Source organism: Pseudomonas imperatae (genome assembly GCF_057128625.1).
The window spans coordinates 1-56,695 of sequence record NZ_JBSKHP010000019.1 but is presented as its reverse complement, the minus strand read 5'-3'; the positions used below and the strand labels follow the sequence as shown (position 1 = coordinate 56,695).

The window sequence follows — 56,695 nt, the reverse complement described above, 5'->3', positions numbered from 1 at the left end:
GGGTGCGGGCCTTGAGGCGCGAGTCGAGGACGTCACCGCTGCGGATCACGGCGTCCATGCCGTCGGCGATCACGTCGACCATGCGGTCGCTGAAGTCCAGGTCCAGCTCGATCTCGGGGTAGCGGCGGGTAAATTCCGGCAGGATCGGCAACAGCATGCGATAGCCCAGCGCCGGCAGGCTGATGCGCAGCCGGCCGCGGGGTACCTCGCGTTGCCGTGACAGCTCGGCCTGAGCCTCCTCCAGTTCCGCCACCACGCGGCTGCAGCGGGCGTAGAACAGCTCGCCGGCCTCGGTGAGGCTGATGTGCCGGGTGCTGCGGTTGAGCAGGCGCACGCCCAGACTCTCTTCCAGCCGGGCAATGCTCTTGCCCACCGCCGAGGCAGAAATTTCCAGGCGCTGGGCGGCGGCGACAAAGCTGCGCAGCTCGGCGGCGCGGACGAAAGCGGTCAAGCCGCTGAGGCTTTCCATAAGCACCTTTGCGGACATTTTGTCCGGTTAGACGGGACGGCTGGCCTGTTTTTCCCAGGATCCCCGCCATCCTATCCTCGGGCTTTCGCTAATGGCTACAGGATGTTTCCCATGACAGCTCTCCACCCTTCGACGGCGCGGTACGGCCTGCTGGCCGTGTGCCTGGCGGCGGTCATCCTGCCCCTGAGCTTCTCCGCCGGGGCCATCGCCACCCCGGCCATCGGCCACGACCTGGGCGGCAGCCCGCTGGCCTTGGCGTGGATCACCAACGCCTTCATGCTGACCTTCGGCAGCCTGCTGCTAGCGGCCGGTACCTTGGCCGATACCTACGGCCGCCGGCGCCTGTTCGTTGGCGGCGTGGCCCTGTACGTGCTGGTGTCGCTGGCCCTGGGCGCGGCGCCCAGCGTGGCCGTGCTGGATGTGCTGCGCGGCCTGCAGGGCGTGGCGGCGGCCGCAGCGTTGGCGGGTGGCTCGGCCGCGCTGGCGGACCTGTTCGACGGCCCGGCGCGCACCCGTGCCTACAGCGCGCTGGGCACCAGTTTCGGCGTGGGCCTGGCGCTGGGGCCGATGCTGTCGGGCTGGCTGATCAGCCAGTGGGGCTGGCGTGCGGTATTCTTCAGCGCCGCGCTGATTGGCGCGGTGGCCCTGGTGCTGGGCCGCCGCTACCTGCGCGAGTCCCGCGACCCGGCGGCCGGGCGCCTGGATGGGCTGGCCACACTGCTGTTCAGCAGCGCCCTGGGGCTGTTGACCTGGGCAATCATGCAGGTGCCGGTCAGCGGCTGGGCCAGCACCCCGGTGCTGGCGAAGCTGGCGGCGGCGGGGTTGCTGCTGGCGGCGTTCGTTGCCGGCCAGCGCCGCGCCGCGCGGCCGATGCTGGACCTGACGCTGTTCCGCTACCCACGCTTCCTCGGCGTGCAGCTGCTGCCCATCGCCACCTGCTACTGCTTCGTGGTGCTGCTGGTGGCGCTGCCTTTGCGTTTCGTCGGCATCGAGGGCCGCAGCGAACTCGACGCCGGCCTGGCCATGCTGGCCCTGTGCGCGCCGATGCTGGTGGTGCCGGGCGTGGCGGCGTGGTTGACCCGCTTCGCCTCCGCCGGGGTGATCTGCGCCCTGGGGCTGGCCATTGCCGCGGCAGGCCTGTGGTGGCTGGGGCGCATCGCGCCAGGGCAGGGTGCCGGTGCCTGGGTGGCGCCGATGCTGGTGATCGGTGTCGGCACGGGCCTGCCGTGGGGGCTGATGGACGGCCTGTCGGTGAGCGTGGTGCCCAAGGAGCGCGCCGGCATGGCCACGGGCATCTTCAGCACCACGCGGGTGGCAGGCGAGGGCATTGCACTGGCGGTAGTGACGGCGGTGAACAGCGGCTTGATTGCCCGGCAGTTGCCGCCGGCGCAGCCTGAGGCGCTGACCCGCGCTGCGCAGTACCTGGGCGCCGGCGACCTGCGCCAGGCCGTGCTGGCCTTGCCCCAGGTGCCCCGGGCGGCGCTGGTGCAGGCGGCGGCCAGCGCCTTCACCGAGCTGACCTGGGTGCTCATGGCCATTACCCTGGTGTCGGCCGCCGTGGTGCTGCTGTTCCTGGGTGAACGCCAGCGGCTGGGCGCAACCAAGGCCGTGGCTGTCGAATCCGACTGAACCTGCACGCGCGCCGGGCGGTCACTTGCATGTTGCCAACGACCCGACAAGGAGTCTGCCCATGCGACCTCTGCACTTTACCAGCCTGACCTGCGCCGCCCTGCTGGTGGCCGCCTGTTCCACCCAGCCCGGCGCCATGTGGGGCGCCAACGATGCCGCCAACCGCCAGGCGTTGCCGCCCGACCAGGCCTACCCGGAACTGTTCGAAGCGGTGCAGCGCGGCCAGGTGTTCACCGACCAGAAGCACTTCGTCGATGCCCTGCCCAAGCGTGACCCGGCGCGTATCCGCGCTGACTACCTGGCCCAGCGCGAGCGCTCGGGCTTCGACCTGAAGGCCTTCGTCAGCGCCAATTTCATCGAGTCCGGCGAAGCCGACAGCCCAGCGCCGAAACCCGGCGCGCCAATCAAGGAACACATCGACAAGCTGTGGCCGGTGCTCAGCCGCAGCTACAGCGAGGTGCCGCAATACAGCAGCCTGCTGCCGCTGCCACAGCCCTACGTGGTGCCCGGCGGGCGCTTCCGTGAGATGTATTACTGGGACTCGTACTTCACCATGCTGGGCCTGGAGCAGAGCGGCGACAAGGCCCAAGTGCGGCAGATGGTCGACAACTTCGCCTACATGATCGACACCTACGGCCACATTCCCAACGGCAACCGCACCTACTACCTGAGCCGCTCGCAGCCGCCGTTCTTCGCCTACATGGTGGACCTGGAAGCGCGCATCGAGGGCGACCAGGCCTACGGCCGCTACCTGCCACAACTGCAGAAGGAATACGCCTACTGGATGCAGGGCGCCCAGGCGCTCAAGCCCGGGCAGGCCATCGAGCACGTGGTGAAGCTGCCGGACGGCAGCCTGTTCAACCGCTACTGGGACGCCAGCGCCACGCCGCGCCAGGAGTCCTGGCTGCAGGACGTGAAGACCGCCGAGCAGGCCGCCGGCCAGCCCAAGGAGCAGGTGTGGCGTGACCTGCGCGCTGGCGCCGAAAGCGGCTGGGACTTCAGCTCGCGCTGGCTGGGCGACGGCAAGAGCCTGGCAACCATCCGCACCACCTCGATTGTGCCGGTGGACCTCAACAGCCTGATGTACCACCTGGAAAAAACCATCGCCAAGGCCTGCCAGACCACCGCCGACAGCGCCTGCACGCAGAGCTTCGAGCAGCGCGCCCAGCAGCGCCAGGTGGCCATCGAGGCGCACCTGTGGAACAGCGCCGGCGGCTACTACGTGGACTACGACTGGCGCGCCCAGCAGCCGCGCCCGGCCCTGACCGCAGCGGCGCTGTTCCCGTTGTACACCGGCCTTGCCTCCGACGCCCACGCCAAGGCCACCGCCGCGGCGGTGCGCAACGGCCTGCTGCGCCCCGGCGGCATAGCCACTACCCAGGTCAGCAACGGCCAGCAGTGGGACGAACCCAATGGCTGGGCGCCACTGCAATGGGTGGCCGTGCAGGGCCTGAGCCGTTACCAGGAAACCGGCCTGGCCACGCAGATCGGCACGCGCTTCCTGCACCAGGTGCAGGACCTGTACAGCGTGCAGTCCAAGCTGGTGGAAAAGTATGACTTGTCGGGGTTGGGGCAGGGCGGCGGCGGGGGTGAATACGCGCTGCAGGACGGCTTCGGTTGGACCAACGGCGTGACCCTTAAACTGTTGCAAAAGTACTCGACGGCTTACACCGCCGGTAAATAGACCGCTTAGTCTGTGGGGGCTGGCTTGCCAGCGGGTTTGTTGGCTGCGCCGCAAAAACTCGCTGGCAAGCCAGCTCCCACAGGGCTAGGAAATTTTTCTCAATGAGGCCCATAGGCTCTTACAATTTACGCATCCGGTTACTCCCTCTCTAGGCTCTACTGGCTCTTCACATCATAAGATCCATGAGGGATTAACCATGAAAATCAAGACCTTATCTGGCCATGCCCTGAGCATGACCGCCTGGGCCGTACTGGCCTGTTCACCGGCGTTCGCCGACACCCTGACCCGCGACAACGGCGCCGCCGTGGGCGACAACCAGAACTCCCAGACCGCCGGCCCCAACGGCCCGACGCTGCTGCAGGACGTGCAACTGCTGCAGAAACTCCAGCGCTTTGACCGCGAGCGCATTCCCGAGCGTGTGGTGCATGCCCGTGGCACCGGGGTGCACGGTGAGTTCGTCGCCACCAGCAACATCAGCGCGCTGAGCAAGGCCACGGTGTTCCGCCAGGGCGAACACACCCCGGTGTTCGTGCGTTTCTCGTCGGTAGTGCACGGCAACCACTCGCCGGAAACCCTGCGCGACCCCCGCGGTTTCGCCACCAAGTTCTACACCGCCGACGGCAATTGGGACCTGGTGGGTAACAACTTCCCGACCTTCTTCATCCGCGACGCCATCAAGTTCCCGGACATGGTCCACGCCTTCAAGCCCGACCCGCGCACCAACCTGGACGATGACTCGCGCCGCTTCGATTTCTTCTCCCACGTACCCGAGGCCACCCGCACCCTGACCCTGCTGTACTCCAACGAAGGCACCCCGGCCGGCTACCGCTTCATGGACGGCAACAGCGTGCACGCCTACAAGCTGGTGAACGCCAAGGGCGAGGTGCACTACGTGAAGTTCCACTGGAAAAGCCTGCAGGGCATCAAGAACCTCGACCCGGCCCAGGTGGCGCAGGTGCAGGCCAAGGATTATGCGCACATGACCCACGACCTGGTCAGTGCCATCAACCAGGGCGACTTCCCCAAATGGGACCTGTATATCCAGGTGCTCAAGCCCCAGGACCTGGCCAAATACGACTTCGATCCGTTGGACGCCACCAAGATCTGGCCCGATGTGCCCGAGCAGAAGATCGGCCAGATGACCTTGAACAAAAACGTCGACAACTACTTCCAGGAGACCGAGCAGGTGGCCATGGCACCGTCGAACCTGGTGCCCGGCATCGAGCCCTCCGAGGACCGCCTGCTGCAAGGCCGCCTGTTCTCCTACGCCGATACGCAGATGCACCGTCTGGGCCCTAATGGCCTGAGCCTGCCGGTGAACCAGCCGCGCAACCCGGTCAACAACGGCAACCAGGACGGCGCCATGAACAGCGGCCGCACGCTGGGCGGGGTGAATTACGAGCCCAGCCGCCTGAACCCACGCCCGGCCGACCCGAACGCGCGCTACAGCCAGACGCCCCTGGGCGGCAGCACCCAGCAGGCGAAGATCCAGCGCGAGCAGAACTTCAAGCAGACCGGCGAGTTGTACCGCTCCTACAGCGCCAAGGAGCAGCACGACCTGATTCAAAGCTTTGGTGAGTCGCTGGCGGGTACCGATGCCGAAAGCAAGGACATCATGCTGTCGTACCTGTACAAGGCCGATCCGGCCTATGGCACGGGCGTGGCGAAGGTGGCGGGCGGTGACCTGGCCAAGGTCAAGGCGCTGGCGGCGCAGTTGAGCGATTGACCTGTGCGGCCTCCGGGACGCGGCCTGCGGGAATTCACCCCGTAGCAGCTGCCGCAGGCTGCGTCCCGGCACCTACGCCGGCAAATGCAACTGCGCGCACAACCCGCCGCTGGTGCGGTTGCTCAGGGTCAGGGTGCCGCCAATGGCCAGGGTCAGCTGGTGGGCGATGGCCAGGCCCAGGCCGGTGCCGCCGGTGTCGCGGTTGCGCGAGTTTTCCAGGCGGTAGAAGGGCTTGAACACCTCCTGCAGCTGCTCCTCGGCAATGCCGGGGCCGTTGTCCAGCACGTCGATGGTCACGCTGCCATCGGCGGCGCGGACGCTGCCCAGGCTGACGTCGCCGGCAAATTTCAAGGCGTTGTCCACCAGGTTCGAGAGGATGCGCCGCAACGCCTGGGGCCGGGTGTCGATCTGCGCCAGGCTGTTGCCCGCCAGGGTCACCGGTTGGTTGACGTCCTGGTAGTCGAACACCAGGCTTTGCAGGAAGGCGTCGACGTCGATGCGGCAGCTGGCCTCGGTAGCGCCATGAAGGGTGCGGGCGTAGGCGACGCCCTCGCGCACCAGGTGTTCCATCTCGCTGAGGTCGTGCCACAGCTTGTCCTTCTCCACCCCGTCGTCCATGAATTCGGCCCGCAGCTTCATGCGCGTCAGCGGTGTCTGCAGGTCGTGGCTGATGGCGCCCAGCAGCTGCATGCGTTCCTTGAGGTAGGCGGCGATGCGGTCCTGCATGGCGTTGAACGCCGAGGCCGCGTGGGTGACCTCCATGGGGCCGCTTTCGTCCAGGCGCTGGCCGCTGCTGTTGGGGTCCAGGGCCTCGGCGGCGCTGGCCAGGCGGGTCAACGGCCGGGTGGCCATGCGCACCGCGGCCCAGGTGCAGGCCCACACCACGGCCAGCTGGATCAGCAGCATGATCGGCAGCCACTGGGGAATGGGCATGGAGGAGGGGTGTACGTCGATGGTCACCGGCGTGCCGTCGTTCAGGCGCAGGTGGGCCTGGAAGGTTTCGCGCGGGTCCACCGTGTGGGTGAAGCGCAGGCCGTGGCTGTTGTTCAGCCCGGTGAGAATGGCCTGGCCGGCGTGGGGCAGGCGCTGCACGGGCAACGGCTGGCCGCCGCTGCCGTCGCCCAGCTCGAAGCGGTACACCTGGCGCTCCAGGCGCGGTATCCACTCGGCCCGCTGGTCGGCGGGCAGGTGGTCGAGGATCGCCACGCCGGTGGCCACGTCGCGCTCCATGGTCTTGTGCATCATCGACTCGGAGCTCAGGTAGCGCTCCCAGTACTGGGCGCCGAACGACAGCCCATAGGCCAGCACCAGCCCGGCGAGGAAAATCAGCGACAGCCGCGAGGCCAGGGTGCGCGGCCACGGGAACCAGGTCCTCATGCCGGCGCCCCGAGCACTTGCACCGGCATGGAGAACACGTAGCCTTCGCTGCGCACGGTCTTGATATAGGCCGGCTCGCGGGCGTCATCCAGCAGGCGCTGGCGCAGGCGGCTGACCAGCAGGTCGATGGAACGGTCGAACAGGTCGGCGTCGCGGCCCTGGGTCAGGTTCAGCAGCTGGTCGCGGTTGAGCACCCGCTGCGGGTGGTCGAGAAACACCCGCAGCAGCCGGTATTCGGCGCCGCTCAGCGCCACCAGGGTGTCCTCGGCGTCCAGCAGGTGGCGGGCGCTGGTGTCCAGCCGCCATTGGCCGAACGCCAGTAGCCGGCCGGCCTCGGTGACCTGCAGGTTGGGCGGCAGCATGCGCGTGCGGCGCAGCACGGCGTTGATGCGCGCCAGCAGTTCGCGGGCGGCGAAGGGCTTGGTCAGGTAGTCGTCGGCGCCCATCTCCAGGCCGATGATGCGGTCGGTCTCGTCGTTGCGGGCGGTCAGCATCAGCACCGGGATGGCCTTGTGCTTGCCGGCGCGCAGCTCCCGGCACAGCAGCAGGCCGTCGTCGCCCGGCATCATGATGTCCAGCACGATCAGGTCCACCGGGGTGTCGTCCAGCACGCTGCGCATCTGCCGGCCGTCACCGGCGACGCTGGTGCGCAGGCCGTTCTTCTGCAGGTAGTTGCCCACCAGCTCACGGATCTCGCGATCGTCGTCGACGATCAGAATGTGGTCCACATGCTCCATGACAGCTCCTCGTTGGGCGGTTGCCGGCATTCTACCCAGCGCAACGGCCTTTGCTTGTCCGGCTTTGTATTGCAGTGTATCTGCCGCCACGCCAGACACACAGTGGTGCAAAACCCCTGTTTTCGGGGCCTTGCGTGACACATTGCAGATACCCCCAAGGCATTCAATAGCACCACGGCCACCCAACAGCAGTGGCCACCTTACTAGCGAATTGAATGATTGAGGGCACCACCATGAACCTGTACATCAAAACCATCAGCGCCATCGCTGTGTTCGCCGCCGCCAGCTTCGGCGCCGTTGCCGCCCAGGCCGCCACCGCCCCGATCCAGGACACCTACCACTACGGCCAGCACATGGACATCCAGAAAGTGTTGGCCGACAACGCCGACAATTCCCTGACCTGCCAGGTGGTGGGCGCACACATGACCTACCTGGACTCGCACAACCAGGAACACGTGCTCAACTACCGCCGCATGGCCGAAGCCTGCAACCTGGGAGATTGAACCGCAGTTGAACGGTAGACGAACAGGCGTAAAGACTCGGTAAAAGCGGTTGCCAAGGTCCCGCGGTTGGGAGGATTCTTGAGCCATCAGCCAGCATGGCAGGGATTGACCATGAACCATTCGACTATCGGCCTGATCGCGCTGGTCGTGATTGCGATACTGGGCCCCGCGACCGTCCTCTATGACCTGCTGCGTGACAGTGGCGACAAGCGACACGTAGACAAGGAGGAGGGCGGTTCTCTATAGTTGGCAGCCTATTAGTTAGGCTGCTATCTATATGTCCACGCCCGCTTCGCCGCTCGTCCCCCGCGCCCCCTTGTGGCTGTTGGTGCTGATCACCATCAGCGGCACCCTGGCCATGCACATGTTCGTCCCGGCGCTGCCTGCCGCCGCCACGGCGCTGGGGGTGGACAGCGCCGCCATGCAACGCACCATCAGCATCTACATCCTGGGCCTGGCGTTCGGGCAGCTGGCCTACGGGCCGCTGTCCGATGGCCTCGGCCGCCGGCCGATGCTGCTGGTGGGCCTGGGCCTGTACACCGTGGCCGGTTGCTGCGCGGTGTTCGCCGGCGACGTCCACACCCTGGTGCTGGCGCGCCTGGTGCAGGCCCTGGGCGGTTGCGCCGGGCTGGCCCTGGGCCGTGCCATCGTGCGCGACGGCGCCAAGCTGGACGACGCGGTGCGCGACCTGGCCATGCTCAACCTGATGATGATGGTAGGGCCCGGCTTTGCGCCGCTGATTGGCTCGCTGATCAGCGAGCACCTGGGCTGGCGGGCGATCTTCGTGGTACTGGCCAGCCTGGGCGCCGTCACCCTGCTGTGCACCTGGCGGCTGCTGCCCGAAACCGGTTCGCCCACCGGCCAGGTCAGCGCCCGGGCCCTGGCCCGCGACTACACGCAACTGCTGCGTTCGCCGGTGTTCCTGGGCTTCGCCATCGGTGGCGCGTGCATGACCACCGCCATCTACGCCTTTATCGCTGCCGCGCCGTTCATCATTGGTACCGAGCTGCACCGGCCGTTGAGCGAGGTGGGGATTTACCTGGGCCTGTTGATCGTCGGCATGTCGGTGGGCAATGCGTTGACGCGGCGGTTGATCCGCAGCGTGTCGGCGGACCGGTTGCTGATGGCCGGGGCCTGGTTGAGCCTGGGCAGTGCCGCGAGCCTTTTGCTGGTGGTGGCCAGCGGCGCCGTGTCGGTGGCCTGGATTGTCGGCCTGGTCAGCCTGTTCGCCGTGGGCGCCGGCCTGGCCAGCCCGGCGGCCATGAGCCGGGCGCTGGGGGTGGACGCGCACCTGGTGGGTTCGGCGGCCGGGCTGTATGGGTTTGGGCAGATGGCGGTGGGGGCGTTGTGCACCTATGCCGTGGGCTTTGGCCGGGATCCGGCGTTGGCGGCGGCGGTGGTGCTCAGTACGGCGGCGTTGCTGGGGTTGGTGGCGTTTAGCCTGGGGATGGTGGCACGGCGGAGTAGGGAGGTGGAGGTTGCGGCGATGGTGTGATGTGTAGGCCGACACACCGCGCACGGCTTGTGATCTTGATCCCGTGCGGCCTTTGATCTTGATTGTGTGCCCCGTAAAGCGCCAGGGCCGACTGGAGGCGTCGGCCGAGCGGTCCACGGCGTAGCCGGGGAAGACGGAACCGGAGGCGCTTCTATTCCGGGCCGTCGGCCGCTTGGGCGACGCCGGAGGGAGGGGACCCGCAGCGAAGCGTAGGGACCAAGCAGGGGCAAGCCTTTTTTGGTTACTTTTTGAGGCGTTTGTCAAAAAGTGACCCGGCGTAAGGCCGGAAAGGTGATTCAGCAGCACTGTTGATAATGGATATGTTCACGATCCTGCTTTTGAGATTCTGAACATATCCATTTTCGCGGCGAGACCACCGACCGTTTCGCCCTTACGGCGACTCACTTTTTGTCAAACGCCACAAAAAGTAAGCAAAAAAGGCTTGCCCCTGCTTGGGCCCTCCGCTGCGCTACGGGTCCCCTCCTTCCGGCGCCGCTCAACGGGCAGACGGCACCCGCTATAGAAGCCTGCGGGTTACCGTCTCTTCGGCCTGCGGCCTCGGCCCTTCGGGCAGCCCGTTGATCGACGCCTCCCGTCGGCCCGGGCGCTTTACGGGGCATACAATCAAGATCACAAGCAAGATCAAAAGCCAGATCAAGATCAAAAGCCAGATCAAAAGCAAGTCACAAGCAGATCAACAGCCGTGGCGCGCGCCGTCAGGCTTCTTCCAGTGCCTCGACATGCAACGCCTCTGCCTTGCCCGGCGCCTCAACCACAACCGGCGCGAAGCTTTCCGGATTGGCCATGCGCCACATCCGCGCATAAAACTCCGCGCTGATGCTGTCCCCCAGCAACTCCCCCGGCGCCAGGAACACATGAATCTGCGAGAACAACCGCACCTCGGTGGTGGTGGTCCTGCGCACCAGGTGCTTGGCCTGCAACTGCGCCGGGTGGCTGAGCCCCGCCGCGCTGAGCATTTCACCCAGCGCCGCCAGGGTGTTGCGGTGGAAGTTGTGCACCCGCTCGGCCTTGTCCGGCACGTGCAGGGCGCGCTGGCGCAGCGGGTCCTGGGTGGCCACTCCGGTGGGGCATTTGTTGGTGTGGCAGCTCTGCGACTGAATGCAGCCAATGGCGAACATGAAGCCGCGGGCAGCGTTCACCCAGTCGGCGCCGATGGCCAGCACGCTGGCGATGTCGAAGGCGCTGACGATCTTGCCGCTGGCGCCCAGCTTGATGCTCTGGCGCAAGCCTGCGCCCACCAGGGTGTTGTGCACGAACAGCAGGCCCTCGCGCAGGGGCATGCCGATGTTGTCGGTGAACTCGCGCGGCGCGGCGCCGGTGCCGCCTTCCTTGCCGTCGATGACGATGAAATCAGGCTGGATGCCGGTCTTGAGCATGGCCTTGACGATGGCCATGAACTCCCAGGGGTGGCCCAGGCAGAACTTGAAGCCCACCGGCTTGCCGCCCGACAGCTTGCGCAGGGTGGCGATGAACGCCAGCAGTTCGGTGGGGGTGCTGAACTCGCTGTGGCGCGACGGCGATACGCAGTCGGCCTCCATGCCCACGCCGCGGGTCTGGGCAATTTCCGCGGTCACCTTGTGTTGCGGCAGGATGCCGCCGTGGCCGGGCTTGGCGCCTTGGCTGAGCTTGATTTCGATCATCTTCACCTGGGGCTGGCGCGCCTGGTCGGCGAAGCGCACCGGGTCGAAGCGGCCGTCCAGGGTACGGCAGCCGAAGTAGCCGCTGCCGATTTCCCAGATCAGGTCGCCCTCGAACTCGCGGTGGTAGGGGCTGATGCTGCCTTCGCCGGTGTCGTGGGCGAAGTTGCCCAGGCGCGCGCCCTTGTTCAGCGCGCGGATGGCGTTGGCGCTCAGGGCGCCGAAGCTCATGGCGGAAATATTGAACACCGAGGCGCTGTAGGGCTGCAGGCAGGCCGGGCCGCCGACCACCACGCGGAACTGCTCCGGGTCGCAGGCGTCGCTGGGCAGCATGGAGTGGCTGATGAACTCGAAACCGGGTTGGTACACGTCGGTCAGGGTACCGAAGGCTTTCTCCGACACCTGGTTTTTCGAGCGTGCGTACACCAGCGAACGCTGGCTGCGGGAGAAGGGCAGGCGTTCGTCATCGCCTTCCAGCAGGTACTGGCGGATCTCTGGGCGGATGGTTTCCACCAAATAACGTACATTGCCGAGGATGGGGTAGTTGCGGCGCACGGCATGGTGGCTTTGCAGCAGGTCATTGATGCCCACCAGGCTCAACACGGCGGTCACGGCGAACGCGGCAAGCAGCCAGCCGCCGGCGCCCAGAAACGGCAGGCAGGCAATGGTAAACAGCAGGCAAAAGACGAATAGCGCATATCGGCCAAGTAGCGACGGTTTCATCAGGAGCTCCATCAGGCGGCCATGAAACAGTGGGGCAGGCACACTCACACCGCCACGGCGCAGCAGGCTTTTAATTATGAGGGAAGTGCAACTAAGCGGAACAAGCGGGGTAAATCAGATCGAGGTGCACAGTACACGATGGGGTGCGTGCAGTGCAGGCCTGAAGTTGGAAAAGACTGTTACGTGAATTGCAAGTAGTTGCGCGGCGCCCTTTATTGCAAAGGGCGCCATGGGCGATCAGATATAGATGAACAGCAGCACGAACAGCGCCACCACTGCCCATTTCTCGGCGTAGTAACGGGCACGGTTGCGCTTTTTCAGTGCCTTGCCGCGCTCGCGGACCTTGTAGATGCGGCTGAACAGGCGGTTGATGCCGCCGGTCTTGTCACCTTCGCTGTTTGGGGCCGCTGCGGCCGCCATCACGTTGAAGCTGAACCAGCGGTTGAACGCCGTGGCCCAGCGGTATTTCAGCGGCCGCTCGACGTCGCAGAACAGGATGATGCGGTTCTGCTCGGTCTTGTTTTCCGCGTAGTGGATGTAGGTCTCGTCAAACATCACCGGCTCGCCGTCGCGCCAGTAGTAGTTCTCGCCGTCCACGTTGATGTAGCAGGCCGGGTCGTTGGGGGTGTCCAGGCCCAGGTGGTAGCGGTACGAGCCAGCGTAGGGGTCGCGGTGGCGTACCAGGCGCGAGCCAGGCGGCAGGGCAGCGAACATGGCGGCCTTGACCGAGCCAATGCCGGCCAGCAGTTCGGTGGTGCGCGGGCACAGCTCGCTGGCCGAAGGGTGGCTCTCGCCGTACCACTTCAAGTAGAAGCGTTTCCAGCCAGTCTTGAAGAACGAGTTGAAACCCACGTCGTCGTGGCCGGCGGAGCGCTTGATCTCGCCCATTTCCATCAGCCGCACGCCTTCTTCGCGAATTTCTTCCCAGTGTTGCTGCAGTGGCGCAAGGTCGGGGAAGTCACGGGTATCCAGGTACGGGCGTGCCGGCAACTTGGAGAACAGGTAGAGGAACGCATTGACCGGGGCCAGGAAACTGGAATGGTCGCTCAGTTGCCGCGTGAACTTGTGCCGCACGCGCCCGCGAAAGTGCACGAAGGCGATGGAGCAAACGAATAAAGCGAGAATGATAAATTTCATGACTGATCGTTTTAAGTGGGACCGATACCAGGGATCTGGCCACATTAATGTAGGAGAAGTGGAATTCAACGCGTGGAAGTCGCCGCCCAGTATAACCGAACCTTATGTCGGGGGAAGTAGTGGGCGAAAGTCTGGGATGCAATTTCACCTGACTGTGATCCAGGTCAGGGTTACCCTGGCCTGGCGAGAGGATCAAGTTCGCTGTTGTCCATGATGAAATCTTCATTTTCCCGGGCTGACGCTAATATTCGATCGATGCCGAAGGCAAGCCTGGCCGGCCACGCCCAAGGCTACGACACTGCGTGGCAGGCCAACCAGCCCATCCACAGCGCCCCGTAGCAGCTGCCGCAGGCGGCGTCCGGCCGCAGCGCGGTGGGCCTGAAAATACGCGGCGCCTGCGGACGCGGCCTTCGGCCGCTGCTACGGGCGTAATGCCAGGGGTGGGCGGCTAGCGGCGTGCCAGGCGCTCGTGGTCCAGCACGCTCTGGGTGGTGGCTTCGTAGTGGGCGCGCAGCAGCTCGCAGGCGCGGCCCACATCCTTGCTCAGGCAGGCATGCAGCAGCTGCCGGTGCTCACCGGGGATGTCGCGTTTGGCCGCGTCAGGGTAGTGCACCGCCAGCAGGCGGTAGCGCGCGGTCTGGTCGCGCAGGGTGGTGGCGAAGCGTTGCAGCCAGGCCGAGCGGCAGCCGGCAATCAGCGCGCTGTGAAAGGCGTTGTGCGCCTCTTCCCATTCCGGGCGCATGGCGCGCTCGGGGCCTTCCACCAGTTCCAGCCGGTCCAGCCGGTGGTGGGCGGCGATCAGCTGGGTTTCCCATTCCACATCGCCCTGCAGAATCGACTCGGCCAGGGCCTTGGTCTCGATGTGCAGCCGCGCGTTGGTGATGTCGCGGATCTCTTCGGCAGAGATCTGCCCCACGCGAAAACCCTTCTGGTCTTCCACGGTGATGAAACCAATCGCCGCCAGCCGCGACAGCGCCTCGCGCAGCGGGATGACACCGGCGTCATAGGACTCGGCCAGTTCCTTGAGCCGCAGCTTGCTGCCCGGCGCCAGCCGGCCGTTGATGATGTCCTGGCGCACGCGCACTTCGAGCTGCGAGGCCATGGTGCGCTTGTCGCCGTTGTCAGCAGCCGGGGGCCAGGGGAGGGGAAGGTTCACGGTGCGCCAGTTCCTGTGTGGGTCGCCTGAGCCGACAGCATACCCCATCGCCCATAAAATATATATTCCTGCGCGTGAATGTATATCTGTTGCTTGTCGAAGCGTGCGTTTGGTCGACTTTGGTCTTATAAAATATAAATTATCGTTGACCGTATATTTTTTCAGGCCTACCTTGGCCCCATCGGCAGGCGCCCGAAGGTCGGGCCGCCGACCCACAACAAGAGGTGTTTTTCCATGCGCTACGTTCATTTCATGTATCAAGGCCAGGCCACCCTGGGTGTGCGCACCGAAGCAGGCGTGCGGGTGCTGGGCCATGAACCCCTGGAGGCCCTGCTCAAGCGCGGCGTGGACCTTTCCACCTACGGCGCCGAAGCGGCTGGCCCGGTAGTGGAGGTGGGTGAACACGACTACCTGCCGCTGCTGCGCGAACCCGGCAAGATCGTCTGCGTGGGCCTGAACTACGCCGACCACACCAAGGAATCGCCCTACGCCCAGCCCGACTACCCAACCCTGTTCCCGCGCTTCAATTCCAGCCTGATCGGCCACAACCAGCCGCTGGTACGGCCTAAGGTGTCCGACACCCTGGACTACGAAGGCGAGATGGCTGTGGTGCTGAAAAGCGGTGGCCGCCACATCGCCAAGGCCGACGCGCTCAAGCACGTGGCCGGCTACGCGCTGTTCAACGAAGGCTCGGTGCGCGAGTACCAGTTCAAGTCGCCGCAGTGGACCGTGGGCAAGAATTTCGATGACACCGGCGCCTTCGGCCCCGACCTGGTCACCGCCGACGAACTGCCCGAAGGCGGCAAGGGCCTGCTGCTGCAGACCAAGGTCAACGGCAAGGTGGTGCAGTCGGTGAACACCAGCGACATGCTCTTCGACGTCGCCACCATCATTTCCACCCTCAGCCAGGCCGTGACCCTGGGCGCCGGCGACGTGATCGTCAGCGGCACCCCGGCCGGCGTCGGCTTCGGCATGAACCCCAAGGTGTACCTGAAGGCGGGTGACGTGGTGGAGGTGTCCATCGAAGGCATCGGCAGCCTGGTCAACCCGGTGGTCGACGAGGCCTGAACCCAGGCCCCGGCCCAGCTACAGCGGCGCGGCCCACACCCAGGGCCGCGCCACGAAAAACAACAATAAACGGAGGCGATCATGACCCGCGAAACCCGTGGCGTGCATTCGATCGATCACTACGCGCTGTATGTGCCGTCCTTACCCCAGGCACAGCATTTCTTCGAAAACTTCGGCCTTGACGTGCAGGCCAGCGACGGCCAGTTGCTGCTGCGCGCCGGCGATGGCCGCACCTGGGCACGCATCCTGCCAGGGCCGGCCAAGGCCCTGGCCTGGCTGAGCTTCAACTGCCATGAGCACGACTACCTGGCCCTGCGCCGCCAGGTCGAGGCCGCCGGCGCCACCTTCGAGGACGGCGACGGCGTGGGCTGCTGGTTCCGCGACCCCCATGGCAACCTGCTGCAGATCAAGGTGGGCGACAAGACCATGCCCAACTGCAAGGCCACGGCCCTGCACACCAGCGCCTACGGCCGCGTGCGCGGCGTGGGCACCCGTGACCAGCTGCCGCGCATCACCCCGGCGCGGCTGTCCCACGTGCTGCTGTTTTCCCCCGATGTGCTGGCCTCCATCGACTTCTATGAGCAGGCCCTGGGCCTGCGGCTGTCGGACAAGTCCCAGGACATCATTGCCTTCATGCACGCCACCCACGGCTGCGACCACCACCTGGTGGCCTTCGCCAAGAGCAGCGCCAAGGGCTGGCACCACGCCGCCTGGGAAGTGGGCAGCATCGACCAGGTGGGCGTCGGCGCCGCGCAGATGGCCAGCGCCGGCTACCACGACGGCTGGGGCACCGGCCGCCACGCCCTGGGCTCGAATTACTTCCACTACGTGCGCGACCCCTGGGGCTCGTTCTGCGAGTACTCGGCCGACATGGACTTCATCGCCGAAGGCGTGACCTGGCCGAGCGGCGACTTCCACCCGGAAAACTCCCTGTACCTGTGGGGGCCGGACGTGCCCGAACACTTCATCTTCAACACCGAAGCAGGAGCTGGCCAATGACCCAGACTGTTGATGTGGCCATTGTCGGCTACGGCCCGGTGGGCCAGACCCTGGCGATCCTGCTGGGCAATATGGGCTACAACGTGGCCGTGTATGACCGCTGGACCTCGCTGTACCCGCTGCCGCGCGCGGTGTTCCACGACCACGAGATCCGCCGGGTATTTCGCCTGATGGGGCTGGAGCAGGACCTGCAACCCATCTCCCAGCCGTCGGCGTGCTACCAGTGGTTCAACGCCGACTGGCAGACCCTGGTGGAGATCGACTGGTCGGCCGAGTCGATCAGCGACGGGCCGTTCGGCTACCTGTTCAACCAGCCGGCGCTGGAAGCGGTGCTCGACGCTCGCGCCAAGGCCCTGCCCAACGTGCAGGTGCACCAGGGCTGGGAGGCGGTGGGGCTGCGCCAGTTCGACGGCGGCTGCGAGCTGTCGATGCAGCGCGCGGCGCGTGCCGAACACCCCGAGGCGACCTGCCAGGTGCGGGCCCGTTACGTGATCGGTGCCGACGGCGCCAACAGCTTCGTGCGCCGCGAGCAGGGCATTGCCTGGCATGACCTGGGCTTCGAGGAAGACTGGCTGGTGGTGGACCTGCAGCCCAACCCCGGGGTCACCCTGGACGTGCCGGACATCGGCCAGTGGTGCAACCCCGCGCGGCCCACCACCATGGTGCCGGGCGGCCCGGGCTACCGGCGCTGGGAGTTCATGCGCCTGCCCCACGAAAGCCTTGAGGACCTGCAGGACACCGCCAAGGTCTGGGAGTTGCTGGCACCCTGGGTGAACCCGGGTACCGCGACCCTGGTGCGCCATGCGGTGTACCAGTTCCGCTCGCGCATCGCCGAGAAATGGCGCAACGGCCGGGTGCTGCTGGCCGGCGACGCCGCGCACCTGATGCCGCCGTTCATGGGGCAGGGCATGTGCTCGGGCATTCGTGACGCGTGGAACCTGTCGTGGCGCCTGGACCTGGTGCTGCGCGGCGCCTGCGACGAGCGCCTGCTGGACAGCTACACCCCCGAGCGCAAGCCGCAGATTCGCGCGGTGATCGACGCCTCGGTGGCCATGGGCAAGGTGGTGTGCGTGTCCGACCCCCAGGCCGCCGCCGAGCGTGACCGGGCTTTCCTGGCCGGCGAAGTGCCGCCGCTGGCGCCGTTCCCGGGCCTCACCGGTGGCCTGATCCACAAGGCCGCCGACGGCAGCCCGCTGGGCCTGGCCGGCAGCCTGGGGGTGCATGGCAGCATCGAGGTGGACGGCGTGGTGGCGCGCTATGACGAGCTGTTCGGCCGTGGTTTCCACCTGGTGGTGATTGGCGACCGCGACCCGCTGGCGCTGATCAATCGTGAACAGCGCGACGCCCTGGCGGCCCTCGGCTTGCGGGTGATTCGCCTGGCGCCGCAAGGGCAGGGCGGTTACGTCGACCACAGCGGCAAGTACCACCGCTTCATGCAGGAAAACGGGGTGACGGCGATGCTGGTGCGCCCGGACTTCTACCTGTTCGGCGCGGTGGCGCAGGTGGCCGAGGTGCCAGCGTTGCTGGCAGACCTGCTGGCGCAGCTGCACCTGGGCGTACGCACCCCCGAAGCAGCCCTGTAGCAGCGACATCCTGTGGGAGCTGCTACGGGCGGTCGCGCATGAAGAAGCCGGCCACGTACTTGCGGAAGGTGTCCAGGCTCTTGAAATCGGCCAGGCGCTTGAAGGTCTCGCTGCTGGGCTCTGGGCCCAGCGGCTGTTTCATCAGCGACACCGACAGCACCCGGTCCAGGTCCGAGGTCAGCACCAGCTCATCCATCACGTCGCCGCCGATCACCGGCCGGCGCATGATGACCTGCACACCCTTGCCGGCCATCCAGTCAATCAGCCCCACCAGCAGCTTCAACGGCTCGCGCTCTTCCTCGCGCAGCACCGGGAACAGCTGCGCCCGCGACAGCACCGGCACCGTGGCCACGTGGATCATCTCGTAATACTGGCTGCCCGCCGTGGTGGGCGAGTACAGCGCCAGGGCCAGCAACGGCCCGCTGGTGCGTTCGCCGCCCCACAGCCAATGGTGGCCCTGGAAATCGAAGCCATTGTCGCTACGACCGTTGAACACCCTGCGCGTGCGCACCTCGTTGACGCAGTCCAGCAGCAGCCCGTAGCGGCGCTGGCTACCGAACGCCGAGGAGTCCTTGAGGCGCGCCTTGAGCATCATCATGTGCTTCATGTCGATGCGCGTTTCCAGGTAGTTGCTGGCCGGCACCCGCTCCACCAGCGGGTAGCGCGCCGCCACCCCGCGCAGGTCGGCGAACTGCTGGGTCAAATCCTTCTTCAGGTGGGTGGCGTAGACGTTGAGGCCCGAGGCCTCGATCAGCGTCACCAGCAGCGACAGCAGGCGGTGCTGCTCCTTGCGGGTGCTGGCGCCGTTCGCCGTGCCGGCGTTTTCGGCGCTGCCGGCGGGGCGGAACTCGCCGATCAGCCGCAGCGGCACGTCCGGTGCCAGCCAGGCCGCTGGCGGCTCGTCGCGCTCGGCGCTGGTGCCTGGCTCGCGGTCATCCTTGATGAACGGGCACTCGGGATGATGCTCCGGGGTGCCGGGGTTGTTCTTCAGGAACAGCGTGCCGGTGCTGCTGTTGAGGGTCACGTTCATCACCGGCATCGCGTCCTGGCGGCAGTCGCAGGCCAGCCATTGGCCCTGGCCGCGCACCTTCATCAGCCACTGGTTGGCCTGCAACAGGCGGTGCCCGTCGAGGCTGGCCTGCACGAAACCTTCTACCAGCACCTGCTCGGCGGGGGTGAGGGTGCGCACCAGTGCGCCGTTTTTTTCAATGATTCGCATAACGGGTCAGGCAGGTCCCTGGCCAAACATGGCCGCTGCACGTTGATGGATTTGCTCGGGCGTCAGGTCTTCCTTGTGGGTGGCCACGAACCAGACATTGCCGAACGGATCGCGCAGTGTACCTGAGCGGTCGCCATAGAACTGATCCTTCACCTCATACACCTGGGTAGCGCCTGCGGCCAAGGCCTGGGCGAACACCGCGTCGGCGTCCTCGACGTACAGGTGCAGGCCCACCGGCGCCTTGTGTTCGCCGGCAATCGGCCCCAGCGGACCCTGGTCGCAGGTGTCGGCCAGCATCAGCGCGCAGTCGCCGATGCGCAGCTCGGCATGGCCCACGCGGCCGCCGGGGGCCTCCAGGCGGAACACCTCGGTGGCGCCGAAGGCCTTTTGATAGAACGCGATGGCCTTGGCCGCGCCGTCCAGGGCGAGGTAGGCGGTGATGCTGTGTTGTCCATCGGGGATTGCTTTGACGGCCATTTCCTTCCTCCTGTGCCGGCCCATGGCGCGGCAGTGAATGAGCAGGAACAACCTCTTCAGTGTAGAGCAGCCCCGGGGATGGCTAGCATTAGCTGCAAAATAATCATATTAGGTTATGTCTAAAATGAATTTCACAAATGACTTCCAGATGGCTAGCTTATAAGCATTGGTTTCTACAGAGCCTTTCCATATAACCGCTGCCCAGGAGATTGCCTTGCGCACATTCGTCAAACTGGCCGCCGCCGCGCTGGCCGCGTCCATCAGCCTGGGCGCCTCGGCCCTGACCCTGACCGTGGGTGACCAGAGCTACAATACCCGCGCCGTGATGGACGCCGCCGGCGTGCTCAACGACCTGCCTTATACCCTGGAGTGGAAGCAGTTCACCGCCGGTTCGCCGGTGGCCGAAGCGTTGAACGCCGGCAGCCTGGACCTGGGCCTGCTGGGCGACGCGCCGCCGCTGTTCCTCGGCGCCCTGGGCGCGCCCATCAAGGTGATTGCGGTGACCCAGCAGAGCCTCGACGGCGTGGCCATCGTGGTCGGCAAAAATTCGCCCATCAAGACCATCGCCGACATCCGCGGCAAGCGCGTGGCCATCTGGAAGGGCTCGTGGAGCCAGCAGTTGCTGTTCAGCGCCCTGGACAAGGCCGGCGTGCCGCGTGACGCCGTCGACATCCGCTACCTCAGCGCCCTCGATGCTTCCCATGCGCTGGACGGCGGCAGCGTCGACGTCATCGCCACCTGGGAACCCTACGTCACCCAGCAGGAGCGTGCCGGTGGCCGCGTGATCGCAACCGCCCAGGGGTTGATCCCGGCCCAGAGCTTCGTGGTCGCCAACGAGCATTCCCGCGAAGAAAAACGCGCCGCCATCAACGACTTCCTGCAACGCCTGAAAAAGGCCCGGGAATGGAGCGTCAGCGACCCCGCCCACAACGAGGCCTACGCCGACGCCTGGGCCGAGCGCACCCGCGCCGACAAGGACATCGCCCGCGCCTGGTTCGGCCGCGCCAAGACCGACGTCGGACCGGTGAGCGCGCAGAACATCGCCGCTGCCCAGCAGACCATCGACTTCTTCAGCGGCCTGGGGCTGATCAAGTCCTACCCGGCCGCCAGCCTGTTCGACACCTCCTTCAACGCTGCCGTGCAGCCACCCGCCACGGCCCAGGCCGCGCCATAACCCTGCAAGGAACGTCGCCATGAGCACCCGCACCCTGAAACTCGGCGCCCTGACCATGGGCGTCGGTGGCCCCGGCCGCCACAACTTGTGGCTGGACCCCGAGCTGCCGGCCGACGCCAGCGTCAACATCGACTGGTACATCGACATCGCCCGCCAGGCGGAAGCCGCGCTGTTCGACCTGATTTTCATCGTCGATAGCCAGTTCATCACCCCCGGCTCGCCGCCCCATTACCTCAACCGCCTGGAGCCGCTGACGCTGCTGTCGGCACTGGCCGTGACCACCCGCCATATCGGCCTGGTGGGCACCTTGACCACCTCGTACAACGAGCCGTTCAACGTGGCCCGGCGCCTGGCCTCGCTGGACTTGATCAGCAAGGGCCGCGCCGGCTGGAACGTGGTCACCAGCGGCGACGCCGGCACGGCCGGCAACTATGGCCGTGACGAGCACTACGACTACGACACCCGCTACAGCCGCGCCAAGGAGCACGTGCAGGTGGTGCAGGGCCTGTGGCAAAGCTGGGAAGACGACGCCTTCGTGCGCGACCGCAGCACCGGCCGCTATTTCGACCCGGCCAAGCTGCACGCGCTGAACCACAAGGGCGAGCATTTTGCCGTGGTGGGGCCGCTCAACCTGCAGCGTTCGCCCCAGGGCCAGCCGGTGATTTTCCAGGCCGGCGACTCGGAGCAGGGCAGGGAGCTGGGCGCGGCCATTGCCGACGTGGTGTTCACCCACGCGCCCAGCCTGGAACAAGGCCAGGCGTTTTACCGCGAGATCAAGGAACGCGCCGTGCGCCAAGGCCGCGACCCCGAGCAGGTGCTGGTGCTGCCGGGTGCCGAGGTGTTCGTCGGCGACACTGACGAGCAGGCGCGGGCCCTGGAGCGCCACTACCACGAGAGCGACCACAGTTTCGAGCAGGCGCTGCTGGAGTTCGGCCGCTCGTTTGGCTGGCATGACTTCAGCCAGTACGACCTCGACGCGCCGTTCCCGGCCCAGGCCCTGGAGTTTGCCCGCAGCAGCTTCTTCACCGTGGCCAAGCGCATCACCGACAACGCCGTGGCCGCCAACCTCACCCTGCGCCAGGCGGTGCAGGCCTCGCGCCAACTGCGCCCCGGCGCTTTCGTGGGCAGCGCCGAGACCGTTGCGGCGACAATGGCCGAATGGTTCGAGGCGCGGGCGGTGGATGGCTTCAATATCTACATCGGCCATCCCGGCCAGTTCCGCCGCTTTACCCAGGAGGTGGTGCCATTGCTGCAGGAACGCGGGGTGTACCGGCGCGCATACCCCGGCACCACCCTGCGCGAGAACCTGGGCCTGACCATCCCCCGCAACCCCCGCTAATTCCCCGCCAATCTTGTAGCCGCTGCCGCAGGCTGCGCTGGGCCTGAGCCACACTGGAGATCTCCAGCGACGATCAGGGCCAGCGCAGCCTGTCGGCAGCGGCTACGTGGATGGCGTATGGGGCATCAACAGCGGCATCAATCCTCCTGGCACCCCCGGCAAACGGCGTTACTATGGGAAATGTCACCGCCCCAGGAGGACTCCCATGGCCCAGCCCCTCACCGTCAGCGACACCGAATGGCACGCCCGCTGCGAGCTTGCCGCGCTGTACCGCATGATCGCCCACTTCCGCATGACCGACCTGATCGACACGCACTTGACGTTGCGCGTGCCAGGCCCCGAGCATCATTTCCTGATCAACCGCTACGGCGTGCTGTTCGACCGTATGCGCGCCAGCGACCTGGTGCTCATCGACCAGCACGGCAAGGCCGTGGACCCGGCCTGCGCGCAGGTGCCGGTGAACGCCGCAGGCTTCGTCATCCATTCGGCTATTCACATGGCGCGGCCGGACCTGGCCTGCGTGATCCACACCCACACCGCCGCCGGCATCGCCGTGTCGGCCCAGGAGCAGGGCCTGCTGCCCATCAGCCAGCACGCGCTGAAGTTCTACGGCAAGCTGGCCTACCACACCTACGAAGGCATTGCCCTGTCCCTGGACGAGCGCGAGCGGCTGATCGCCGACCTGGGCCCGCACCGCGCCATGATTTTGCGCAACCATGGCCTGCTGGCCGGTGGTGGCAGCGTCGCCGAGGCGTTCCACGAAATTCACTTCCTGGAGCGCGCTTGCCAGGCGCAGGTGCAGGCCTTGGCGGGCGGCAGCAAGCTGATCTACCCGGCGCCGGAGGTGTGCGCACACACGGCGAAACAATTCGAAAGCGACGGCGTCGAGCAGATCATCGACATGGCATGGGCGGCGGCGTTGACCCTGATCGAAGACCAGCGCGCGTCCTACTGCTCCTGACAATTCAGGTCACACTTTGCCAGCGGTCTGGAGGGGACGGTTCACGTAGGCTTGCGGTTCTTTGCACATAAGAACAAAGGTAAGCACTTGTGAGAATCTTCCCCTTGATCGCCGGGCTGCTGGCTGGCCTGGCGTTGCCTGCCAGCGCCGCCGACCTGATCGGCTTCTGGGACACCGCCCCCCGCCATGGCGGCAACAGCTTCAACCGCCTGCCGCCCACCCCCGAGTATTACCAGGCCCTGAGCGGCTATGGCGCCGGCTGGGTGCGGCTGTCGTGGGACAAATGGCAGACCGCCCAGCGCGATTTCCTGCTGGGCAGCGCCGACCATTACGACGGCCTGGTTGAAAATGACCTGCGCACCCTTATCATCAGCCTCGACCGTGCCCACGCGGCGGGCCTCAAGGTGGTGATCACGCCGCTGTCCCTGCCAGGCATGCGCTGGTCGCAGAACAACGGCGACCGTTTCGACGACCGCCTGTGGCAGGACAAGGCCTGGTGGGCGCAAAGCGCCGCCTACTGGCGCGACCTGGCCGCCGCCCTCAAGGACCACCCGGCGGTAGCCGGCTACAACCTGATCAACGAGCCGGCCCCGGAAAAACGCGGCGGCCTGCTGGAGCACGCCGGCGCCCCTGCCATGCACGCCTGGTACGCCAAGGCCCAAGGCACCGCCCGGGACCTGCCGGCGTTCTATGAACAGTTGGTGGCCGCCGTGCGCGAGGTCGACCCGCACACGCCGATCATGCTCGACGCCGGCTGGTACGCCGCCGCCGACAGCTTCGAGTACTGGCCCAAGGCCCTGAACGACAGCCGGCTGCTGTACAGCGTGCACATGTACGAGCCCTACGAGGCCACCAGCGCGCCGAACATCAAGCGCGCCACGCCCTATGCCTATCCTGGCCCAGCGCCGTTCGCCGGCCAGTCCCTGACCTGGAACGCCCAGCGCGTCGCCAGCTACCTGCAGCGCCCGCTGGCCTGGGCCGAGCGGGCAGGGGTGCCGCGCCAGCGCCTGGTGGTGGGCGAGTTCGGCTGCATGCGCCAGCTGCCCGGCTGCCGCCAGTACCTGGAGGACGTGCTCACGGTGCTCGACCGCCAGCAGGTGCACTGGGCCTTCTACAGCTTCCGCGAGGACAGCTGGGACGGCATGGACTACGAGCTGGGCAGCGCCAAGGTACCGTGGCGCTACTGGCAGGCCATCGACAAGGGCGAACCCGACCCGCTGCCACGCCAGCCCACCGCGGAATTCGAGCCGATCCTGCGGCGGCTTGCCGCACCTTCGGCCTCCTAGGTGGCAAAGGCGCCAAGACACGCTTGCCGCAGGCCATCTGGCGCCGTATCTTTGTCGCCTGATCAACGAATTGAATCCTTGCGATCATCTGTAGAGGGCATCATGAGCGGCGCTGGCATAAACTGGGACACCCTGGGTTTCGACTACATCAAGACTGATCTGCGCTTCCTGGCCACCTGGCGCGACGGCGCCTGGCAGGAAGGCACCCTGACCGAAGACAACGTCCTGCACATTGCCGAAGGTTCGACCGCCATTCACTACGGCCAGCAGTGCTTCGAGGGCCTCAAGGCCTACCGCTGCAAGGACGGCTCGATCAACCTGTTCCGCCCGGACCAGAACGCCGCCCGCATGCAGCGCAGCTGCTCGCGCCTGCTGATGCCGCACGTGCCTACCGACATGTTCATCGAGGCCTGCAAGCAGGTCGTGCGTGCCAACGAGAAGTTCATCCCGCCGTACGGTTCGGGCGGCGCCCTGTACCTGCGTCCGTTCGTCATCGGCGTGGGTGACAACATCGGCGTGCGCACCGCCCCCGAGTTCATCTTCTCGGTGTTCGCCGTGCCGGTAGGTGCCTACTTCAAGGGCGGCCTGAAGCCGCACAACTTCTCCATCTCCACCTACGACCGCGCCGCCCCACAAGGCACCGGCGCCGCCAAGGTGGGTGGCAACTACGCCGCCAGCCTGTTGCCGGGTGCCGATGCCAAGAAGCACAACTTCGCCGACTGCATCTACCTGGACCCGCTGACCCACTCGAAAATCGAGGAAGTCGGTTCGGCCAACTTCTTCGCCATCACCGAGCACAACGAGTTCGTCACGCCCAAGTCGCCGTCGGTACTGCCAGGCATCACCCGCCTGTCGCTGATGGAACTGGCTGAAACCCGCCTGGGCCTGAAAGTGGTGGAAGGCGACGTGTTCGTCGACCAGCTGGCCCAGTTCAAGGAAGCCGGCGCCTGCGGTACCGCCGCGGTCATCTCGCCGATCGGCGGCATCCAGTACAACGACAAGCTGCACGTGTTCCACAGCCTGGAAAGCGTGGGCCCGGTGACCGTCAAGCTCTACAACGAGCTGACCGGCATCCAGCACGGCGACGTTGAAGCCCCAGCGGGCTGGATCGTCAAGGCCTGATGTAAACCCGTAGCAGCGGCCCCAGGCCGCGTCCGGGGCCAACTTTGCGCTGGCGCCGGACGCGGCCTGGCGGCCGCTGCTACGGGGTTATGCTGTCACCCGGCCGGTGACGAAATGGCCGGGGTCGTTGTAGCCCGGCGTCGACGGATGCCCCGGCGTGACCAGGCTGTCGATGAACGCTTCATCTTCCGCCGTGATCTTCACCTCCAGCGCGCCGCTGTAGGTATCCCACTGCGCCTCGGTGCGCGGCCCGACGATGGCCGAGCTGACCAGCTGGTTGTTCAGCACCCAGGCAATCGCAAACTCGACAATCCCCACGCCCTTGGCGGCCGTGTATTCCTGAATGGTGCGGGCAATGTGCAGCGACTCGTCGCGCCATTCGGTCTCCAGGATGCGTTTGTCCTGGCGCGCGGCGCGGCTGCCGGCCTCGGGCGCCTTGCCTGGCGTGTATTTGCCACTGAGCACGCCACGGGCCAGGGGGCTGAACGGCACCACGCCCAGGCCGTGGTAAGCCGCGGCGGTGAGCTGCTCGGTTTCCACCTGGCGGTTGACGATGTTGTACAGCGGCTGGCTGGCTACCGGTTTGTCCACGCCCAGGCGCTGGGCCACGTTGACGATCTCGGCCAGGCGCCAGCCACGGAAGTTGGACACGCCCCAGTGGCGGATCTTGCCCTGGCGCAGCAGGTCGCCGATGGCGCTGACGGTCACCTCCAACGGCGTGTTCAGGTCATCGCGGTGCAGGTAGTAGAGGTCGATGTAGTCGGTGCCCAGGCGGGTCAGGCTGGCTTCCACGCCGTTGAAGATATGCTTGCGGCTCAGGCCGCTGCGGTTCGGCACGCCATCGGCCGGGCCGAAGCCGACCTTGGTGGCCAGCACCCAATCGTGACGGTTGCGGGCAATCGCCTCGCCGACGATCTCCTCGCTGCGGCCGTTGTTGTAGACGTCGGCGCTGTCGATGAAATTGATGCCCTGGTCCCAGGCTTTGTCGATGATATGCAGGGCGTCCTCGGTGGCCGTCTGCTCGCCGAACATCATGGTGCCCAGGGTCAGGGCGGAGACTCTCAGGCCACTGTGGCCCAGTGCGCGGTAAATCATCGGTGGCATCCCTTTGCGATGGTGTGAGGGCAAAGGTACTGCATGGGGGGAGGGTGCGCACCTGAAACCTGTGTTAGTGGCCACTGCTACAGACATTCCGCGATCTGTAGCAGCTGCCGCAGGCGGCGTCCGGGTTCGCTGCGGTCGGTGCATTGGACGCGGCCTGTGGCGGACGGCCGCCCCGCCGCTGCTACAGAAACCGCGTTGCCTGCATCGCGACCAAGGTCGGCTCCTACAGCGTGCGTGGTAGGAGCCGGCCTTGGCCGCGATGCAAACGACGCGATCGGCGGGTTGCGCGCGTGCCTGTAGGCAGCTGCCGCAGGCGGCGTCCGGGCTCGCTGCGGTTGGTGCCTTGGACGCGGCCTGCGGCCGCTGCTACAGGATTCTCACCGCTTGCCCGCCACCTTCCACGCCACCGCGCTCCCCACCACGATCAACCCCGCCAGCGCATACAGCGCCGCGTCGGTCGAACCGGTCTGGTCCTTGATGAAGCCGACGATGTAGGGGCTGAGGAACCCGGCCATCTGGCCCACGGAGTTGATGATCGCCAGGCCACCGGCGGCCACGCCGGCGCTGAGGAAGGCGGTGGGCAGCGGCCAGAACATCGGCAGGCCGGTGAGGGCGCCCATGGTGGCCAGGCTCAGGCCGACGATGGCGATGGCCGGGGTGGCGGCGAAGTTCACGGCGATGACCAGGCCGATGGCGCCCATCAGCATCGGCACCACCAAATGCCAGCGGCGCTCGTTGCGCAGGTCGGCCGAGCGGCCCACCAGCAGCATGAAGATACCCGCCAGCAGGTACGGAATGGCGCTCAGCCAGCCAATCACCAGGGCGTCGCTGAAGCCCAGGTTCTTGATGATCGACGGCAGCCAGAAGTTGATGGCATACACGCCGCTCTGGATGCAGAAGTAGATGAAACCCAGCACCCAGATCAACGGCGTGGCGAACACCGCGCCCAGCGACTCACGCTGCTGCGCCGGCTTGCTGCGGGCGTCCTCGGCGAGGTCGGCTTCCACCACCGCGCGCTGCTGGGGCGTGAGCCAGGTGGCCTTGGCGAAGCTGTCGCTGAGCAGGAAATAGGCCATGGCGCCCAGCACCATGGTCGGGATGCCCTGGATCAGGAACATCCACTGCCAGGCGGCCAGGCCCTGCTGGCCGACGGCGAAGTGGTTGAGAATCCAGCCCGAGAACGGGCTGCCCAGCAGGCCCGACACCGGGATGGCCGACATGAACAGCGCCATGATCCGCCCGCGGCGCGCGTCCGGGAACCACTGCGAGAGGTACAGCACGATGCCGGGGAAGAACCCGGCCTCGGCGGCGCCGGTGAACAGGCGCAGCACGTAGAACTCCATTGGCGTGGTGACGAACAGCAGGCAGGTCGACAGGCCGCCCCAGGCCAGCATCATCAGCGCGATCCAGCGCCGCGGGCCGAAGCGGGTGAGGGCCAGGTTGCTCGGCAGGCCGCACAGCACGTAGCCGATGAAGAATATGCCGGCGCCAAGGCCGTAGATGGTTTCGCTGAACTTTAGCGCATCGAGCATCTGCAACTTGGCGAAGCCGACGTTGACCCGGTCCAGGTAGTTGAACAGGTAGCAGATGAAGATGAAGGGGATCAGCCGCAGGGTGATGCGCCGGTACACAGCGTCCCTGACGCCTGGGGTGCCTTGGTCAAGGGCGATGGTTGTAGACATGGGGTTTCTCTCTGTTTTTATGTTATTTGCGGCTATCGTGAGCCACCCTTGAGTGTCGGCGAGGCGCGTGGCAGTGTCTTTGTGCGTTTGCACAGCGCCGCGCCGCCCGGGCTGTGCGACTCTACAGATGTGAACAGGACTTTTTTCCCTATGTTCGAACTTGATCATGACCTGGCGCAAGACATTGTCGACCGCGCGATGGCCATTCTGCCGTGCAACGTCAACGTCATGGACAGCCAGGGGCTGATTTTGGGCAGCGGCGAGCCCGAGCGCATCAACACCCGCCACGAGGGCGCGCAACTGGTGTTGGCCAACGGCCGCGTGGTGGAGCTGGACGCCCAGGCGGCGCAGTGCCTCAAGGGCGTGCAGCCGGGGGTGAACCTGCCGCTGCTGCTGGACGGCCGGCTGATCGGCGTGCTGGGCCTGACCGGCGACCCGGCGCAGCTGCGCACCTTCGGCGAGCTGGTGCGCATGACCGCCGAAATGCTCCTGGGCCAGCGCCGCCTGCAGGTGGAACAGCACTGGCGCCGCCAGCGCTGCGACGACCTGCTGGCCTTGCTGCTGGGCGGCACGGGCGAGTCGCCGCGGCTGCTGGACGAGGCCCGGCAGATGGGCCTCAAGCCGCAGCTGCCGCGCACGCCCTGCCTGTTCGAGCTCAAGGCGGCGCAAAGCACCGAGGCGCTGGCGGCGTGGCTGCAGAGCCGCTACCCGGACAGCTGGTGCGTAAGCCCCGCGGCCGGCTCGCTGCTGTGGTGCCGCCCGGCCAGCGTCAGCCTGGATGAGGCGCGGCTGCTGGACAAGCTCGAGGCCCAGGGCTGGCCGGTGCAGCGCCTGGCGCTGGGCGAGCCGGCCGACGACCTCGCCGGCCTGCGCCGTGGCTACCGCTGGGTGCGCGACCTGCTGGCCTACGGCCGCGACATCGTGCCCCAGCGCCGCAGCCTGCCGCTGGCGCGCTACCGCCTGCCGGCGATGCTGTGGCGCCACCGCAGCGACGACAGCCTGGACGAATGGCTGGGGCCGTTGCACAAGGTCATGGCCAAGGACGCCAGCGGCCAGCTGCTGGCGACCCTGCGCGCCTGGTGCGAGCACGACGGCCAGAGCCAGGCCTGCGCCGACGCCCTGGGCATCCACCGCAACAGCCTGCGCTACCGCATGGAGCGCATCGCCGAGCTGAGCGGCATCGACCCCAACCGCCTGGAAGGCATGCTCACCCTGTACCTGGGGGTGCAGCTGTTGCCCGGCGATTTGTCCATTTGAACAACAACGGTCGCCTGCGCTTGTGCAGCAGCCCGGCGCAGACGCCTCGGGCAACTGGCAGCATGGGCCTTACAAGAAAACCGGAGTAGCCGTCATGAAAATCGTCATCGCCCCCGACTCGTTCAAGGACAGCCTCAGCGCTGCCGGCGTCGCCGCCGCCATCGCCGAAGGCCTGGCCCAGGCCTTGCCCCAGGCCGAACTGGTGCAGTGCCCCATGGCCGATGGCGGCGAGGGCACCATGGAGGCGATCCTGGCGGCGTGCGCCGGCGAGTTGCGCAGCCTCACCGTCGAAGGTCCGCTGGGCAGCCCGGTGCAGGCCCGCTGGGGCTGGCTGGCCGACAGCGCCACGGCCATCATCGAAATGGCCGAGGCCAGCGGCCTGCAGTTGGTGCCGGTGGACCAGCGCGACGCCTGCACCAGTAGCACCTACGGCACCGGCCAGCTGATTGGCGCGGCGCTGGACGCCGGCGCCCGGCGGGTGATCCTGGCCATCGGCGGCAGCGCCACCAACGACGCCGGCACCGGCATGCTGCGCGCCCTGGGCCTGCAGCTGTTCGGCGCCGACGAGCAACCGCTGGCCAAGGGCGGCCTGGCCCTGGCACAGTTGGCGCGGCTGTCGTTGCACGGCCTGGACCCGCGCCTGGCCCAGGTGCGCTTCGAGGTGGCTGCCGACGTCGACAACCCCCTGTGCGGCCCCCATGGTGCCTCGCACATCTTTGGCCCGCAGAAGGGCGCCAGCCCCGCGCAGGTGCTGCAACTGGACGCCGCCCTGGGCCACTTCGCCGAGCACAGCGCGGCAGTGCTGGGCCAGGACCTGCGCGAATCCCCGGGCGCGGGTGCAGCCGGCGGCATGGGCTTCGCCGCCAAGGCGTACCTGGGCGCTACCTTCCGCCCGGGCGTGGAAGTGGTGGCCGAATTGACCGGCCTTGAGCAGGCGGTGATCGGCGCCGACCTGGTGATCACCGGGGAAGGGCGCTTCGACGCCCAGACCCTGCGCGGCAAGACCCCCTTCGGCGTCGCCCGCGTGGCGGCGGCGCACCAGGTGCCGGTGCTGGTGATCGCCGGCACCCTGGGCGAGGGCTACGAGCAGATGTATGCCCACGGCGTCACCGCCGCCTTCGCCGTCACCAGCGGCCCCATGACCCTGGACCAGGCCTGCCGCCACGCCGCGCTGCTGCTGCGCGACCGCGCGCGGGATATCGCGCAGGTGTGGGCGCTGGGGCGCGCCTGACCCGTAGCAGCGGCCACAGGCCGCGTCACCGGCGCCGCAAGAAACCTTCGCACACCGCACCCGTAGCAGCGGCCGCCAGGCCGCGTCCCAGACACCCCGCAGGCCAATTTATTAGACTTTGGTGCGATGCAATGTCGCACCAATGTATGACATCGTATGAGCGTTGATACCGCTGCACCCCTTGCGTCATCTCTCGGTCAGCCCCTGCGCTGACATCGTTCCGATAAAAACATCAGGTCGTCGCGGCGCCCCCGTGGGCGTGGTCGCGGGCCATCATCATTCTGGAGAAAACGCACTATGAGCACTGCACGTGCTTCCACCACGCGGCGCCTGCTGCCGAGCCTGCTCGGCGTGGTGATGCTGTTGATGGGCCTGGCCCTGCTGGCGGGCGGCGTCAAGCTGGCCAGCCTGGGCGGGTCGTTGTATTACCTGTTGAGCGGCATCGGCATCGCCTTCACGGGCCTGTTGCTGCTGGCCGGCCGCCGCGCCGCCTTGCCGCTGTACGCGCTGGTGCTGTTCGCCAGCACCCTGTGGTCGTTGTGGGAAGTGGGCCTGGACTGGTGGCAACTGGTGCCGCGCCTGGCCCTGTGGTTCGTGCTGGGCCTGGTGCTGTTGCTGCCCTGGTTCCGCCGCCAGCTGCTGCAAGGTGCGCCGTATGCCTTGGGCAATGGCAGCTTGACCGTGGCCGTGGTGCTGGCCGGCGCTGCCGCCGTGGCCAGCCAGTTCACCAGCCCCGGCGAGATCAAGGGCGAGTTGAACCGCGAAACCGCCGGCACCACCAGCGCCGCCCCGGCCATGCCCGACGGCGACTGGCAGGCCTATGGCCGCACCGCGTTTGGCGACCGCTATTCGCCGCTGGCGCAGATCACCCCGGCCAACGTCGCCAAGCTGCAGCCGGCCTGGAGCTACCGCACCGGTGACATTCCCGGCCCGAACGACCCGGGCGAGACCACCGCGGAGAACACCCCGCTGAAGGTCAACGGCATGCTCTACGTGTGCACCCCGCACAGCAAGGTCATTGCCCTGGACCCCGACACCGGCAAGGAAATCTGGCGCTACGACCCGCAGATCAGCACCCAGAACGCTGCCAACTTCAAGGGCTGGGCGCACATGACCTGCCGTGGCGTGTCGTACCACGATGACGCCGCCTATGCTGCCAGCGAGCAAAGCCCGGCCGCCGCGCCGAACGCCTGCCCGCGCCGGCTGTTCCTGCCCACCGCCGACACCCGCCTGATCGCCCTGAACGCCGACACCGGCAAGGTCTGCGAAGGCTTCGGCGACAAGGGCCAGGTCGACCTGCGCGCCAACATCGGCAGCTTCACCGCCGGTGGCTACTACTCCACCTCGCCACCCGCGGTCACCAAGGACCTGGTGGTGATCGGCGGCCACGTCACCGACAACGTCTCCACCGACGAGCCGTCGGGCGTGGTGCGTGCCTATGACGTGCACGACGGCCACCTGGTGTGGAACTGGGACAGCGGCAACCCCGACGACACCACGCCCATCGCCCCGGGCAAGACCTACACGCGCAACTCGCCGAACATGTGGTCGCTGATCAGCGTCGACGAAAAGCTGGGCCTGATGTACCTGCCCATGGGCAACCAGATGCCTGACCAGTGGGGTGGCAACCGCAGCGCGGCCGCGGAGAAATACAGCGCCGGCGTCACCGCGCTGGACATCGCCACCGGCCACGTGCGCTGGACCTACCAGTTCACCCACCACGACCTGTGGGACATGGACGTGGGCGGCCAGCCGAGCCTGATGGACATCAAGACCGCCGATGGCCTCAAGCCTGCGGTGATCGCCTCCACCAAGCAGGGCAGCGTCTACGTGCTGGACCGCACCAACGGCCAGCCCATCGTGCCCATCGACGAGCTGCCGGTACCGGGCGGCACCGTGCCGGATGACCACGCCGCGCCGACCCAGCCCAAGTCGCAGCTCAACTTCATGCCGCCGGTGATGACCGAGCGTGACATGTGGGGCGTGACGCCGTTCGACCAGATGCTGTGCCGCATCGACTTCAAGAAGCTGCGCTACGACGGCCCGTTCACGCCGCCGTCGCTGCAGGGCTCGCTGGTGTACCCGGGCAACTTCGGCGTGTTCGACTGGGGCGGCGTGTCGGTGGACCCCGAGCGCCAGATCATGTTCGTCAACCCCAACTACATGGCCTTCGTCGACAAGCTGGTGCCGGCCGCGGACGTGGCCGCCATGCCCGCGCGCAAGAGCGAGACCGAGGGCATCCAGGCCAACAAGGGCGCGCCCTATGGCGTGATCATGAACGCCTTCCTGTCGCCCATGGGCCTGCCGTGCCAGGCACCCGCCTGGGGCTACGTGGCAGCGGTGGACATGACCACCCACCAGGTGATCTGGAAACACAAGAACGGCACCGTGCGTGACAATTCGCCAGTGCCGCTGCCGCTGACCATGGGCGTGCCCGCGCTGGGCGGCACCTTCATGACCAAGGGCGGCGTGGCGTTCCTGAGCGCCACCCTGGACCAGTACCTGCGCGCCTATGACGTGCGCAACGGCCGGCAACTGTGGGAAGCGCGCCTGCCCGCCGGCGCCCAGACCACGCCCATGACCTACACCGGCAAGGACGGCCGCCAGTACGTGCTGGTGGTCGCCGGCGGCCATGGCTCGCTGGGCACCAAACAGGGTGACTACGTGATGGCGTACGCGCTGCCGAAGTAACCCACCATCCCGTAGCAACAACTGTCCTGTGGGAGCTGGCTTGCCAGCGAGCTGTTGAGGCCCGAAAAGCTCGCTGGCAAGCCAGCTCCCACACAGCAAAGTTGCTGCTACGGGGTTTGTGTATGGGTCATGACTTTTTCGGTCATATTCGCAGCCTGGCCCGCTGCTTACTCTGTCTCCAAGGAAAAATCACTTGGAGAACAATCATGAACAAGCTGCTGACCCTCGCTGCCCTGGCCCTGGGCTTCGCCGCCACGGCTGCCCACGCCGACCCCGCGCAAACCTACCGCTACGGCCAACAGCTGGACATCGCCAAGGTCATCGACGCCGGTGACATTCCCGACGTGTGCGCCGTGGTGCCGGTGACCATGACCTACGAAGACAGCCAGGGCCAACGCCACTCGCTGGTGTACCGCGTGATGGGCAAAGGCTGCTCCAACTAAGCCAGCGCTTCCGTTATTCTTGGCGCATTCCCCTTGCGCCGAGCCCTGCATGAATTTACGCCACCTGCTGTATTTCAAGACCATCGTCGAGCGTAAATCCATTGCCGCCGCCTCCGAGGCGCTGCACATCGCCCAACCGCCGCTCAGCCAACACCTCAAGGCCCTGGAGGCCGACTACGGTTTGCAATTGTTCGAGCGCCAGGGGCGCGGGTTGCTGGTGACCGAAGCGGGGCAGCACCTGTACCGGCGCGCCTGCGAGCTGCTGAACCTGGCGGATGAAATCGACGGCGAAATGCGCGGCCTGGCCCAGGGCGTCAGCGGCAAGGTCAGCATCGGCACGGTGACCTCGGGCGCTGCCTTCCTGGCACGGGTGGTGGGCCAGTTGCGGGTGCAACTGCCGGGCGTGCTGTTCTCGATTTACCACGCCGAGCCTGCGGTGCTCGAAGACATGCTGCAGACCCGCCAGCTGGACTTCGCCCTCAGCCAATGGCCAGTGACCAACCCGTTGCTGCACACCGAAGCCTTGCAGGCCCTGACCCTGGCCGCCGTGGAAGCCACGCCGGGGCTGTTGCCGGACGCTGACGCCTGCACCCTTGCAGACCTGGCCAAGGTGCCGCTGATCGTGGTGCGTCGGCGCCAGGGCCACGGTTTCTACGAGCGCGTGCAGCAGGCGTTCAGCGAGGCGCAGCTGCGCCCCGAGGTGGCCTTCGAATGCTCCGACATTTCCGCCGCTTTGGCGCTGGCCAAGGCCGGGGCAGGGGTGGCGCTGCTGCCGGTGTGGCCGGGCGACCAGGCGCTGGAAGGGCTGCGCCAGCGGCGGGTCAGTGGTCTTGCCAGCGACGAGCGCCTGGTGCTGGCCTGGCTGGCCGAGCGCGACCGCCTGCCGGTGGTGGCGCAGGCGGTCAAGGCCTTCCAGCAGCTGCCTCAATAGCCGGTGCTGGCCGACAGGCTTTCCCACTCATCGATCTCCGCCTGCAGCGCCTTGAGCTTGGCGCGCACCAGTTGCAGGGCGTCTGCACCCAGCAGCAGGTGGCGCGGCGGCTTGTCGGCGTTCACCAAGGCCAACAGCGCCTGCGCGGCCTTGTCCGGGTCGCCCGGCTGGTGGCCGCTGCGCGCTTCGCGGGTCTGGCGAATAGGGTCAAACAGGGCGTCATAGTCGGCAATGCTGCGGTGCGTGCGCACCATGGAACGGCCCGCCCAGTCGGTGCGGAACGAGCCCGGCGCCACCGCCGTCACCTTCACCCCCAGCGGCTCAACCTCCTGCGCCAGCGATTCGGAGATGCCCTCCAGGGCGAACTTGCTGCCGTGGTAATAGGAGATGCCGGGCAGGGTCATCATGCCGCCCATGGACGTGATGTTGATGATGTGCCCGCTGCGCCGCTCGCGCATGCCCGGCAGCACTGCCTTGATCATCGCCACCGCACCGTAGACGTTGACGTCGAACTGGCGTTGCAGCTCGCTCAGCGGCGATTCCTCCAGCGTGCCCTCGTGGCCGTAGCCGGCGTTGTTGACCAGCACGTCGATGGCGCCGTGGCGGGCCAGCAGGCCGCTGACGGTGGGCTCGATGGCGGCGAAATCGCTCACGTCCAGCACTACGCCGTGGGCGTTGTGCGCATGCAGGCGCTCGAAATCGGCCACCGCGTCGGCGCGGCGCAAGGTGCCGATCACGGTGTGCCCGGCGGCCAGCGCGGCCTGGGCGAAGGCACGGCCGAAGCCGGAACTGACACCGGTGATCAGAAAGGTTTTATGGCTCATGGCAAGGCTCCTTCAGGGGGTTGCAACAGCCTAGCCCGACGCGGGCGGCCTGCGTAGCGCCAAAACTCCTGCGCTTTTGCCTGATCCTGCGGTGTAGCCGCTGCCGCAGGCTGCGCTGGACCTGCGCCGCACTGAATATCCGGCCAGCGCAGCCTGGCGGCAGCGGCTACAGTTAGCTAAGTGCTTGCAAGCGTGATGGCTTCTTGCTATCTGTCGGTGAGGGATCCCCATCGAGGTACGTGTGAACCGGTTTGAAAGCTTGACCCAACTGGTCGACAACAATGACAACGTCTACACCCGGCAACGGCTGCGCGGGTTTCCCTGGTTGCGCTTCGAGCCCGCGCTGGAGCAGGAATACCGCGAGCTCAACTACCAGGGCTTCCAGCGTACCCGCAACGGCTCGGCGCTGTTGCTGATGGTAGCGTTGCTGGGCTTCCTGGCCCTGGACGTATGGTACGGCTACACCGCGCATTTCCCACCCGCGTCGTTCTTCGCCATTGGCGCGCGGCTGGCCACGGTGCTGTTCACCTGCCTGGGCTACCGCAAGGTGCGCCAGCAGTCCCAGGTGGCGGCGGGGCAGCGCTGGGTGGTGGCGGTGCTGGGCGTGACCTGTGTCAGCTCCATCACCATGATGCTGCTGTATGCCCGCTACCACAGTGAGTTCCAGCTGCCGTTGCTGCTGGACGCGGTGATTCTGCTGTTCATCACCGTGCTGTTCCCGGTGGGGCTCAGCGTGCACGTGGCCATGGCCATGGCGCTGCTGATTGCCCTGGCCAGCTGGAGCCTCACGCCCTGGGTGGCGGGTGACCTGCTGGACCAGCAGTTCGCCGCGTTCATGCCGTTCCAGGTGTCGTCGCTGGTGGCGCTGTTGGCGTTGCGCTACTACCACGAGCGTTCGTTCCGCACGCTGTTCCTGCTGCGCGGCTCGCTGCACGCCATGGCCAGCACCGACGCCCTGACCGGCCTCTACAACCGCCGCGCCTTCGAGATGCTCGGCCGCCGCGCCCTGGCCCAGGCCACCCGCGAGGCGCAGCTGTGCGCGCTGATGCTGGTGGATGTCGACCATTTCAAGCGCTACAACGACCTGCACGGCCACCCGGCCGGCGACCGCGCGCTACAGGCCATCGCCAGCCGCCTGGGGCGTTTCCCGCGCCGGCCGCTGGACCTGGCCGCGCGCCTGGGTGGCGAGGAATTCGTGCTGCTGTTCGCCGGCGTCGACCGCGACTTCGCCGCGCGCATCGGCGACGAGGTCCGCGCCGCCGTCCAGGCCCTGGGCATCGCCATCGACAGCGACGGCGCGCCGCTGACCGTCAGCGTCGGCGTGGCCCTGGGCATCCCCGGCTGCGACCCGGACGAGCTGTACCAGCGCGCGGACCAGGCGATGTACAAGGCCAAGAGGGAAGGGCGGAACAGGGTGTGCGTGGGGGTATGACCTACCCCGGCCACTCAAATCCATCAAGCCAACGCACAAAGGCCGGCAACACCAATCCATCAGGAAAACGCACAAAGGCTGGCAACGCCTCTCCATCAGGCCATGGCACGGTGCAACAAATGTAGCACCGGCCGTTAGGCCGGGTCGCGCCGTGCGGACGGCGCTCGATCTCAAGAGCGCCACACCTCTCCCGACATGTACCTGCGCGCCGTGACGCAATCTTCCGACGAACCCACCGAATCCAACCCGCAACCCGCAACCCGCAACCCCTAACCCGCGTAGCCGCTGCCGCCAGGCTGCGCTGGCCCAAACGTGCGCTGAAGATCTTCAGCGTGGCTTGCAGGTGCATGCCTGAAGCCTTGCAGCGCTTCCAAAATCGAGCGCCGCCCGCGCGGCGCGACCCGGCCTAACGGCCGGTGCTACATTTGTTGCACCGTGCCATGGCCTGATAGATAGGCGTTGCCAGCCTTTGTGCGTTTGCCTGATGGGTTGGGGTTGCCAGCCTTTGTGCCATGGCCTGATGGATAGGCGTTGCCAGCCTTTGTGCGTTCGCCTGGTGGATAGGCGTCGCATCCCCCCCCACCATTCGCCGGCCCACGCTTGCAGGCATCCCGCGCATAGAGTACAAATGTACTCCATGACTACTCTATCTCCCAAACGCAGCGCCATCCTCACCTTTATCCGCGATCGCATTGCCGATCACGGCCAGCCGCCGAGCCTGGCGGAAATCAGCGAGGCCTTCGGGTTTGCCTCGCGCAGCGTGGCGCGCAAGCATATCGTGGCCCTGACCGAGGCCGGTTTCATCGAAGTCACGCCCAACCAGGCGCGCGGCATTCGCCTGGCGCGCAGCCAGCGCCGGCCCGAGCTGCTGGAAATACCGGTGCTGGGCCGGGTGGCGGCGGGGCGGCCCATCGACCCCGACGTGGGCGTGCACGACCACATGGTGTTCGACGCGCGCATGTTCGCCCGCACGCCCGACTTCCTGCTGCAGGTGGCCGGTGACTCGATGATCGGCGACGGCATCCTCGACGGCGACCTGGTGGGCGTCAAGCGCCAGCACGACGCGCGCAACGGCCAGATCGTGGTGGCGCGCCTGGACGGCGAGGTCACCATCAAGCGCCTGGAGCTCAAGAGCACCGGCGTGCGCCTGATGCCGCGCAACCCCGACTATGAACCCATCGTGGTGGACGCCGAGCAGGAACTGGTGATCGAAGGCATCTTCTGCGGCCTGGTACGCCGCTGATGGGCGCGGTGGTCAGCCTCGAAGGCCTGCTCGACGAGCGACGGGTGTGGAAGGGCCGTGCCCAGGCCCAACCCGTGGCCGCCCAGCCCACCGGCCATGGCTGGCTCGACCGTGCCTTGCCCACTGGCGGCTGGCCGCCGTCGGCGCTCAGCGAAATCCTCATTCCCTGTGCCGGCAGTGGCGAGCTGCGCCTGCTGTGGCCCACCCTGGCACGCCTGACCCAGGCCGGCGAGCGCGTGGTGCTGGTGGCGCCGCCGTTCATTCCGTACCCGGCGGCCTGGGAGGCGGCAGGCGTCGATTTGCGCCAGCTGGCGCTGGTCGACGCCCAGGGCACCGAAGCCCTGTGGGCCGCCGAACAGTGCCTGCGCTCGGGCAGTTGCGCGGCGGTGCTGTGCTGGCCGCAGAGCGCTGACGACCGCGCCCTGCGGCGCCTGCAGGTGGCCGCCGAAACCGGCCAGACCCTGGCGTTCGCCTGCCGCCCGCAGCAGGCTGCGCACAACCCGTCGCCGGCGGCCCTGCGCCTGGCCATCGACCTGCGCCCGGCCCAGGTGCGCGTGCTCAAGTGCCGCGGCGGGCTGGCCCCGGCCGCGCCGCTGGCCTTCAGCGAGAGCGCCTGAGGTTGTCATGCTCTGGGCCTGTATCCTATTCCCGCAACTGGCGCTGGACAGCGCCCGCCGTCGTCGCGAAGACCCCGACGCGCCCCTGGCGCTGATCAGCGGCCCCACCCAGCGCCGCGTGCTGCAGGCGGTCAACCCGGCTGCAAAGGCCCTGGGCCTGCGCCCCGGCCAGACCCTGACCGCCGCCCATGCCCTGACGCACGACTTCGCCACCCAGGAGCACGACCCGGCCGACATCGAGCAATGCCAGCAATTCCTCGCCGCCTGGGCCTACCGCTTCAGCTCCCAGGTCAGCCTGCATTACCCCCGCGCGCTGCTGCTGGAGGTGCAATCAAGCCTGGGCCTGTTCGGCCCCTGGCCGCAGTTCGAGGCGCGGTTGCGCGCCGAGCTGCAAGGCCTGGGCTTCAGCCACCGCATCACCCTGGCGCCCAACCCGGCGGCCGCGCGCATGCTCGCCAACGCCCACGACGGCCTGGCGGTGCTGGCGCCTGCGCAGCTGCCGGCGGCCCTGGCGCCGCTGTCCATCGAGCGGGTGGGCCTGCCACGGGAAACCGCCACCGCGTTCGCGCGCATGGGCCTGCGCCAGCTGGGCCAGGTGCAGGCGCTGCCGCGCGACACCGTGGCCCGGCGCTTCGCCGCCAGCGACCTGCAGCACCTGGACACGCTCGCCGGCCTGCGCCCGTTGGCCCTGTCGTTCTACCTGCCGCCGGACTTCTTCGAGCAGCGCATCGAGCTGAACTTCGACGTCGAGTCGCACCAGGCCCTGCTGTTCCCCCTGCGCCGGCTGATCAACGACCTGGCCGCCTACCTGGGCGGGCGCGACAGCGGCGTGCAGCGCTTCACCCTGCACCTGGAACATGCCGAAGGCGAGGACACCCTGGTGCCGGTGGGCCTGCTGGGCGCCGAGCGCGACGCCGGCATGCTCTTCGAGCTGGCCCGCGGGCGCCTGGAGCCGGTGCAGGTCAAGCGCCCGGTGCGCAACGTGCGCCTGGTGGCGCGCGATCTGCCGCGCTTCGTGCCCACCCACCAGACGTTGTTCGATCAGCGCCCGCAGCAGTCCCAGCCCTGGGAACAGCTGCGCGAACGCCTGCGTGCGCGCCTGGGCGACGACGCCATCAGCGGCATCGCCGCCCGCGCCGACCACCGCCCCGAGCGCGCCTGGCTGGCGGCCAGCGTGCCCAAGGCGCTGCTGGCACCCGGCCTGGCGCCGCGCCCCGGCTGGCTGCTGGCCGAGCCCCAGGCCTGGACCGACTGCGACCTGCGCGTGCTGGCCGGGCCCGAACGCATCGAGTCGGGCTGGTGGGACGGCGGCGACATCCGCCGCGACTACTACCTGGTGGAAACCACCAGCGGCCAGCGCGCCTGGGCCTACGAAACGGTGGGCGAGCAGGGGCGGCTGTGGCTGCAGGGCTGGTTCGCATGAACGGCTACGCCGAGCTGCACTGCCTGTCCAACTTCAGCTTCCAGCGCGGCGCCTCCAGCGCCCAGGAATTGTTCGAACGCGCCAGGCGCCATGGCTACCAGGCCCTGGCGATCACCGACGAATGCACCCTGGCCGGCATCGTCCGCGCCTGGCAGGCCGCCAAGGCCTGCGAGTTGCCGCTGATCGTCGGTAGCGAGATGCGCATCCACGAAGGCCCCAAGGTGGTGCTGCTGGTGGAGAGCGTGGCCGGCTACCAGAGCCTCTGCCAGCTGATTACCCTGGCCCGGCGCCGGGCCGCCAAGGGCGACTACCAGGTGCTGCGCGAGGATTTCGCCCAGGTGCCGTTGCATGGCCTGGTGGCCCTGTGGGTGCCCGACAATACCCACGACCTGGCCCCTGGCCACTGGCTGCGCGGGGTGTTCGGCAGCCAGCAGCTGTGGCTGGCGGTGCAACTGCACCGGGGCGCCGACGACCACGCGCGGCTGGCGCAGCTGCAGGCCCTGGCCGCGCAACTGGGCCTGCGCGCCGTGGCCAGCGGCGACGTGCACATGCACGCCCGTGGGCGCCGGGCGCTGCAGGACACCATGACCGCCATCCGCCACCACACCACCGTGGCCGACGCCGGCCACCACCTGTTCGCCAACGGCGAGCGGCACCTGCGGCCCTTGCCGATGCTGGCCGAGCTCTACCCCCAGGCGTTGCTGGACGAAACGGTCTATATTGCCCGGCGCTGCACCTTCAGCCTCGACCAGCTGCAATACCAGTACCCCCGCGAGCTGGTGCCCGAGGGCCACACGGCCAGCCAGTGGCTGCGCACGCTCACCGAGCAGGGCATGCACTGGCGCTGGCCCCAGGGCGCCACGCCCGCGGCGCGGGCGCAGATCGACAAGGAACTGGCGCTGATCAGCGAGCTGGGCTACGAAAGCTATTTCCTCACCGTGCACGACATCGTTCGCTTCGCCCGTGACCAGGGCATTTTGTGCCAAGGCCGCGGCTCGGCGGCCAACTCCGCCGTGTGCTTCGCCCTGGGCATCACCGAGCTGGACCCGGGGCGCATGAACATGCTGTTCGAGCGCTTCATCTCCAAGGAACGCAACGAGCCGCCGGACATCGACGTCGACTTCGAGCACGACCGCCGCGAAGAGGTGCTGCAATACGTGTTCAACCGCTACGGCCGCCGCCGCGCCGCGCTCACCGCCGTGGCCAGCAGCTACCGTGGCGCCGGCGCCATACGCGACGTGGCCAAGGCCCTGGGCCTGCCGCCGGACCAGGTCAACAGCCTGGCCGACTGCGTGGGCCGCTACAGCGACCGCGTGCCGCCGGTGGGGCGCCTGGGCGAGGCCGGCTTCGACGTCGACAGCCCGGTGCTGCGCCGGGTGCTGACGCTCACTGCCGAACTGATGGGCTTCCCCCGGCACCTGTCCCAGCACCCCGGCGGTTTCGTCATTAGCGAGCACCCGCTGGACACCCTGGTGCCGGTGGAAAACGCGGCCATGGCCGAGCGCACCATCATCCAGTGGGACAAGGACGACCTCGACGCGGTGGGGCTGCTGAAAGTCGACGTGCTGGCCCTGGGCATGCTCAGCGCCTTGCGCCGCAGCTTCGACCTGCTGCGCCGCTACCGGGGTCGCGACCTGAGCCTGGCGAGCATTCCGGCGGAGTGCGCGCGCACCTATGAAATGATCAGCCGCGCCGACACCGTGGGCGTGTTCCAGATCGAATCGCGCGCGCAAATGGCCATGCTGCCGCGCCTGCGGCCGACGAAATTCTACGACCTGGTCATCCAGGTGGCCATCGTACGCCCGGGGCCCATCCAGGGCGACATGGTTCACCCCTACCTGCGCCGGCGCAACAAGGAGGAGCCGGTGGTGTACCCGTCCGAGGCGCTGAAGAAGGTGTTCGAGCGTACCCTGGGCGTGCCGCTGTTCCAGGAACAGGTGATGGAGCTGGCCATTGTCGCCGCCGACTACAGCCCCGGCGAGGCCGACCAACTGCGCCGCTCCATGGCCGCCTGGAAGCGCCACGGCGGCCTGGAGCCGCACCAGCTGCGCCTCACCGAAGGCATGCTGCGCAACGGCTACAGCCTGGAGTTCGCGCAGAAGATTTTCGAGCAGATCAAGGGCTTTGGCAGCTACGGCTTTCCCGAGTCCCACGCGGCCAGCTTCGCGCTGCTGACCTACGCCAGCTGCTGGCTCAAGTGCCACGAGCCGGCGGCCTTCACCTGCGCGCTGATCAACAGCTGGCCCATGGGCTTCTACAGCCCCGACCAGTTGCTGCAGGACGCCCGTCGTCACCAACTGCAGACCCGCGCGGTGGACGTGCGCCACAGCGACTGGGACTGCACCCTGGAGCCGTGCGGGGCAGGGCAGCCGGCCATTCGCCTGGGCCTGCGGATGATTCGCGGCTTTCGCCAGGAAGACGCCCTGCGCATCGAACAGGTGCGGGCGCTGCAACCCTTCGCCGACGTCAGCGACCTGTGCCTGCGCGCCGGCCTCGACCACCGTGCCCGCGCGCTGCTGGCCGACGCCGACGCCTTGCAGGGCCTGGCGGGCGACCGCTTCCGTGCGCGCTGGGAGGTGGCCAGCGTCGAGGCGCAGCTGCCGCTGTTCGCCGACCTGCCCAGCCGCCGCGACACGCCGGTGGCATTGCCGGTGCCCAGCGTCGGCGAAAACCTGGTGGCCGACTACGCCACCGTCGGCACCACCCTGGGCCCACACCCCCTGACCCTGCTGCGCCCCGGCTTGCAGCGCCTGCGCTGCCGCAGCTCGCGGGAGCTGGCTGGCATCGACCATGGCCGGCACATCAGCGTCGCCGGCCTGGTCACCGGCCGCCAGCGCCCGCAGACCGCCAGCGGGGTGATCTTCGTCACCCTGGAAGACGAGTTCGGCATGATCAACGTGGTGGTCTGGAATGACCTGGCCGAGCGCCAGCGCAAGCCGCTGGTGAGCGCGCGGCTGCTGCAGGTGCATGGGCGGCTGGAATCCGAAAGCGGCGTGCGTCACCTGATCGCCGGCAAACTCACCGACCTGACCCCGATGCTGGCAGGGCTGGACATTCGCAGCCGCGATTTCCGCTGAGCCGGGTGCGCCTTACAGCGGCGCGGGCTGGGCAGCGCCGGCCGGCGTGCGGCGGGCCGCCAGGCTCAGGCCATAGAACACCGCGCCGCCAAGCGCGCAGCCGGTGAACCAGGCGAAGTTGGCCATGGGCTGCAGCCACGGCACGAAGGTAATGCACAGGCCCGCGCCCGCCGCCAGCACCAGGGCTTTCACCGCCACCCAGTTGACGCCGTTGCTGTACCAGTAGCGGCCGCTGGGGCCGTCGTTGAACAGCGCGTCGACGTCGATCTGCTGGCGCTTGATCAGGTAATAGTCCACCAGCAGGATGCCGAACAACGGCCCGATGCAGGCGGCCAGCACGTCCAGGGTGTAGTGGATGACCTGGGGGTTGTTGAACAGGTTCCAGGGGGTGATGAACACCGACAGCACCGCGGCGATCATGCCGCCCATGCGCCAGCTGATGCGGCTGGGCGAGACGTTGGCGAAGTCGAAGGCCGGCGAGACGAAGTTGGCGACGATGTTGATGCCCACGGTGGCAGTGACAAAGGTGAAGGCGCCCAGCAGCACGGCGGTGGTGTTGTCGATGCGCGCCACAGTGGCGATGGGGTCGTGGATCATTTCGCCGAAGATGGGCAGGGTGCCCGAGACAATCACCACGGTCACCAGGGAGAACGCCAGGAAGTTGATCGGCAGGCCCCAGAAGTTGCCGCGCCGCACCTCGGCCATGCTGCGGCAGTAGCGGCTGAAGTCGCCGAAATTCAATGTTGGGCCAGAGAAATACGAGACCACCAGGGCGGTGGCCATGATCACCTGGCCCACCGCTTCCCAGCCGGCCAGGTGTTTCTCGGCGAGGGTGAAACTGATGTTGCTCCAGCCGGCGCGCCAGACGATCCAGCCGGCCAGAGTGAACATCACCGCGTAGACGGCGGGGCCGGCCCAGTCGATGAAGCGGCGGATGGACTCCATGCCGGTCCAGAACACCAGCGCCTGCACCACCCACAACGCCAGGAAACCGAACCAGCCCAGGTACGACAGGCCGGCGAAGGTCACTTGCTGGTAAGGCGCAAGCTGCGGGAAAAAGCGCAGCACCACGATGACCAGCGCGCTGGACGCCAGGTACGTCTGCACCCCGTACCAGGCCACGGCGATCAACCCGCGAATCACCGCGGGAATGTTGGCGCCGAACACGCCGAAGGCCAGGCGGCAGATCACCGGGTAGGGCACGGCGGCCTGCTGGCTGGGCCGGGCCACCAGGTTGGCGATCACCTGGACGATGCAGATGCCTGCCAGCAGCGCGATCAGCACCTGCCAGCTGGCCAGTCCCAGGGCGAACAGGCTGGCGGCGAACACATAGCCGCCGACGCTGTGCACGTCGCTCATCCAGAACGCGAAAATGTTGTACCAGCTCCAGGTTTGCGCCGTAGGGCCCAGGTCGTGGTTGTAAAGCCTGGGACTGTAGTGGGTAGGGTGGTTGTCCGAGATGCCTTGTCTCCCTCGATCTGGTTTTTTGTATACGAGGTAATAGGCAGAATGTGTGCCAAAGCGGTTTTGGCGCTAGATTGCGGGCTGCAGGTTGTGAGCGTAGGTAAAATGCCACGCTTGAGTGCATACCCGCCCAAACACAGTGCACCGCGATGGATCGCGTGCGCACCACCCGTAGCAGCTGCCGCAGGCGGCGTCCGGACCCGGCGCGGTATGGCTGGGATCCGCGTTGCGTTTGGACGCGGCCGTCGGCCGCTGCTACGGGGGTAAGGCGATGGCAACTGCGCAATATCGTTCAAGACAGGCCCGCTGCGCTCTGGCACAGTCGCTGTCCGTTTCCGCAAGCCTTCAATAAGAACATGCCCAATACCCTTTTGCCGCGCCAGGCGTTCCTGCGCGGCGCCGCTGCCATCATGCCGCTGTCCCTGGCCACCGCGCCCTGGGGACTGCTGGCCGGTTCCATGGCCATCGAGGCCAACCTCACTCCCTGGCAAGGCCAGGGCCTGTCGACCATCGTCTTCGCCGGCGCCGCGCAACTGGTGGCCATCGGCATGCTCAAGGGCGGCGCCGGGGTGGTGTCGATCCTGCTGACCACCTTGCTGCTGACCTCCCAGCACCTGCTGTACGGCATGAGCATGCGCCCGATGATTGCCGGCCTGCCCGGGCGCTGGCGCGTGGGCCTGGGCTTCCTGCTCACCGACGAACTGTTCGCCCTGACCAGCCGCTACGACCAGCAGACCTTCAGCCGCTGGTACGCCCTGGGCGTGGGCCTGACCTTCTACGTGGCGTGGAACCTGTTTACCCTGGCCGGCATCCTGCTGGGCAGCAGCATTCCGGGCATCGAGCACCTGGGCCTGGACTTCTCCATCGCCGCCACCTTCATCGCCCTGATCACCCCGGTGGTGCGCAACGTGCCGACGCTGGTGTGCGTAGCGGTGTCGCTGTGCTGCTCGGTGCTGTTCAGCTACTGGCACTGGGGCTCGGCGCTGGTGCTGTCGGGGCTGGCAGGCATGAGCGCCGGCTTTGTCTGCAACAAACTGTGGGGGAGCCGTTCATGATCTGGGTCGTCATTATCGGCATGGGCGTGCTGGTGTTTCTCAACCGCTACGTGTTCCTGGAGCCGCGCCTGCCGGTGCGCCTGAGCAGCAACGCCCGGCAGTTCCTCGGTTTTGCGGTGCCGGGCATGCTCACGGCCATCTGCGGGCCGATCGTGTTCATGCCCGACAAACAGCTGAACCTGCACTGGGACAACCCCTACCTGATCAGCTCGGTGGTGGCGGTGGGGCTGGTGCTGTTTACCCGCAACACCTTGCTGAGCATGATCCTCAGCATGGCGTTCTTCTTTGCATTGCGTTGGTGGCTTTAAGCGCTTGACCGCGATCGATGTTCGCAGCAACTGGCTTGAAATGGCGTCGCCTGCATCGCGACTAAAGTCGGCTCCTACACCGTTCGGGGTAGGAGCCGGCCTTGGCCGCGATGCAGGCGACGCGATCTTCGCGTAGCAGCAACTGCCTGGCGGGAGCTGCCGCCAGGCTGCGTCAGCGACTGGCCTGCAAAGATTACAAGGGTTACACCAGCAGCGCGGTGCCATACAGGCCGATGGCGAACACCACATGCCCTACCACGTTCAACAGCCGCGCCAGCGCCGGCTTCGGCGCGCCGGAGCAGGCGATGCCCACGCCCATGCCCGGTTGCAGGATGAACCAGCCGGCGCCCACGGTGACCAGGCCGACGATCAGCGCCGGGGCGAAGCGTGGTTGCGCCGCCCAGTCCAGGCCCCAGATCAGCAGCAGCGCGGCGGCGAAGACCATGCCGGTGACGTAGTGCATGGCCCAGCCGATGGCTAGCTCATTGGGCACGGGCGCGGACTTGCCGATGCCCTGGCGGTGCACGAAGTGGCCGCGCGGCAGGCCGGCGAACCAGCGGCCCACGAAATGCCAGGCCGGGATCGGCAGGCCCAGGGTTCTGTTCAGCAGCAGGTTCCACAGGTCCAGCAGGGCAGTGGCGCCGGCGCCGATGACCACCGACAGCGCGAGAAAAGCGAGCATCTGGGGGTATCCTTTCCAAGAGTCGAAGGCTTGCGACAATAGCAGTTTTGCGCCGTTTCAGGTGGCTGCGGCCTTGGGTTTGCGCGCACGCGGCGCCGCGCCCTGGGCGGCTGGCTTGCGCGGTGCGCCCTTGCGTTTTTTCTTCCATGGCGCGCCGCGCCCCGGTGGGCTGGCGGGGCCGCTGATGGTCAGGCTCAACCCGGCGCAGCGCTCTACCTGGCGGCTCATCCAGGCCGACTGCTTGGCCACGAACTCCTCCAGGCTCATCTCGCCGCTTTGCACCATGTCCAGCGCCTGCTCCCAGATGGCCGTGGTGCCGGGATCGGCGATGGCCCGCGGCACCGCGTCGATCAGGCTGAAAGCGGCGGGCGTGGCGTTCAGCGCCTTGCCGTTCTTGTTCAGGTAACCACGGTCGATCAGGCCCTGGATGATGCCGGCACGGGTGGCCTCGGTGCCGATGCCGGTGGTGTCCTTGAGCTTCTGCTTCAGGCGCGGGTCTTCCACCAGCTTGGCGACGTTCTTCATGGCCTTGATCAGGTCGCCTTCGGTGAACGGCTTGGGCGGCTGGGTCCACAGGTCCTTGAGGTTGACGTCGCCCACCTCGTAGTCGGCACCTTCGCGCAGCGCCGGCAAGGCCTGGGGGGCTGGCGCCTCGCGGCCTTTGGCGGGCGTGAGGGCCTCGGGCAGGGCGCGGCGCCAGCCCGGCTCGACGATGCGCTTGCCCACCGCGCGCAGGCGCTGGCCGGCGCAGTCGAAGTCGGCCTGGGTGCGGTCGAACTCGTGGTTGGGCAGGAACTGCGCCAGGTAGCGCGCGCGAATCAGCGTGTACACCGCGCGCTGCTTGCCGGCCAGGCGGCCCAGGTCGGTGCCGGCGGCCGTGGGGATGATGCCGTGGTGGGCGCTGACCTTGGCGTCGTTCCAGGCCCGCGAGCGGCGGCTGGGGTCGATGTGCGGTATCAGCTCGGCCAGGGCCGGGTCGGCGCGGCCCAGGGCGGCGATGATGCCCGGCGCCTCGCCGTGCTGGCTGTTGGGCAGGTACCCGCAGTCGCTGCGCGGGTAGGTGATGACCTTGTACTGCTCATACAGCGCCTGGGCGATGTCCAGGGTTTCCTGGGCGCCCAGGCCGAGTTTTTTCGAACACACCTCCTGCAGCGTGCCGAGGTCGAAGGGCAGGGGCGCCACCTCGCGCATGCGCTCGGTGCGCAGCTTGACCAGCCGCGCCGGGGCACCGCTGCGCAGCGCCGCGGCCGCCGCCTGGGCCAGGGGTTGCTGCAGGCAGCGGCCCTGGTCGTCGCAGGCGTCTTCAGGCGGGCACCACTGGGCGGTGAAGGGCAGGCCGCGCGGGTCGAGCTGCACATCGATGGCCCAGAACGGCGCCGGCACGAACGCGGCGATGCTGCGGTCGCGGTCCACCACCAGGCGTAACGTAGGCGTTTGCACCCGGCCCACGGGCAGCACGCCCTGGTAGCCGGACTGCCGGCCGAGCAAGGTGAACAGCCGGCTCATGTTCATGCCGATCAGCCAGTCGGCACGCGAACGGCCCAGGGCCGAATGGTACAGGCTGAAGGTTTCTGCGCCCGGCTTCAGCGCCGCCAGGGCCTTGCGAATGGACGCGTCGTCCAGCGCCGACAGCCACAGGCGCTGCACCGGGCCGCGGTAGCGGCAGTGCTCCAGCAGTTCACGGGCAATCATCTCGCCCTCGCGGTCGGCGTCGGTGGCAATGACCAGCTCGCGCGCCTCGCCCAGCAGGCGCTTGACCGCCTTGAACTGGCTGGCGGTCTTGGGCTTGACCAGCATCTTCCACTTTTCCGGCACGATGGGCAGGTCGGCCAGCACCCAGCGCTTGTAGCGCTCGTCGTAGGCGTCGGGCGGCGCGGTTTCAAGCAGGTGGCCGATGCACCAGGTCACCGTCACGTCCGTGCCCACCCAGCAGCCATCCCCGCGCCGGTTGGCGCCGAGCACCTTGGCGATATCCTTGGCCTGGGAGGGTTTTTCGCAGAGGTAGAGGCGCATGGCCGTGGGTGTTCTTCAGCAGGGAATGAAGCCCATAGCATGGGCAAAACTGCGTCCGCAGGCAAGAAAAACATGGATGGATGTACAGCTATTTGTTGCCGCGCCACCGGTAGGCCGACGCCAATCCGCCAGAAAAACAAACAAAGGCTGGCAACGCCTCTCTATCAGGCCATGGCACGTTGCAACAAATGTAGCACCGGCCCATAGGCCGGGTCGCGCCGCGCGGGCGGCGCTCGATTTCGGACGCGCCGAAAAACGCCCGACCTGCACCTGCAAGCCACCCTCACAATCCCCGGCCGTGCACCTCGCATCCACACCGAGGATCTCCAGCGCACACCCGGGCCAGCGCAGCCTTGCGGCAGCGGCTACGGGGATTGAGGGGTGAATTCGATGGGTTCGGCGCGGGATAGCGTCGGGGCGTGGGGGCGCATGGCTGGAGAGGTTTGGCGTTCTTGAGATCGAGCGCCGCCCGCGCGGCGCGACCCGGCCTATGGGCCGGTGCTACATTTGTTGCACCGTGCCATGGCCTGAAAGAGCGGCGTTGCCAGCCTTGGTGGTTCGCCCATGAATAGGCGTTACCCCTTCACCCACAACCCCTCGCACAACAACCCCGCGCAATACCGCGCATTCGCCCGGCGCGTTTCGGCATCCACCGTCTCCCGCGCCATCTGGTCGACCATGCCGACAAAACATTTGCCGATCATGTCCGCCGGAATATCGGTGCGGAACAGGCCTATCTGCTGCTCCTTGGCAATGTTGCTGCCGATCCAGCTGGCCATGCCGGCCTTGGTCTGGGTGCAGCCGGGCGGCTGGAAGAAGCCGATCTGGGTCAGGTCGGGGTCCTGGGCCAGGAAGTCGAAGAAGCGCAGGAAGCTGGTGGCGACGCTGTCCAGCAGCTCGGCGGGGTGCAGGGCGGTCTTGATCAGCATCGTACTGATCAGCGCCTCCAGACGGCGGCGGAACTCGCCCACCAGTTCTTCGTAGGCGGCTTCCTTGCTGTTGAAGTAGCTATAGAAGGTAGGCTGGGTCAGGCCGCTGGCCTTGACGATGTCGCTGACCTTGGTTTCGTGGAAGCCACGCCGGGCGAATTCGGCGGCGGCGGCGCTGCGCAGGCGGGCGTGGGTCTGTTCGCCCTTGGTGAGGGTAGGGGTGGACATGGCGGTTCCGGCAGGGAAATTTTACTTGTGAGTAATGTTACTCAAGAGTAGCCTTTTTGATCAAATGCTACTGGCGAGTATGTTTTCGCCCCTGTGACCTGGAGGTCCACTCATGAAGTTGATTCTGTTCGCCCTGGCCCTGGCGGCCTTCGCCATCGGCACCACGGAGTTTGCGCCCATGGGCCTGCTGCCGGTGATCGCCGATGGCGTGCACGTGTCTATCCCGACCGCCGGGCTGCTGATCAGCGCCTACGCCATTGGCGTGATGGTGGGGGCGCCGCTGATGACCCTGCTGTTGGCACCGTACCGGCGCAAGGCCGCGCTGTTGCTGCTGATGGCGATTTTCACCGTCGGCAACCTGCTGTCGGCGCTGGCGCCGGGCTACGACACCCTGGTGCTGTCGCGGGTGGTCACCAGCCTTGCCCACGGCGCGTTCTTCGGTATTGGTTCGGTGGTGGCGGCCAGCCTGGTGCCGGCCGAGAAGCGCGCCAGTGCCGTGGCTACCATGTTCCTGGGCCTGACCATCGCCAACATCGGCGGGGTGCCGGCGGCCACCTGGCTGGGGCAGAACATTGGCTGGCGCATGGCGTTCGCCTCCACCGCAGGGCTGGGCGCCTTGTCCATGCTGGGCCTGGCGCTGTGGCTGCCACGCGGTGAGAGCGGTCAGAAGCCCGACGTGCGCCGCGAGCTGCAGGTGCTGGTGCGTGGCGACGTGCTGCGGGCCTTGCTGACCACGGTGCTGGGCGCCGGCGCCATGTTCACCCTGTACACCTACATCGCCGCGGTGATGCAGGACCTGATCCACGCCACGCCGACCTTCGTGACCTTGTTGCTGGTCATGATTGGGATCGGTTTCACCGCTGGCAATTATATCGCCGGCAAGCTCGCCCACCGTTCGCTGGAAGGCACGCTGATCGGCGTTCTGCTGGTGATGGCGGCGCTGATGCTGGGCATGCCCGCGCTGCTGCAAGGGCAGGTAAGTGCGGTGCTGGTGATGGTGGTGTGGGGCGCGTCGGCCTTCGGGCTGGTGCCGCTGGTGCAGGCGCGGGTGATGCAGTCCGCCCACGATGCGCCAGGGCTGGCGTCGTCGGTCAACATTGGCGCCTTCAACCTCGGCAATGGCCTGGGGGCTGCCTTGGGTGGCGGCGTGTTGGCCCTGGGCCTGGGCTACCAATGGGTAGCCCCGGCGGGTGGCGTGCTGGCGTTGGCGGGGCTGGTGCTGGTGGGCTACGGCCACTTCCGCGCGCCGGCCCGGGTGCCTCAGCAGGCCTGAGTCAAAGGTTCCAGCGCTTGGACGTCTTGTGCAGGCGCAGGCGCATGGCTTCCAGGTTGCTGGCCAGTTGCAGGGTCAGCAGGCGGAAGCCCTGGGCGTCCTGGCTGGCCGGCACCACGGCGTGCTCGATCTCGGCGCCGCGCTCGGCCTGGCGCGCCAGGCGGTCGGTGGCGCCGGTCTCCAGGGCGCGGGCCATGGCAATCAGCTGGCGGTTGATCTGCCGGTGCTCGGGGTGCAGCCAGGCGTGCCAGTCGCCGTGGTCCTTGGGGCGCAGGTTGGACAGCAGCTCCAGGGTGCTCAGGCACAGGCGGAATTGGCCCTGGATCACCTCAAGCTCGGTGAGCGGAATGCGCACCTCCTTGGACACCGACGGCATCAACGAGCGCAGTTGCACCATGATGCCGTTGAGTTGTGCGGCCAGCTTCAGGTGCTCGTCGTCGGTCACCGAGTGGCCGTTGAGAATACGCCCGTAGGCCTTGGCGCAGCCGCGCAAGCCCTTGGCCAAACTGAAGCGCCACGAGTACACCGCGTACAGCGGGATGGCGAAGGAAAACGCCAGCGCCAGGGCGATGCCGATCAAAATGTCCACCAGCCGCCACAGGCCATCGCTGATGGGGTTGTCGCCGTGCCCGGCGACGATGAACACGGTGATCGCCGACAGCAGCGCGATATAGCCGCCCTTGCCGATGGCGTGGTAGGCAAAGAACCCGCACACCGTGGACATGGCCACGTACGTCAGCCACTGCTCGTGCAGGTAGCTTTGCTGCAACACCAGCGCCAGGCCAATGGCCGCGCCGATCAGCGTGCCGTAGGCGCGTTCCAGCGACTTGCGGCCGATGTTGCCCTGGTGCTGCAGGCCGCCGATCACGATCAGCAGCGTCACCGACGCCCATTCGCCATGGGGTAGGCTCAGCCCTGTGGTCAGCAAGATGGACGCCAGCAAGCCCACCGCCACGCGGCCGGCGTGGATATAGCGGGCGTACAGGTAGCGGCGGTGCGGGTCGAGCAGGGGGCGCAGGAACGGTAAGCGGCTGGGGCGCAGTGCCTTCATGGGGGTCCGTGTAGGGCGGTGGGTCGGGGCGCCCATTATGCACGCTCGCAGCCCAATTGGGTCCCCCACAAAACCCGTAGCAGCGGCCACAGGCCGCGTTTGGAGCCTCGCGTTCCACCTGTCACACCGCTGACGCAGCCTTCGGCAGCTGCTACCTCCTGTGGGAGCTGGCTTGCCAGCGAGCTGTTGGGGCCATAAAAGCTCGCTGGCAAGCCAGCTCCCACAAGACAGTTGTTGCTACGCCGGGCTCGACACAACCCTTAACACTCCTTTGATTGCCACTTCCCAGGTACGCCCTTACCCTGCGCATCGTCTCCGAAGCCTCGGGGATCAGGTTTAGCGACCTGTTCTAAGAAACCCGCAGCACCATACCGCTTGTTTCAGGGCTTTATGCCTGAGATAAGTGTTATGGCAGCTGCGTGTGGGAGGCCTTCGGGCCTGCCGGGCTTAGCCGGTTCGCTAACCTGCACGCAGCTGCCACCCCAATCCCCAACCACCGTGGCAGCCCTTCACCCGCAAGGAGCTTCCGCCATGGCCACCTTCGTCGCTACCACCTTTTTCCGCCACCAACTGCCCTTGCGCGCGCTGATGATCGAGGACCAGGCCTGGCTGTGCATCCACGACCTGGGCCGGCTGATGGGCGTGCACTTCGTGGAGCGGCGCATCCGCAGCCTGGACGCCGACCAGCACCGCGAGGCGTGGGTGCAGCTGGACGGCGAGTGGGGCCGGCACCTGCTGGTAAGCGAGACCGGCGCGGTGACCTTGATCATGCACAGCCAGATGCCGGAGAACCGCGCGTTGCGCCAGTGGCTGACGCTGGAAGTGGTGCCGACGCTGCGGCGCATGGGCCCTGGCGAGGTGCCGGCGGTAACGGCCATGTGCGCCCACGGCGGGCAGGTGAAGGTGCTGTATTGGCAGGATGACCCGTGGATTCGCCTGCGCGATATGCCCGAGGTGCTGCCCATCAACCGCCCGCAGAAAACCCCGTGGTGGCGGGTGTGGACCTAACCCCATTCTCCCGGCCATGCGCCATTTTCGTAGCCGCTGCCGAAGGCTGCGCTGGCCCTGGGCCACGCTGAAGATCTTCAGTGTACTCAGGGGCCTGCGCAGCCTGGCGGCAGCGGCTACGGGGCGTGTGGAGTCAATGGGGTATCGATGTTGGCAATACCTGGCCTGCGCCTATCTCGATTGGTTCGCTACCCCGTCCCCTCGTTAAGGTATCCACTGGCCTAAAACCCAGGATGCCCCATGCGTTACCAACGTCTCGACCTCAACCTGCTGGTAGCCCTCGAAGCCCTGCTCAGCGAATGCAACGTCACCCGCGCCGCCGAGCGCCTGAACCTGGGGCAGTCGGCCACCAGTTCGGCGCTGGGGCGGTTGCGTGAACACTTCAACGACCCGCTGCTGGTGGCCGTGGGCCGGCGGCTGGAGCCCACGGCGCGGGCGCAGGCCTTGTTGCCCAAGGTGCGCGAGGCGCTGGCGCTGACGCGCGAGGTGATCGAAGCGCCGGCCGCGTTCGACCCCGGCAGCTGCCAGCGGCGCTTTACCGTGGTTGCCTCGGATTACGTGGCGGCGGTGCTGATGCCGGCGGTCAGCCGGGTGCTGGCGCAGGTGGCGCCGCAGGTGCGCCTGGCCCTGCGCGACCTGCCGCTGCCGCGCGGCGGCGACGTGGTCAGCGAGGCGCTGGACTACCGCCGCAGCGATTGCGTGATCGTGCCCCAGCGCCGGCTCAACAGTGACTACCCCCATGCGCCGTTGCTGGTGGACCAGTGGTGCTGCATTGTCTGCGCCCAGTCGGTGCACGCCCGGGGCTTGAGCCTTGCCGCCTACCGCCAGGCGGAGCACGTGGTGCGCGAGTTCGCCGACGGCCGCACCCTGGGCATGGACGCGGCGTTCCTGGCCGAGCAGGGTATCGAGCGCAAGGTGGGCGTCACCGTGGAAAGCTTTGCATTGGTACCCGCGTTCGTGGCCGGCAGCCAGCGGGTGGCCACGCTGTTCCGGCGCCAGGCCGAGCCGTTTGCCGCTGCCCACGGGGTGAAGGTGGTGCCGGCGCCGCTGGCGTTTCCCCAGGCGTTGCAGGTGCTGCAGTGGCACCCTTATCAGCAGGACGACCCGGCGCTGGCCTGGTTCCGCGGCCTGCTGGTGGCGCAGGCCGCGGCGCTGGGTCAGGCCTGAGCATCGCCGGTGTCGGCCGCAAGGCCCGCACTGTCGATGGCGGCCAGGGCGCAGCGCTCATCGTTGTCGGAGGTGTCGCCGCTGATGCCGATGGCGCCCAGCAGCACGCCCTGGGCGTTGCGGATCAGCACGCCGCCGGGCACTGGAATCACCTGGCCGTCGGTGAGGCTGTTGATGGCGTCGAAGAACGCCGGCATGGCCTGGGCGCGGCGCGCCAGTTCGCGCCCGCCCAGGCCCATGCCCAGGCAGCCGCGGGCCTTGCCGGTGGCGATTTGCGGGCGCAGGAAGCTCGCCTGTTCGTGGCGCAGCACGGCCAGCGGGTGGCCGGCGGCGTCCAGCACGGCGGCGGCGAGTGGACGCAAGCCCAGCTCGCGGCCGCTGGCAATGGCCTGGCTGGCAATGAGGGTGGCGGTGTGCAGGTCGAGGTGGTTCATACGGTCCATTTCCCCAGTTGGGCGACGCGGTCACGGGTGTACAGGTCGGTCCACTTCAGCGAGTTGAAGTCCGAGACCTGCTTGGGGTTGTAGGGGCTGCGCGCCAGGTTCACCGGCTGGCCACCCTTGTACACCGCCTTGAAGCGGCTGCGGTCCTGCAGCAGGCGGATGTCGCCCAGCGGCGAGCCATCCAGCACCAGGAAGTCGGCCTGCTTGCCCACCTCAAGCGTGCCCAGGGTGTTGCCCTTGGGCATGCAGCGCGCGCCCACGTTGGTGGCGGCGAACAGCGCCTCGGCGGGGGTGAAGCCCAGGCGGGTCACCAGCAGTTCCAGCTCGCGCGCGTGCCACTCGCCATAAGGCGTGACGGCAAAGCCCGAATCGCTGCCGCAGGCGAACGGAATGCCCGCCGCCTTGGCGCGCTTGAGCACCGCCGAGCCCACCTCCAGGGTGCGCGCGCAGTAGCCGGCGTAACCGGTGGTGATGGCCGGGTCGTGGGGCTGGCAGAAGTCCACGGTGTTCTGCGGGAAGGTCATGGTCGGCGCCAGGATGCTGCCCGATTGCAGCAGCGCCTCGATGCAGTCGTCGTCCATGTAGAAGGCGTGGAACACCAGGTCCACCCCGGCTTTGGCGGCGTACAGCACGGCTTCGCGGCCGTAGGCGTGGGTGGCCACCTTGCAGCCCAGGCGGTGGGCTTCGTCGACCATTTCCCGGGTTTCATCGGCGGTGAAGGCGGCGATGATCGAGCCGTCGGGGCGGCGGTGGGTGCCGTCCATGGCGATCTTGATCAGGTCGACGCCGTCCTTGGCCTGGGTGCGGATCTCGGCGATGGCTTCGCTGCGGCTGGTGACCAGGCGCGCGGTGAAGAACTCCGGGGCGCCGACGCGGCTGGGGAACCAGTCGTTGAGGCTCTGGCGGTTGGTGATCACCCGGCTGCTGGCGGCCACGCGCGGGCCTTCGAACAGCCCGGCGTTGATGGCGTTGCGCACCGAGATGCTCAACTGGCCGCTGTCACCGGGGCAGACCATGCTGGTGACGCCGGCGGCCAGCACGTGCTGGGCGAAGAACATGCCGCGCAGGGCGCGGAATTCGTCGCTGGTCCACAGGTCGATGTCTTCCTCGCTTTGCGCGTTGCCGAACGCAAGGTGAGTGTGCACGTCCACCAGGCCCGGCATGACGAAGTGCGTGCCGGCGTCCACCAGGGTATCGCCCGGTTGCGGCGCGGGGGCCTGGCTGGTGGGGCCGACGTAGGTCAGCACGCCGTCTTTGGCGATCAGCGTCTGCTGCGTACGTGGGGCCAGGCTGGTGCTGTCGAACAGGGTCTTGCAGTGCAGGTGAAGGGCGCTCATCGGGGCGGCTCGCTGTTGTTATGAGTATGGGGCGAGGCTAGCGAGCCTGGGGGGCGCGGGGAAACAGATTGGGTTGATGGCCAGGTATTGAGCGGTTCAATACCTGGGTTGGCGTGGGTTGCTGGACGCGGCCTGGCGGCAGCGGCTACAGAGCCCACCAAAGCAGTCGCCGCGAAGACAGTTGCTGCTACATCCTGTGGGAGCTGGCTTGCCAGCGAGCTGTTGGGGCCATAAAAGCTCGCTGGCAAGCCAGCTCCCAC

47 protein-coding genes (1 of these 47 cut by a window edge) are annotated in these 56,695 nt (G+C 67.3%); 29 read left to right on the top strand and 18 right to left on the bottom strand.

What is annotated here, in order from left to right; all coding sequences use genetic code 11:
• Positions 1-469, bottom strand: the 5' portion of a protein-coding gene (locus ACWKWX_RS22360; protein ID WP_483828954.1) for a LysR family transcriptional regulator. Its footprint begins 425 nt before the window's first position; the window shows 469 of its 894 coding nt (coding positions 1-469); the start codon lies at positions 467-469; its stop codon lies off the left edge, out of view.
• A gap of 102 nt (positions 470-571) precedes the next feature.
• On the opposite strand from ACWKWX_RS22360, the gene ACWKWX_RS22355 reads away from it, so the two are divergent.
• The 3 genes from ACWKWX_RS22355 (at position 572) to katB (ending at position 5,508) form a co-directional block, all read left to right on the top strand.
• A complete protein-coding gene (locus ACWKWX_RS22355; protein ID WP_483828953.1) occupies positions 572-2,098 on the top strand; it encodes an MFS transporter in 1,527 nt (508 codons plus the stop codon).
• Between the two features lie 61 nt (positions 2,099-2,159).
• Positions 2,160-3,782: an alpha,alpha-trehalase TreA gene (gene treA / locus ACWKWX_RS22350; RefSeq protein WP_473002378.1), complete on the top strand. Its 1,623-nt coding sequence runs from the start codon at positions 2,160-2,162 to the stop codon at positions 3,780-3,782.
• A 232-nt stretch (positions 3,783-4,014) separates the two neighbouring features.
• Positions 4,015-5,508 carry a catalase KatB gene (katB, locus tag ACWKWX_RS22345; protein WP_416427398.1) on the top strand — a complete coding sequence of 498 codons (1,494 nt, stop codon included), beginning with the start codon at positions 4,015-4,017 and terminating at the stop codon, positions 5,506-5,508.
• Positions 5,509-5,580: 72 nt separating this feature from the next.
• On the opposite strand, the gene ACWKWX_RS22340 is transcribed toward katB, so the two are convergent.
• Together ACWKWX_RS22340 and ACWKWX_RS22335 are read right to left on the bottom strand one after the other, a co-directional pair.
• Positions 5,581-6,885 carry an ATP-binding protein gene (locus ACWKWX_RS22340; RefSeq protein WP_416424544.1) on the bottom strand — a complete coding sequence of 435 codons (1,305 nt, stop codon included), beginning with the start codon at positions 6,883-6,885 and terminating at the stop codon, positions 5,581-5,583.
• Positions 6,882-7,622: a response regulator gene (locus tag ACWKWX_RS22335; protein WP_483828952.1), complete on the bottom strand. Its 741-nt coding sequence runs from the start codon at positions 7,620-7,622 to the stop codon at positions 6,882-6,884. Before ACWKWX_RS22335 ends, ACWKWX_RS22340 begins: the two co-directional genes overlap by 4 nt.
• A 233-nt stretch (positions 7,623-7,855) precedes the next feature.
• Between ACWKWX_RS22335 and ACWKWX_RS22330 the strand changes: the two genes are divergently transcribed.
• The 3 genes from ACWKWX_RS22330 (at position 7,856) to ACWKWX_RS22320 (ending at position 9,620) form a co-directional block, all read left to right on the top strand.
• Positions 7,856-8,125, top strand: coding sequence for a DUF2790 domain-containing protein (locus ACWKWX_RS22330; protein ID WP_483828951.1), 270 nt, complete (start codon positions 7,856-7,858; stop codon positions 8,123-8,125).
• 111 nt (positions 8,126-8,236) lie between these two features.
• Entirely contained in the window at positions 8,237-8,371 is a 135-nt protein-coding gene (locus ACWKWX_RS22325; RefSeq protein WP_416424541.1) for a hypothetical protein, read from the top strand.
• Positions 8,372-8,402: 31 nt separating this feature from the next.
• Positions 8,403-9,620 (top strand): multidrug effflux MFS transporter, encoded by a 1,218-nt coding sequence (locus tag ACWKWX_RS22320; protein ID WP_483828950.1) that lies wholly within the window; start codon positions 8,403-8,405, stop codon positions 9,618-9,620.
• A 716-nt stretch (positions 9,621-10,336) separates the two neighbouring features.
• On the opposite strand, the gene ACWKWX_RS22315 is transcribed toward ACWKWX_RS22320, so the two are convergent.
• The 3 genes from ACWKWX_RS22315 to ACWKWX_RS22305 form a co-directional block, all read right to left on the bottom strand.
• Positions 10,337-12,001, bottom strand: coding sequence for an FMN-binding glutamate synthase family protein (locus tag ACWKWX_RS22315; RefSeq protein WP_483828949.1), 1,665 nt, complete (start codon positions 11,999-12,001; stop codon positions 10,337-10,339).
• 237 nt (positions 12,002-12,238) lie between these two features.
• Positions 12,239-13,138 carry a lipid A hydroxylase LpxO gene (gene lpxO, locus ACWKWX_RS22310; RefSeq protein ID WP_483828948.1) on the bottom strand — a complete coding sequence of 300 codons (900 nt, stop codon included), beginning with the start codon at positions 13,136-13,138 and terminating at the stop codon, positions 12,239-12,241.
• Between the two features lie 448 nt (positions 13,139-13,586).
• Positions 13,587-14,294 (bottom strand): GntR family transcriptional regulator, encoded by a 708-nt coding sequence (locus tag ACWKWX_RS22305; RefSeq protein ID WP_416424535.1) that lies wholly within the window; start codon positions 14,292-14,294, stop codon positions 13,587-13,589.
• A gap of 234 nt (positions 14,295-14,528) precedes the next feature.
• Here ACWKWX_RS22305 and ACWKWX_RS22300 point away from each other — a divergent pair, with 234 nt between their 5' ends.
• The 3 genes from ACWKWX_RS22300 to mhpA all read left to right on the top strand — a co-directional run bounded on the left by ACWKWX_RS22300 (position 14,529) and on the right by mhpA (position 17,944).
• Positions 14,529-15,362 carry a fumarylacetoacetate hydrolase family protein gene (locus ACWKWX_RS22300; protein WP_473002371.1) on the top strand — a complete coding sequence of 278 codons (834 nt, stop codon included), beginning with the start codon at positions 14,529-14,531 and terminating at the stop codon, positions 15,360-15,362.
• Between the two features lie 81 nt (positions 15,363-15,443).
• Positions 15,444-16,361, top strand: a complete 918-nt coding sequence (locus ACWKWX_RS22295) for a VOC family protein (RefSeq protein ID WP_473002370.1) — start codon at positions 15,444-15,446, stop codon at positions 16,359-16,361.
• A complete protein-coding gene (mhpA, locus tag ACWKWX_RS22290) occupies positions 16,358-17,944 on the top strand; it encodes a bifunctional 3-(3-hydroxy-phenyl)propionate/3-hydroxycinnamic acid hydroxylase MhpA (RefSeq protein ID WP_483828947.1) in 1,587 nt (528 codons plus the stop codon). Before ACWKWX_RS22295 ends, mhpA begins: the two co-directional genes overlap by 4 nt.
• Before the next feature lie 22 nt (positions 17,945-17,966).
• Here the strand turns inward: mhpA and ACWKWX_RS22285 are convergent, their stop codons facing one another.
• Positions 17,967-19,163: a hypothetical protein gene (locus ACWKWX_RS22285; RefSeq protein ID WP_483828946.1), complete on the bottom strand. Its 1,197-nt coding sequence runs from the start codon at positions 19,161-19,163 to the stop codon at positions 17,967-17,969.
• Between the two features lie 6 nt (positions 19,164-19,169).
• Positions 19,170-19,640, bottom strand: a complete 471-nt coding sequence (locus ACWKWX_RS22280; protein WP_416424530.1) for a VOC family protein — start codon at positions 19,638-19,640, stop codon at positions 19,170-19,172.
• Between the two features lie 214 nt (positions 19,641-19,854).
• Here ACWKWX_RS22280 and ACWKWX_RS22275 point away from each other — a divergent pair, with 214 nt between their 5' ends.
• The 5 genes from ACWKWX_RS22275 to ACWKWX_RS22255 all read left to right on the top strand — a co-directional run bounded on the left by ACWKWX_RS22275 (position 19,855) and on the right by ACWKWX_RS22255 (position 25,522).
• Positions 19,855-20,814, top strand: a complete 960-nt coding sequence (locus tag ACWKWX_RS22275) for an ABC transporter substrate-binding protein (RefSeq protein WP_483828945.1) — start codon at positions 19,855-19,857, stop codon at positions 20,812-20,814.
• Positions 20,815-20,833: 19 nt separating this feature from the next.
• A complete protein-coding gene (locus ACWKWX_RS22270; RefSeq protein WP_483828944.1) occupies positions 20,834-22,153 on the top strand; it encodes an LLM class flavin-dependent oxidoreductase in 1,320 nt (439 codons plus the stop codon).
• A 205-nt stretch (positions 22,154-22,358) separates the two neighbouring features.
• The gene (locus ACWKWX_RS22265) at positions 22,359-23,114 is read left to right on the top strand and encodes a class II aldolase/adducin family protein (RefSeq protein WP_416424527.1); all 756 of its coding nucleotides are present in this window, start codon (positions 22,359-22,361) and stop codon (positions 23,112-23,114) included.
• A 158-nt stretch (positions 23,115-23,272) separates the two neighbouring features.
• Entirely contained in the window at positions 23,273-24,400 is a 1,128-nt protein-coding gene (locus ACWKWX_RS22260) for a glycoside hydrolase family 5 protein (protein WP_416427397.1), read from the top strand.
• 102 nt (positions 24,401-24,502) lie between these two features.
• Positions 24,503-25,522 carry a branched-chain amino acid aminotransferase gene (locus tag ACWKWX_RS22255; RefSeq protein ID WP_416424526.1) on the top strand — a complete coding sequence of 340 codons (1,020 nt, stop codon included), beginning with the start codon at positions 24,503-24,505 and terminating at the stop codon, positions 25,520-25,522.
• Positions 25,523-25,609: 87 nt separating this feature from the next.
• Here ACWKWX_RS22255 and ACWKWX_RS22250 read toward each other — a convergent pair whose 3' ends face one another.
• Positions 25,610-26,617, bottom strand: a complete 1,008-nt coding sequence (locus tag ACWKWX_RS22250) for an aldo/keto reductase (protein ID WP_483828943.1) — start codon at positions 26,615-26,617, stop codon at positions 25,610-25,612.
• A 386-nt stretch (positions 26,618-27,003) separates the two neighbouring features.
• Positions 27,004-28,308, bottom strand: coding sequence for an MFS transporter (locus ACWKWX_RS22245; RefSeq protein ID WP_416424524.1), 1,305 nt, complete (start codon positions 28,306-28,308; stop codon positions 27,004-27,006).
• A 150-nt stretch (positions 28,309-28,458) separates the two neighbouring features.
• On the opposite strand from ACWKWX_RS22245, the gene ACWKWX_RS22240 reads away from it, so the two are divergent.
• The 5 genes from ACWKWX_RS22240 to ACWKWX_RS22220 all read left to right on the top strand — a co-directional run bounded on the left by ACWKWX_RS22240 (position 28,459) and on the right by ACWKWX_RS22220 (position 34,861).
• Positions 28,459-29,565: a sugar diacid recognition domain-containing protein gene (locus ACWKWX_RS22240; RefSeq protein WP_483828942.1), complete on the top strand. Its 1,107-nt coding sequence runs from the start codon at positions 28,459-28,461 to the stop codon at positions 29,563-29,565.
• A 94-nt stretch (positions 29,566-29,659) separates the two neighbouring features.
• Positions 29,660-30,796: a glycerate kinase gene (locus tag ACWKWX_RS22235; protein ID WP_483828941.1), complete on the top strand. Its 1,137-nt coding sequence runs from the start codon at positions 29,660-29,662 to the stop codon at positions 30,794-30,796.
• A gap of 297 nt (positions 30,797-31,093) precedes the next feature.
• Entirely contained in the window at positions 31,094-33,487 is a 2,394-nt protein-coding gene (locus ACWKWX_RS22230; protein WP_483828940.1) for a glucose/quinate/shikimate family membrane-bound PQQ-dependent dehydrogenase, read from the top strand.
• A 206-nt stretch (positions 33,488-33,693) separates the two neighbouring features.
• Positions 33,694-33,930 carry a DUF2790 domain-containing protein gene (locus tag ACWKWX_RS22225; protein WP_483828939.1) on the top strand — a complete coding sequence of 79 codons (237 nt, stop codon included), beginning with the start codon at positions 33,694-33,696 and terminating at the stop codon, positions 33,928-33,930.
• Between the two features lie 49 nt (positions 33,931-33,979).
• Entirely contained in the window at positions 33,980-34,861 is an 882-nt protein-coding gene (locus ACWKWX_RS22220; RefSeq protein WP_416424519.1) for a LysR family transcriptional regulator, read from the top strand.
• Here the strand turns inward: ACWKWX_RS22220 and ACWKWX_RS22215 are convergent.
• The gene (locus tag ACWKWX_RS22215; RefSeq protein ID WP_483828938.1) at positions 34,855-35,685 is read right to left on the bottom strand and encodes an oxidoreductase; all 831 of its coding nucleotides are present in this window, start codon (positions 35,683-35,685) and stop codon (positions 34,855-34,857) included. The genes ACWKWX_RS22220 and ACWKWX_RS22215 overlap by 7 nt on opposite strands.
• Positions 35,686-35,926: 241 nt before the next feature.
• On the opposite strand from ACWKWX_RS22215, the gene ACWKWX_RS22210 reads away from it, so the two are divergent.
• The 5 genes from ACWKWX_RS22210 to ACWKWX_RS22190 all read left to right on the top strand — a co-directional run bounded on the left by ACWKWX_RS22210 (position 35,927) and on the right by ACWKWX_RS22190 (position 43,477).
• Positions 35,927-37,117 (top strand): GGDEF domain-containing protein, encoded by a 1,191-nt coding sequence (locus ACWKWX_RS22210; RefSeq protein ID WP_483828937.1) that lies wholly within the window; start codon positions 35,927-35,929, stop codon positions 37,115-37,117.
• Between the two features lie 628 nt (positions 37,118-37,745).
• Positions 37,746-38,360 (top strand): transcriptional repressor LexA, encoded by a 615-nt coding sequence (gene lexA, locus ACWKWX_RS22205; RefSeq protein ID WP_483828936.1) that lies wholly within the window; start codon positions 37,746-37,748, stop codon positions 38,358-38,360.
• Complete coding sequence (imuA, locus tag ACWKWX_RS22200) at positions 38,360-38,977, top strand: translesion DNA synthesis-associated protein ImuA (RefSeq protein WP_473002353.1); 618 nt, start codon at positions 38,360-38,362, stop codon at positions 38,975-38,977. The genes lexA and imuA overlap by 1 nt, the downstream gene beginning before the upstream one ends.
• Positions 38,978-38,984: 7 nt before the next feature.
• Positions 38,985-40,400 (top strand): Y-family DNA polymerase, encoded by a 1,416-nt coding sequence (locus tag ACWKWX_RS22195; RefSeq protein ID WP_473002352.1) that lies wholly within the window; start codon positions 38,985-38,987, stop codon positions 40,398-40,400.
• Positions 40,376-43,477 carry an error-prone DNA polymerase gene (locus ACWKWX_RS22190; RefSeq protein WP_483828935.1) on the top strand — a complete coding sequence of 1,034 codons (3,102 nt, stop codon included), beginning with the start codon at positions 40,376-40,378 and terminating at the stop codon, positions 43,475-43,477. Before ACWKWX_RS22195 ends, ACWKWX_RS22190 begins: the two co-directional genes overlap by 25 nt.
• A 12-nt stretch (positions 43,478-43,489) precedes the next feature.
• On the opposite strand, the gene ACWKWX_RS22185 is transcribed toward ACWKWX_RS22190, so the two are convergent.
• The gene (locus ACWKWX_RS22185) at positions 43,490-44,938 is read right to left on the bottom strand and encodes an NCS1 family nucleobase:cation symporter-1 (RefSeq protein WP_483828993.1); all 1,449 of its coding nucleotides are present in this window, start codon (positions 44,936-44,938) and stop codon (positions 43,490-43,492) included.
• Positions 44,939-45,297: 359 nt separating this feature from the next.
• Between ACWKWX_RS22185 and ACWKWX_RS22180 the strand changes: the two genes are divergently transcribed.
• Positions 45,298-45,996 (top strand): AzlC family ABC transporter permease, encoded by a 699-nt coding sequence (locus ACWKWX_RS22180; RefSeq protein ID WP_416424511.1) that lies wholly within the window; start codon positions 45,298-45,300, stop codon positions 45,994-45,996.
• The gene (locus tag ACWKWX_RS22175) at positions 45,993-46,304 is read left to right on the top strand and encodes an AzlD domain-containing protein (protein ID WP_416424510.1); all 312 of its coding nucleotides are present in this window, start codon (positions 45,993-45,995) and stop codon (positions 46,302-46,304) included. The genes ACWKWX_RS22180 and ACWKWX_RS22175 overlap by 4 nt, the downstream gene beginning before the upstream one ends.
• A 202-nt stretch (positions 46,305-46,506) precedes the next feature.
• On the opposite strand, the gene ACWKWX_RS22170 is transcribed toward ACWKWX_RS22175, so the two are convergent.
• The 3 genes from ACWKWX_RS22170 to ACWKWX_RS22160 form a co-directional block, all read right to left on the bottom strand.
• Positions 46,507-46,986, bottom strand: a complete 480-nt coding sequence (locus tag ACWKWX_RS22170) for a DUF2938 family protein (protein WP_416424509.1) — start codon at positions 46,984-46,986, stop codon at positions 46,507-46,509.
• 57 nt (positions 46,987-47,043) lie between these two features.
• Complete coding sequence (locus ACWKWX_RS22165; RefSeq protein WP_416424508.1) at positions 47,044-48,999, bottom strand: DNA topoisomerase III; 1,956 nt, start codon at positions 48,997-48,999, stop codon at positions 47,044-47,046.
• Positions 49,000-49,574: 575 nt separating this feature from the next.
• On the bottom strand, positions 49,575-50,156 hold the full coding sequence (locus tag ACWKWX_RS22160) for a TetR/AcrR family transcriptional regulator (protein WP_483828934.1): 582 nt from the start codon (positions 50,154-50,156) through the stop codon (positions 49,575-49,577).
• A gap of 112 nt (positions 50,157-50,268) precedes the next feature.
• On the opposite strand from ACWKWX_RS22160, the gene ACWKWX_RS22155 reads away from it, so the two are divergent.
• Entirely contained in the window at positions 50,269-51,429 is a 1,161-nt protein-coding gene (locus tag ACWKWX_RS22155) for an MFS transporter (protein ID WP_483828933.1), read from the top strand.
• Between the two features lies 1 nt (position 51,430).
• Here the strand turns inward: ACWKWX_RS22155 and ACWKWX_RS22150 are convergent, their stop codons facing one another.
• Positions 51,431-52,480: an FUSC family protein gene (locus tag ACWKWX_RS22150; protein ID WP_416424505.1), complete on the bottom strand. Its 1,050-nt coding sequence runs from the start codon at positions 52,478-52,480 to the stop codon at positions 51,431-51,433.
• A 531-nt stretch (positions 52,481-53,011) separates the two neighbouring features.
• Between ACWKWX_RS22150 and ACWKWX_RS22145 the strand changes: the two genes are divergently transcribed.
• Together ACWKWX_RS22145 and ACWKWX_RS22140 are read left to right on the top strand one after the other, a co-directional pair.
• Positions 53,012-53,488 carry a BRO-N domain-containing protein gene (locus ACWKWX_RS22145; RefSeq protein ID WP_483828932.1) on the top strand — a complete coding sequence of 159 codons (477 nt, stop codon included), beginning with the start codon at positions 53,012-53,014 and terminating at the stop codon, positions 53,486-53,488.
• 240 nt (positions 53,489-53,728) lie between these two features.
• Positions 53,729-54,655: a LysR family transcriptional regulator gene (locus ACWKWX_RS22140; protein WP_483828931.1), complete on the top strand. Its 927-nt coding sequence runs from the start codon at positions 53,729-53,731 to the stop codon at positions 54,653-54,655.
• On the opposite strand, the gene ACWKWX_RS22135 is transcribed toward ACWKWX_RS22140, so the two are convergent.
• Together ACWKWX_RS22135 and ACWKWX_RS22130 are read right to left on the bottom strand one after the other, a co-directional pair.
• Entirely contained in the window at positions 54,646-55,089 is a 444-nt protein-coding gene (locus ACWKWX_RS22135; RefSeq protein ID WP_473002342.1) for a GlcG/HbpS family heme-binding protein, read from the bottom strand. The genes ACWKWX_RS22140 and ACWKWX_RS22135 overlap by 10 nt on opposite strands.
• Entirely contained in the window at positions 55,086-56,435 is a 1,350-nt protein-coding gene (locus ACWKWX_RS22130; protein WP_483828930.1) for a metal-dependent hydrolase family protein, read from the bottom strand. The genes ACWKWX_RS22135 and ACWKWX_RS22130 overlap by 4 nt, the downstream gene beginning before the upstream one ends.
• Positions 56,436-56,695 lie beyond the last annotated feature (260 nt).

Excerpts from the sequence above, each read along its gene's own strand:
- ACWKWX_RS22175 (WP_416424510.1), top strand. The coding sequence starts at position 45,993 with ATGATCTGGGTCGTCATTATCGGCATGGGCGTGCTGGTGTTTCTCAAC.
- ACWKWX_RS22150 (WP_416424505.1), bottom strand. The coding sequence starts at position 52,480 with ATGAAGGCACTGCGCCCCAGCCGCTTACCGTTCCTGCGCCCCCTGCTC.
- ACWKWX_RS22145 (WP_483828932.1), top strand. The coding sequence starts at position 53,012 with ATGGCCACCTTCGTCGCTACCACCTTTTTCCGCCACCAACTGCCCTTG.
- ACWKWX_RS22225 (WP_483828939.1), top strand. The coding sequence starts at position 33,694 with ATGAACAAGCTGCTGACCCTCGCTGCCCTGGCCCTGGGCTTCGCCGCC.
- ACWKWX_RS22140 (WP_483828931.1), top strand. The coding sequence starts at position 53,729 with ATGCGTTACCAACGTCTCGACCTCAACCTGCTGGTAGCCCTCGAAGCC.
- ACWKWX_RS22330 (WP_483828951.1), top strand. The coding sequence starts at position 7,856 with ATGAACCTGTACATCAAAACCATCAGCGCCATCGCTGTGTTCGCCGCC.
- ACWKWX_RS22320 (WP_483828950.1), top strand. The coding sequence starts at position 8,403 with ATGTCCACGCCCGCTTCGCCGCTCGTCCCCCGCGCCCCCTTGTGGCTG.
- ACWKWX_RS22270 (WP_483828944.1), top strand. The coding sequence starts at position 20,834 with ATGAGCACCCGCACCCTGAAACTCGGCGCCCTGACCATGGGCGTCGGT.
- ACWKWX_RS22300 (WP_473002371.1), top strand. The coding sequence starts at position 14,529 with ATGCGCTACGTTCATTTCATGTATCAAGGCCAGGCCACCCTGGGTGTG.
- ACWKWX_RS22160 (WP_483828934.1), bottom strand. The coding sequence starts at position 50,156 with ATGTCCACCCCTACCCTCACCAAGGGCGAACAGACCCACGCCCGCCTG.
- ACWKWX_RS22285 (WP_483828946.1), bottom strand. The coding sequence starts at position 19,163 with ATGCGAATCATTGAAAAAAACGGCGCACTGGTGCGCACCCTCACCCCC.
- ACWKWX_RS22280 (WP_416424530.1), bottom strand. The coding sequence starts at position 19,640 with ATGGCCGTCAAAGCAATCCCCGATGGACAACACAGCATCACCGCCTAC.
- lexA (WP_483828936.1), top strand. The coding sequence starts at position 37,746 with ATGTACTCCATGACTACTCTATCTCCCAAACGCAGCGCCATCCTCACC.
- ACWKWX_RS22255 (WP_416424526.1), top strand. The coding sequence starts at position 24,503 with ATGAGCGGCGCTGGCATAAACTGGGACACCCTGGGTTTCGACTACATC.
- ACWKWX_RS22355 (WP_483828953.1), top strand. The coding sequence starts at position 572 with ATGTTTCCCATGACAGCTCTCCACCCTTCGACGGCGCGGTACGGCCTG.
- ACWKWX_RS22245 (WP_416424524.1), bottom strand. The coding sequence starts at position 28,308 with ATGTCTACAACCATCGCCCTTGACCAAGGCACCCCAGGCGTCAGGGAC.
- ACWKWX_RS22155 (WP_483828933.1), top strand. The coding sequence starts at position 50,269 with ATGAAGTTGATTCTGTTCGCCCTGGCCCTGGCGGCCTTCGCCATCGGC.
- ACWKWX_RS22135 (WP_473002342.1), bottom strand. The coding sequence starts at position 55,089 with ATGAACCACCTCGACCTGCACACCGCCACCCTCATTGCCAGCCAGGCC.
- ACWKWX_RS22315 (WP_483828949.1), bottom strand. The coding sequence starts at position 12,001 with ATGAAACCGTCGCTACTTGGCCGATATGCGCTATTCGTCTTTTGCCTG.
- ACWKWX_RS22195 (WP_473002352.1), top strand. The coding sequence starts at position 38,985 with ATGCTCTGGGCCTGTATCCTATTCCCGCAACTGGCGCTGGACAGCGCC.
- ACWKWX_RS22265 (WP_416424527.1), top strand. The coding sequence starts at position 22,359 with ATGGCCCAGCCCCTCACCGTCAGCGACACCGAATGGCACGCCCGCTGC.
- imuA (WP_473002353.1), top strand. The coding sequence starts at position 38,360 with ATGGGCGCGGTGGTCAGCCTCGAAGGCCTGCTCGACGAGCGACGGGTG.
- ACWKWX_RS22170 (WP_416424509.1), bottom strand. The coding sequence starts at position 46,986 with ATGCTCGCTTTTCTCGCGCTGTCGGTGGTCATCGGCGCCGGCGCCACT.
- ACWKWX_RS22165 (WP_416424508.1), bottom strand. The coding sequence starts at position 48,999 with ATGCGCCTCTACCTCTGCGAAAAACCCTCCCAGGCCAAGGATATCGCC.
- ACWKWX_RS22220 (WP_416424519.1), top strand. The coding sequence starts at position 33,980 with ATGAATTTACGCCACCTGCTGTATTTCAAGACCATCGTCGAGCGTAAA.
- ACWKWX_RS22335 (WP_483828952.1), bottom strand. The coding sequence starts at position 7,622 with ATGGAGCATGTGGACCACATTCTGATCGTCGACGACGATCGCGAGATC.
- ACWKWX_RS22130 (WP_483828930.1), bottom strand. The coding sequence starts at position 56,435 with ATGAGCGCCCTTCACCTGCACTGCAAGACCCTGTTCGACAGCACCAGC.
- ACWKWX_RS22250 (WP_483828943.1), bottom strand. The coding sequence starts at position 26,617 with ATGATTTACCGCGCACTGGGCCACAGTGGCCTGAGAGTCTCCGCCCTG.
- lpxO (WP_483828948.1), bottom strand. The coding sequence starts at position 13,138 with ATGAAATTTATCATTCTCGCTTTATTCGTTTGCTCCATCGCCTTCGTG.
- mhpA (WP_483828947.1), top strand. The coding sequence starts at position 16,358 with ATGACCCAGACTGTTGATGTGGCCATTGTCGGCTACGGCCCGGTGGGC.
- ACWKWX_RS22230 (WP_483828940.1), top strand. The coding sequence starts at position 31,094 with ATGAGCACTGCACGTGCTTCCACCACGCGGCGCCTGCTGCCGAGCCTG.
- treA (WP_473002378.1), top strand. The coding sequence starts at position 2,160 with ATGCGACCTCTGCACTTTACCAGCCTGACCTGCGCCGCCCTGCTGGTG.
- ACWKWX_RS22215 (WP_483828938.1), bottom strand. The coding sequence starts at position 35,685 with ATGAGCCATAAAACCTTTCTGATCACCGGTGTCAGTTCCGGCTTCGGC.
- ACWKWX_RS22235 (WP_483828941.1), top strand. The coding sequence starts at position 29,660 with ATGAAAATCGTCATCGCCCCCGACTCGTTCAAGGACAGCCTCAGCGCT.
- ACWKWX_RS22240 (WP_483828942.1), top strand. The coding sequence starts at position 28,459 with ATGTTCGAACTTGATCATGACCTGGCGCAAGACATTGTCGACCGCGCG.
- ACWKWX_RS22325 (WP_416424541.1), top strand. The coding sequence starts at position 8,237 with ATGAACCATTCGACTATCGGCCTGATCGCGCTGGTCGTGATTGCGATA.
- ACWKWX_RS22180 (WP_416424511.1), top strand. The coding sequence starts at position 45,298 with ATGCCCAATACCCTTTTGCCGCGCCAGGCGTTCCTGCGCGGCGCCGCT.
- ACWKWX_RS22340 (WP_416424544.1), bottom strand. The coding sequence starts at position 6,885 with ATGAGGACCTGGTTCCCGTGGCCGCGCACCCTGGCCTCGCGGCTGTCG.
- katB (WP_416427398.1), top strand. The coding sequence starts at position 4,015 with ATGACCGCCTGGGCCGTACTGGCCTGTTCACCGGCGTTCGCCGACACC.
- ACWKWX_RS22295 (WP_473002370.1), top strand. The coding sequence starts at position 15,444 with ATGACCCGCGAAACCCGTGGCGTGCATTCGATCGATCACTACGCGCTG.